We start from the raw sequence: 57,671 nt of genomic DNA, 5'->3' as shown, positions 1-57,671 counted from the left end.
ATGAGACAACGCCGGCTAGATTACACTCGGTGTCAAGAGCAGCTAATACTGCTCCACCGATCCCCTTGATCGAGAATGCGAGCGCAAAACCAAAAGAGAGCATAGCGCCAAGGCCAGTTTCGGCCATCCCGCCGAAACGAACAGCTGGAGAAAGTCCGCCCAAGCCATTAAAAATAACTAGCCATAAGCGGCGTCACCGACTGATTGAACGTATAAGAAGTCGGGAATAACGAATTTGAATGGTTAACCAAATCTGAATCCAACGTTGGTAAATTGAACTGCTCTTATACAAAACATGGTTAATAAAATAATAGCCTGCTTAAATCAGCGGGCTATTTGTCGTGAGTGGAGATAAGTGGTCCATAAAAGGCTAGATAAGGAGCGATGAAAAAGGATGCGTGCATTTTTAATGAAGAGGCGCGTCAGGGATCGGTGAGTAAATTATAGAAAAACGTTATGTTTCATATTTCCTGTTTGTTTCACGGCGCAACTGTTCAAAAGGATTGATTTTCTGCGTTTTTATCTAAAGTTTTTGGTTTGTAATCTTTATGTAATATTCGATCAGCTGTGTAAAAGTCAAAACCCGAACGAAGTGTTTAGAAAAAGCTTAGTCTCACGTATTTTTTCACTTTTTGAAATTTTTCTATGTTATAATGTTGGAATCAAGATAGGAGGGAAGCAAAATGGAAAATATTTCTTCTGATTTTGCCGTTAAAGTGTTGCAAGAAGATGCTGACAGGATTAAATTGTTGATTCGTAATCAAACAAATAGTCTGTGTATCTCTCAATGTAAAGCTTTTGAGGAAGTCGTTGATACACAAATGTATGGCTTCTCACGTCAAGTATTCTTTGCTGAAAAGGTAGGTATCTTGAAGCGCGGAGAAGGACAGCAAATGCTTAGCGATCTAGAAGCTGAGTTGAATCGTTTATATACGGAATTGTACGAAACTCGTCAAGATTTGACGGATGCCGGCTGGGAGGCTTAACCCTTGCCAACGAAGATAAAAAAACGTCATTTTTTAGATTATAGTATTTTGATTCCTTATTTGATTTTGACCGTGATTGGTTTGATCTTTGTTTATAGTTCAACATCTTATTTATTAATTACGAATGATATAAGCCCAACAAGTCTGGTGATGAACCAGGGAATCTTTTGGGTTTTAAGTTTGATCGTTATTAGTTTGATGTATAAGATGAAGACAGATGTATTGAAGAGCCAGCAATTGATCATTTTTGCTACATACCTCATTTTTATTCTGCTCATTGTCGTCATGTTCATCGGTGATGAGATCAATGGGGCCAAGGGCTGGATTCGAATTGGTTCCTTTACAATGCAGCCAGCCGAATATTTGAAAATAATGGTCGTCTGGTATTTGTCTTATATTTTATCGAAGCGTCAAGAAACCATCCAAGACAATTTCGTGAATGACATGAAGCGCCCCTTAATGCTGGTTTTCGCCATGATCTTTCTGGTTGCGATCCAACCGGATATGGGGAACGCTGCGATCATTACCTTATTAGCTGTCATTTTGTTGTTAGCAAGCGGGGTCAATTGGTTGTATAGTTTGATCATCGGCGGGACAGGTATAGCAGGTAGTTTCTTAGCAATTGAATTTATGACTCATTTCGGTGAGGCGATTTTGCCTGAAAGGCTGCAATACATTACTAGCCGGTTTGAAAGTTTTAAAAATCCCTTCAAATATGAATTGGATCAAGGCCATCAAATGGTCAACGGCTATTACGCCATGTTCAATGGTGGTTGGTTCGGTAGGGGATTAGGAAACAGTATCGAAAAAAAAGGATTTTTAAGTGAAGCTCATACCGACTTTATTTTCTCTATCGTAATAGAGGAAGTTGGTTTGATCGGCGCTTTAATTATATTAGCAGTATTGATTTTTATGATCGCGCGAATCTTCTTAGTTGGGATTCGTTCAAAAAAACCTTTCAATTCATTGATATGTATCGGAATTGGAAGCCTGTTGTTATTACAAGTTTTTATTAATCTTGGTGGTATTTTAGGAATTATTCCATTGACAGGGATCACATTCCCATTTCTGAGTCAAGGAGGAAATAGCTTACTTGTGTTGTCAGTAAGTGTCGCCTTTGCATTGAATATCAGTGCGGATGAGAAGCGAACGAAACTTGCAATCGAGTATGAATACTTAAAAAGTCAGGAGTGAAGTGCATGAAAAAGGTATTGGTAGCAAATAGAGGTGAAATTGCAACGCGGGTGTTCCGTGCGTGTAGTGAGTTAAACATTAAAACGGTAGCGATTTTTGCAGAGGAGGATCAATACTCCGTACACCGTTTCAAGTCAGACGAAGCTTATTTGGTCGGCAAGGGAAAGAAACCGATCGACGCATACCTGGATATTGAGGACATTATTCGTGTGGCGAAAGAGGCGAACGTGGATGCCATTCATCCAGGTTATGGGTTTCTTTCAGAGAACTTAGGCTTTGCGAAGCGTTGTCGCGAAGAAGGATTGATCTTTGTCGGTCCTGATTTGCACCATCTAGATATTTTCGGCGATAAAATCAAAGCGAAAGCAGCAGCATTGGAAGCGGGGATTCCGTCAATTCCTGGTTCGGATGGTCCAGTAGACACGATCGAAGGTGTACTGGAATTTGCAGAATCACATGGCTATCCGATCATGATCAAAGCAGCGTTAGGCGGCGGGGGTCGTGGAATGCGAGTTGCTCATGATGAAAAAGAAGCACGTGAAGGGTATGATCGTGCGAAAAGTGAAGCCAAGGCCGCTTTCGGAAATGACGAAATTTATGTCGAAAAATATGTTGCCAATCCTAAGCATATCGAGGTCCAAATTTTAGGAGATACTCATGGAAATGTTCTGCACTTATTTGAGCGCGATTGTTCTGTTCAACGTCGCCATCAAAAAGTTGTAGAAGTCGCTCCATGTATTTCTTTAAACGACGAACAACGGGAAAGAATTTGTCAAGCAGCGGTTCAATTGATGAAACACGTGGGCTATGTGAATGCCGGAACAGTGGAGTTCTTAGTGGAAGGGGATAACTTCTACTTTATCGAAGTCAATCCGCGGGTCCAAGTAGAACACACAATCACTGAATTGATTACGGGTGTTGATATTGTTACGTCACAGCTATTGATCGCTCAAGGCAAAGATTTGCATAAAGAAATCGGCTTGCCAGAACAAAAGGATGTCCAAATGTCTGGTGCCGCGATCCAATGTCGTGTCACAACGGAAGACCCATTGAATGGCTTCATGCCTGATACAGGGAAAATCGATACGTACCGTTCACCGGGTGGTTTTGGTGTGCGTTTAGACGTCGGAAATGCTTATGCAGGAGCGACGGTAACGCCTTACTTTGACTCATTGCTGGTAAAAGTGTGTACCCATGCATTGAATTTTGATCAAGCGATCGAAAAAATGCAGCGTTGTTTGATCGAGTTCCGTATTCGCGGCGTTAAGACCAATACTCCGTTTATGCACAACGTGATCAGTCACCCAGTGTTCCAAAGTGGAAATGCAAAGACGACGTTTATTGATAATACGCCTGAGTTATTTGAATTCCCTCGTGTCCGCGATCGTGGAAATAAAACGATGCGATACATTTCTGAAATCACGGTAAACGGCTTCCCAGGCATCGAAAAGCAAGAAAAGCGTTATTTTGAAACACCACGTGCACCAAAGATTGAAAAACGTGCACTTCTTACTGCTAAAAATGTTTTGGACAACGAAGGCCCTGACGCAGTCTCAAAATGGGTGAAGGCGCATGATTCTGTCTTATTGACAGATACGACCTTCCGCGATGCGCATCAAAGCTTACTGGCTACACGAGTGAGAACCCATGATTTATTAAATGTTGCTCAAGCAACGGGAGAAGGAATACCAGAACTATTCTCAAGTGAGATGTGGGGCGGTGCGACCTTTGACGTGGCCTATCGTTTCTTAACCGAGGACCCTTGGAAACGATTGAAATTATTGCGTAAAGCAATGCCGAACACATTGTTACAAATGTTGTTCCGTGGCTCAAATGCAGTAGGCTATTCTAATTATCCAGATAATGTACTGGAAGAGTTTATAAAAGAAGCGGCGCATTACGGGATCGATGTTTTCAGAATTTTTGACAGTTTAAACTGGATTCCGCAAATGGAGAAAAGTATTCAATACGTACGTGATGCAGGGAAAATCGCTGAAGGAACGATTTGCTATACCGGCGATATTTTGGACCCAGATCGTACAAAATACAATGTACAATACTATAAAGAGATGGCGAAAGAATTGGAAGCTATCGGAGCACACATCATTGCGATCAAGGATATGGCTGGTTTATTAAAACCGCAAGCCGCATTCCAATTGATCAGTGAACTAAAAGAGGCGACAGATCTGCCTATTCATTTACACACCCATGACACGGCAGGAAATGGGATCATTACTTTATCTGCTGCTGTAAAAGCGGGAGCAGATATTGTGGACGTGGCAACAAGTGCCATGAGTGGTGCAACTAGTCAGCCAAGTATGAGCAGCTTATACTATGCATTGCAATACGGCGATCGTACACCTGAACTGAATTTAAAAAATGTGCGTCAAATCAATCACTATTGGGAAGATGTACGACCATACTATGCGAGCTTTGAGAATGGCATCATGGCTGCACAGACGGAAGTTTACGATCATGAGATGCCTGGTGGACAATATTCGAATCTGCAGCAACAAGCAAAAGCGGTTGGCTTAGGCGACAAGTGGGATGAAATCAAAGAAATGTATCAAGCGGTCAATTTGATGTTTGGCGACATTGTCAAAGTAACCCCATCTTCTAAAGTTGTTGGGGATATGGCATTGTTCATGGTTCAAAATGATTTAACAGAACAAGATATCTATGACCGTGGAGATGAGTTAAGTTATCCAGATTCCGTGATCAGCTTTTTCCAAGGCGAATTAGGGCAGCCTGTTGGCGGATTCCCTGAAAAATTGCAACAGATTGTTTTACAAGGTCGTCCAGCGATGCAGGAGCGTCCAGGTAAGTTTGCGGAACCAGTGAATTTTGAAAAAGTAAAACAAGAGCTGCAAGAATTGATCGGCTTTGAACCAAGCAAAACAGACGTCCTAAGTTATTTGATGTATCCGCAGGTATTCTTGGATTACCAAAAATCGTACGGACAATTCGCAGATGTAACATTGCTTGATACGCCGACCTTCTTCTCAGGTATGCGTCTTGGTGAAACGATCAATGTTCAGATTGAAAAAGGGAAGACATTGATTATTCGTTTGGATGAAATTGGCGAAGCAGATGTCGAAGGAAATCGTACCCTGTTCTTCAACTTAAATGGTCAACGTCGTGAAATCGTCGTGAAAGATGCATCGATCAAGAGTGCCGTGCAAACAAAACGAAAAGTAGAACCAACAAATCGCGAGCAAATCGGCGCGACAATGACGGGCTCTGTTTTGAAGGTATTAGTTAAAAAAGGCGACCATGTTGAAAAGGGGCAACCATTGCTGATCACTGAAGCGATGAAGATGGAAACATCGATTGATGCTCGATTTGCAGGAGAAGTCGCTCATTTATATGTTGAAGAAGGAGAAAGCATTTCTTCTGGTGATTTATTGATTGAAGTGAAAGAAAAATAGTAGTTGTAGGAGCGTTGCCGTGTGAAAAGAGTGATCGGATTTTTTAGTATCTTGTTTTTGGTTTTGGTTGGTTACTATTTACAGCCGGTTCTCTTTCCACCTGCGCAAAAAAATATCCCTATCGAGCATAAAGATCAAACGGTTCGCCACAAGGCATTAAAGCATCAAACAATCAAGGCGGAAGGGTATGCGACTTATATTTCCCAGCCCATCGAATCCTTTGAAGAGAAGTTTGGTCAACCGACGAAGATCGAAGAGAGCGGATTTTTTTTCCAAACGCGGGATTATGCATTGGAACAGGGATTATTAGAAGTGAATGTTGAATCCGGCAAAGTCAGTACCATCAAAGTAATGGCGAAGAAAAATACTGAAGCAAAGCCATTCAAATTTGGGATGACAAGCAAGCAGCTCTCCGATCAAATTAATTTATCCGCGGATTTTGCTTTGGCTTATGATGAGGAACCGGTAGCGATTGAATTGAGCGAGAATGACATGCGTTTCCGTCCATTAGTTGCATTTGATAACGGGACCTTCGCAATGCTCTTTTTTAATGGTGACAGTGAAAAATTGATCGGTACTGTTTATTTGGACATGGAAAACCTGCTGCGGCTGATGCCTTATCAGATCAACAGCGGCAATCCGTTGGCAAATCGTGTCCAAGAAAGCAATCTCGATTGGAATCTATTGAATCAGCAAAAGCAGACTAGAATGATTGAAGCGATTAATCGCTACAGAAGCTTGCGAAAATTGCTCGTTCTTTCCATGTCGACGAAAAGCTCAGAGAATGGCGAAAAGCTATTAAAAAGTTTTTTAACGACGCCTAAAAGAGTTCTGTCAAATGAGCGTTTAGAAGAATGGCAGACGGATCAAGGGGCTCACTTGAGTAATTTATCTTTTGAATTATCTGATACAGAGTTTAAGGATCTGGCTAAATCTGAGAAGATCGATTATCAGGAAGGCTTCTTCTATTTTCCTATGGTAGACCCTTTGTTTAATTTATTTAATTGGATCAGTCGCGATCATTTGAACGAGCTTTTTGATGGGCCTAAATCAGAGCTCGGCGTTGCAATCAATCAAGAAAGTGTGCTAGTCTTGTTACAAGAACCTGAAAAAACAAAGGATAGTGACTAACTTGATTATTAATGATGCTTTCTTTCAGTTGGAAGATCAGAACCAGATCTTGGTTCAAGCGATATTAGCGAGTCAATGCTATAAAAACTATCTGCAGGCGAAAGCACAGATGAATGCTTGTGATGACGTGGCTAAACTGAAAAGAAATTTTCAAGCTGAAAAGGAAAAGTTTGAGCGAATCGCTGCGTATGGCGAATACGCGCCAGATTACCGTCAGCAACAGCGGAGTGTCCGCAAGAGCAAGCGTGCTCTTGATTTAAATGAAAAGGTGGCCGCTTTTCGTGTAGCAGAGACAGATTTTCAACGATTATTGGATGATATCGGGCAACGATTGGCAAATACCATTTCTTCAGATATCAAAGTTGATGCTGGAAATCCCTTTTTTGAAACAGGGAATCATAGTTGTAAGGGGAATTGTCATGGATAATACAGAATTTGTAATGCAACATAGACGAGGAATGATCGTTTGGGTCTATTCGTTAAAACAATTGAAAACGTTGAAACGCTTTGGATTGGTTCATTTCGTTTCTAGAAAAATGAAATACGTCGTCTTATATGTGAATGAAGAGGCCGCAGATGAAACAGAAGAAAAACTTCAAGGACTTCATTTTGTGCGCCAAGTAGAACGTTCATACCGACCAGATATTGAAATGAATTTTGCGGATCGCATTGGAACAAAAGCCGCTTATCAGGTGAAAGACGAGGAAGAATTGGATGTTCTTGAGGCCAATACGAAGATTCGTTTAGCGGAAACCGTTTAATTAAGGTGAAAAATGTCTGATTTATTCAAACATTTTTCATCTTTTTCTTTGATAATAACGATATAAATCTCCTTTTTTGCTAGCAATGATCGTTTATCATTCGCAAAACTGGAAGCATTTAGAGAGGGGCATGCACTCATGCGGGTAGTCGCAGGCGAATTCGGAGGTAGAAAATTAAAAACATTGACGGGAAGCAATACGCGACCGACAACCGATAAGGTAAAGGGAGCGATCTTTAATATGATCGGCCCGTACTTTGATGGAGGGAACGCACTAGATTTGTTTTCTGGCAGCGGATCGTTAGGCATAGAAGCAGTTTCGCGGGGAATGGACCAGGCTGTTTTAGTAGAAAAAAACTATCGAGCAATGGAAATCATTCGGGAAAATGTCGCTATGACTAAAAAGGAAGCGGCTTTTCAACTTCTGAAGATGCCTGCCAATCAAGCAATCCAGCAGTTAACAGATAACGGACTGCAATTTGATCTGGTTCTGTTGGACCCGCCCTATGCGAAACAAGAGATCGTCAAACAGATCGAAATGCTGCTGCATAATGACTTGTTAACGTCTCGTGCGACAGTTGTCTGTGAAACAGATAAAGAAGTGATTTTACCTGAAAAAATAGGGACGTTAAAAGAACGTAAACGTCAAGATTATGGTATCACCGCCATAACGATTTATGATTGGGAGGATTAAGATGACACGCATTGCGCTTTTTCCCGGAAGTTTTGATCCATTAACGATGGGGCATTTAGATACAATTGAACGGGGCGCGAAATTGTTTGATGAATTGATCATCGGCGTTTTCGTAAATACAAATAAGAAAAGTTACTTTACCTCTGAAGAAAAATTAGCTATTGTGGAGGAGTCTGTAAAACACTTGTCGAATGTTCGGGTGGTGGGTCAAGAAAATGAATTGACCGTCAACGTGGCCGAAAAGCTGGGCGCAACCTTTTTGCTACGGGGAATCCGAAGCGTGAAGGATTATGAATATGAAAAAGAGATCGCCTTGATGAATCACCACTTAGACCAGGGCTTGGAATCAGTCTTTTTACTAGCGGATCCGAAATACAGCCACATTAGTTCATCGATTTTGAAGGAAGTTTGGACGTTCAATGGAGATATAAAAGAATACTTGCCTGAAGCAGTCTATCGGGCATTGGAAGAGAAGCGTGAGAATAGTGAAAAATAATAAACTTGTCAAACGATTACTGCTTATTTTTTTAGCCTTAATAGTCGTCGCCTGTATAATTGTGCCAATCCCTTACTATATTGAACAGCCCGGCGAGACCATCAACTTAAAGGAATTGATCACGGTCAATGATAAGAAGGACGAGCATAAAGGCTCCTTCAGTCTGACCTCTGTTGGAATTCGTCGAGCAACAGTATTTACGGCGTTACGATCAAAAATGGAACCCTTTAATGAAATTATTTCTGCAGATGAATTGACTGGCGGTGCCAGTGATGATGAATACATGCAGATTCAAAAGTTCAATATGGAGACGTCGCAAAACTTTGCGATCGAGCAGGCATTGAAACTTGCGAACAAGCCCTATAAGATGGAATACAAAGGTGTATATGTGCTAGGTGTAGAAAAAAATTCAAACTTCGCTGGAAAAATCAATGTTGGCGATACCGTAACCAAAGCGGACGGCAAAACTTTTACCAGCAGTGAAGACTTCATGAAATATGTCAAATCTCAAAAAGTAGGTCAAGAAATGAAAGTGACCTATGTCCATAATGGCGAGACCAAGGAAGCGACAGAGAAATTGATCAAGCTTCCGACTGACAAGAAGCCGGGAATCGGTATTACACTGACGGACCACACAGAGATCGATTCACAGGAAAAAGTGAAAGTCGATGCAGGTGACATTGGGGGTCCTTCCGCAGGCTTGATGTTCACATTAGAAACTTACGAACAATTGATCGATAAAGACCTGCGTCATGGCGAAAAAATTGCCGGAACCGGGACTATAAACGCCAATGGCGAAGTTGGCCGGATTGGCGGGATCGATAAAAAAGTTGCCAGTGCAGCCGCAGACAAGAATAAGGTTTTCTTCGCTCCAGACGATGAGATCACGAAGGAAATGAAAGAAGCACAGCCAGGAATCAAATCAAACTATCAAGAAGCAAAAGCTGCGGCTAAAAAAATAGACACAGAAATGAAAATTGTTCCTGTAAAAACAGTAAAAGACGCCTTGGATTATTTAGAGACGATGAAATAAAAAAAGCTGAACGTGTCCGATTGAAAAATCGGGCACGTTTTTTGTATTTCATAGAAAAAAAGAGAAGCAGCCATGCTATTTCTCTTTTTTGTTGCGTATGTTAAACGAAAAGGAGGGTGTTATGAAAGATTATTTGAAAAAGTATCCTATTTTGTTTGCTTTGCCTCTCGTACTGCTTCCGATCGTTTTTTTCTTTCTTGCAAGAGAACCTGACAATGAAATCTCAGACCCAGCATTGTTTTCTACAGAAAGCAGTGCGTCGCTAGATACGAGTGAATCCAAAGATCAAGAATGGTATGTTGACGTAAAAGGCGCAGTAAAAAAAGCAGGAATGTATCGTATTAAGGAAGGCATGCGTTTGATGGATGTGATCGATTTGGCCGGCGGGTTTATGGAAGAGGCAGATCAAAACCAACTAAACTTTTCAAAACTAGTAATGGATCAGGAAATAATTTATGTTCCTAAAGTTGGAGAAGAGATTCCAACTATTAAGGAAGAACCTTCAGAAGGGGGCTCAGGAACTCCTGAAGCAGAAACAGCAAAAGTCAATATCAACACAGCAGATGCAACCGAATTGCAGCAATTGAGCGGGATCGGAGAGAAAAAAGCAGCAGATATTATCAAGTATCGTGAAGAAAATGGCAGTTTTCGCGCGATCGAAGACTTGACGAAAGTATCAGGAATTGGTGAAAAGACGCTTGAAAATTTAAAGGACTCGATTACAATATAAGAAAGATCAAAAGAGAGGACGAATAATGGATGACTGAAAGAATCCCTTGGGATCAATATTTTATGGCGCAAGCCGTTTTATTATCATTAAGAAGTACCTGTACACGTTTAGAAGTAGGAGCAACGATCGTGCGGGATAAGCGAATTATCGCTGGAGGGTATAATGGCTCAGTCAGCGGAGATGTTCATTGTATGGATGAAGGCTGCTATGTGGTCGATGGTCACTGTCTTCGGACGATTCACGCGGAGATGAATGCGCTGCTGCAATGCGCAAAGCTAGGGATCGCCACAGATCAAGCGGAGGTCTATGTCACTCATTTTCCGTGTCTCGCCTGTACAAAAGCATTGCTGCAAGCAGGGATCAAAAAGATCCATTATTTGAAGGATTATCACAATGATCCGTATGCGATCGAGTTGATCAAGCAAGTAGGTGCTAGCATGCATCAAGTACATCTCGAAAGTAAATACTTCACTAAACTACAATTAGGAGAAGATGCTGCCACATTGCCTGAAGGATAGCTGCTGTTCGCAACTACTTAATTTTACCGATCTTGGTTGCTGTATTATCAGGAAGTCTGATCTATCAAATGAATTTATGGCTTCTAGTAATTCTTATCGTTTTGTTTTTACGGATTCTCTGCATGAAAAACCATCGGCTGATACTGCTGGTCTTTTTGTGCAGTTTTTTTATTGGTTTACGAACGTACTATTATGTAAACCAAGAGCAATCACCACAAAAAGAATTCACGAATCAAATGATCGAAATACAACCCGATTCAATAAAAGTTGATGGCGATTTTTTAAAGTTTACAGGAAAGATGAAAAAGAAAAAATACTTACTTTATTATGTGCTGAAAACGCCAGCAGAAAAAGCTCTTTGGACGAAAAGAAACGTGCCGGATACGGCCGTGATCAGTGGAGAAACTGCTTCGTTTGAGGGCCCACGAAATCTGAACGGGTTTGATGAAAGAAAACAGTATAAAAGTTTGGGATTTAATCAAAAAATCCAAGTCGAGTCTATGAAGCCCTATAGACAGAATAAAGTGTCATTAAGCCTTGTGCGCCAGCAATTAATCTGGAAAGTCGATCAGCGCTACTCCAAACGTCTAAGCAGTTATGTAAAGGCGTTAGTGCTGGGGTATAAGGATGAGCAGTTCACGGAATACACCGCTGCCTACAAAACTACCGGATTGCTGCACTTGTTTACACTGTCTGGCTTGCATATTCAATTTTACCTCGGGGGTATTCACTTGCTGCTTAAACGTCTGGGGCTGATAAGAGGAACACGCTTGTGTGTACTTACTTTGGTGGGATTGCTTCTAGTATTTTTAACAGGCGGCAGCTATAGCACCATCCGAGCGGTTATTAGTTTCTTACTTGCGTTTAGTTGTCTCACGTTTGAGCGATCATTATCTAAGCTGGATCAATGGAGCCTCATGCTTTATATCTTAGTCTTTTGTTTCCCCTTGGTTTTTTGGTCAGTGGGTGCTCAATTAAGTATTTATTTTGCTTTGATGCTTCTCTTTCTTAATGATCTATCTTTTAAAAATTGGCAGCAAATGTTCATGTTTTCAGCACTGGCATTGCCTTTGCTGATCTATAGCTTTAGCGAGTGGACCGTTGTTGGAGGGCTACTCACGTTGTTGTTGTTTCCATTATTCGAATGGCTGATTTTACCAGGTTCGGTGGTATTATTTTTTGGTTGCTTCATTCCTGTTTTATCAATACCTGCACCATTATTTGACGGACTGTTTAGCCTCTTGGAAAAAGGGTTGGCACTTGTCGACTTTCCCAATATAGTCATTGGTCACCCAATCTTTCCAACGTTGCTGTGCCTCATCCTATGTGTTCTTCTCCTGATCGACCGATTGGCCTATCAGCAGCCGATTTATTGGATCGTTTGCGTGTCCCTATTCTTTTTAGCAACGACTGCTTTTTCTGCGAATGGCCTAGTGGCGTTTGTCGATGTTGGACAAGGAGACAGTATCTTCATCAAACTGCCCTTTAAGCAAGAAACATTTTTGATTGATACGGGTGGACGATTACATTTTAAACGAAAGAAGTGGCAAACGCGACAACTGAAGAATCCCTCTGATTACAATTTAGTCCCTTTTTTAAAGTCTGTGGGATGCCACTCGATCGACCATGTAGTGATTACTCATAATGATGCGGATCATATGGGGGAGTTAGGTCATCTATTAAATGAGATAACAGTAAAAAATCTCTATCTAGCCAAGGGGTCACAAATGGAACTAAAAAAGATTCTTCAGCCTATCAATGACACAGCCATCCATTTAATAAAAAGAGGGGATACGGTTGGCGATCACTTGAAGCTTCAAATACTCTCTCCCGAAACAAGCCAAGGAAAAAATGATGACTCGGTAGTGGTCTATTTTGTGGTAAACAAGCAGCGTTTTTTATTGACGGGCGATTTGGAAACAACTGGGGAAGAAAAAATAGGTGCCTATTATCCGAAATTAACAACCGATTTTTTAAAAATAGGGCATCATGGAAGCAACACCTCGACTGGAGAAGCTCTGTTAAAGCAACTGCAACCTAAATATGGGATTATTTCAGTCGGGAGAAGAAATCGATACGGCCATCCCACGGTGGAAACACTGGATAAATTAAAAAAATATCAGATCAGGACTTATCGAACAGATCACCAAGGAATGGTTTATTATCAATGGTCTGCACTGTCGAAAAAGGGAAAAATCAAAGTCTTAATAGATTTTCCGGAGTAATCGTGGTAGCATGAAGAGTCAATGTGTCAGGTGATTTTGGCAAAGACCCTACGTATACCATTCCCCATGAGGATTAGTGATATACTATAGAAATTCAACTTTAATTACTACTAAATTAGGAGTATGACATGAATACACAAGAAGCCCTTCAACAGATTAGAACTGCACCGCTAAAACCGGTTTATCTAGTGACAGGAACAGAAGATTATCTGATTCAAGAAATCCGGCAAGCATTTATTGACCGGATGAAAAAAGATGACCTCGAAGAATTGAATTTCATGTCTTTTGATATGGAAGAAAGCGGTCTAGGCGCAGTCATCGATGAGGCAGAAACGATGCCTTTTTTTGGCGATTACCGGCTCATTTTTGTTGAGAAGCCTTACTTTTTAACTGGAGAAAAGAAAAGTAACACGCCAGAGCAGGACACGGATGGTTTGGTGGACTACCTCAAGCGACCGTTAGACACCTCGATCGTCGTTTTTTGGGCGAATTATCCCAAGCTGGATGCCCGCAAAAAAATCACAAAGGCATTAAAGAAAACCGAGACCATCGATGCCGCTCCGCTTCAAGAGCGAGAGTTGCGCAATTTTTTGCAGCGCTATATCAGCAATGAAAATGTAAAAATATCAAAAGAAGCATTTGACTTATTTTTACGATTAACAGATTTTGATCTTTCAAAAGCGATGAATGAAATCGAAAAATTATTGTTACTTGCGGGTGACGGAGGGACAATCACCCTTCAATTAGTCCAAGATTTGGTTCCAAAAACCTTAGAGCACAACATCTTTGAACTGACGGAACAAATTTTAAAAGGCGACACGGCAAAAGCTTATCAAACATATGAAGAGCTGCATTTGCAAGGGGAAGAAACGATTAAATTGACCGCGATATTGATTGGTCAGATTCGTCTGTTGCTACAAACCAAAGTCTTGCAGAAAATTGGCTATCAACAGGCCAATATCGCGGAAACATTAGGTGTCCATCCATATCGAGTGAAATTAGCGATGCAGCAGGTTGCGAAATTTCCACTCAATCTACTTGTCTCAATGTATGATGAATTAGTCGAAAATGATTATGAAGTGAAGACGGGTCAAGCCGATAAGGAGATCAACTTTCAGCTATTTATCTTAAAAACAACAGAAAAAATAAAAAAATAGTTTTATTATTGAAGAGAAGCCATCGGATCATCGCGTATTCGATGGTTTTTTTATGTGTTTGCGAAGTAAAACTTCAGAAAATCGATTAAAAGCGACAAATTAGTTGAGATGGGAAAATAAAGTTAGAAAAACAAATAGTATCGACTTTTTCAAAAAAATTTAGAATAAAAATCTCTCAGCAATGTTTAATAATTCACATTTTTGAGGTATGATTAAACAAAGGTGTTGAATACCTAAAAATAAGCTTGTTAAGCGCTTCATAATGAAAATAAAGACCTTTAACCGTGTACTCATTTTACTTTTTTTAAAATGCTGCGTGTAATTTTTCTCAATCGATAATAGTCAGCGTCGCTGGCTTTATATATGCAACAAAAATGTATAAAACCATAAAAGAAAGGATGAACAAAATGACATTAGCAAAGATCGTTTATGCAACAAACACAGGAAACACAGAAGGAATCTCTGAAATTCTGGAGGATGCTTTTGAAGAAATCGGGATCGACGTTGAACGCGTGGATGCGGATGAGGCAGAAGCAGATTTTTATGAAGATGCGGATATCTGTGTCCTAGCTACTTATACTGATGGAGATGGGGAATTGCCTTTCGATTTGGAAGACTTGCATGAAGAATTACCTGAGGAAGATCTATCAGGAAAAATCTACGGTGTCGTAGGAAGTGGCGATAGCGAGTTATATCCAGACTATTTCTGCCATGCAGCGATCGCATTTGATGAAGCTTTTGCCAAAACAGGCGCTAAAAAAGCAGCGGAAACTGTGAAAATCGAAAATGAAGCAGATGATGAGGATGAAGAAGTATTGAAAGCATTTGTGAAAACTTTGGTAGAAGCAGCGGAATAAGGATTACCTTGGAGGAATGGAGTGAGATTTTGTTTAAAGTATTGGAACGCAAGGAACTGGCGCCAACGGAGTATGAAATTTTAGTAGAAGCGCCGCGAATTGCCAGCAAGGCACAGCCAGGGCAGTTTGTGATCTTGCGAATCGACGAACAGGGTGAGCGGATTCCGTTGACAGTCGTCGATACAGATAAAGAAGCGGGTTGGGTACGCTTAATTTTTCAAGTAATCGGAAAGTCGACCGCGCAACTGGCCACCGTCATGGCTGGAGAGGGGTTGTCAGATATCGTTGGTCCTCTTGGAAAAGCAACAGACATTGAAAATTATGGTACCGTTCTCCTCGTTGGAGGCGGTGTTGGGATAGCTGCTTTGTTCCCGATCGTTAAGGGATTAAAAGAAGCAGGAAACCGTGTAATTACCGTTCTCGGTGCAAAAAACAAAGAGTTATTGATCTTAAAAGAAGAGTGTGCTGAGTATTCGGATGAGCTGATATTGATGACAGACGATGGTTCTGTCGGCCAAAAAGGATTGGTCACACAAGCAATGGAAGAGGTCTTTCAGCGTGAAACGATCTCGATGGCTTGGGCTATCGGACCGAGTATCATGATGAAGTTTTGTACTCTGACTGCACAAAAGTATGACGTGCCGATCTACGTCTCATTGAATCCTATCATGATCGACGGAACAGGCATGTGCGGCGGCTGCCGAGTGACTGTTGCCGATTCTATCAAATTTGCTTGCGTGGATGGACCAGAATTCTTAGGCGAAGAAGTCGATTGGAACGAATTTGTCAATCGAATGCAGCAATATCGACCAGAGGAAGTACTGGCCAACGAAAGATACGAAAAGCAGGTGAGTTCAAATGGCTAAACGCAGTTATACGAAAACTCCTATGAAGGAACAAGCGCCGGAGATTCGCAATCATAACTTTGATGAGGTCGCTTTAGGCTACACGCTAGAAGAAGGACAGCTGGAAGCAAGCCGCTGCCTTCAATGCAAAAATGCGCCGTGTATCGAAAACTGTCCAGTTATGATCGATATTCCCGGATTTATCAAAGCAATTGAGGACGGCGAGATGCCATTAGCTTATGAAATTTTAAGCAAATACAGCAATCTGCCAGCCATCTGTGGACGAGTGTGCCCACAGGAAAAACAATGTGAGATGGTTTGTCGATTAGGACGATCGAAGAAATTCGAACCGGTTGCCATCGGAAAGCTCGAACGTCTTGTCGCAGACTGGGCGTTGGAACAGCCATTTGAAGCAAAGGAAGCTTCAGGAGAAAAAGGCCGTGTGGCGGTCATTGGTGCCGGTCCTTCTGGACTTACTGTCGCAGGCGATTTGGCGAAATCAGGCTATGATGTCACTGTTTACGAAGCGCTGCATGCACCAGGCGGCGTATTGACCTACGGGATTCCAGAATTCCGTTTGCCAAAGCGCATCGTTAAAAAAGAGATCGATCGGATCGTCGCACAAGGCGTGAAAATCGAAACGAACGTGGTCGTCGGAAAAACGATCACGATGGATGAGATCATCAGTGATTTTGATGCCTGCTATCTTTCTGTAGGTGCGGGTGCACCAAGATTCCAAGGAATCAAAGGGACTTCATTAAATGGGGTCTATTCTTCCAGTGAATATTTAACGCGTGTCAATTTGATGCACGGGTATGAGTTTCCTAAATACGATACACCTATTCAAAAATCAAAAAATGTCGTTGTTATCGGCGGCGGAAATGTCGCGATGGATGCAGCACGTTCTGCTAAGCGTTTGGGTGCTGAAAAGGTATCGATCGTTTATCGTCGGTCATTAGAAGAATTGCCTGCCCGAGAAGAAGAGTATCACCATTCGGTAGAAGAGGGCATCGAGTATCACTGGTTGACGAATCCAATCGAATATATGGACGATGGTGCCGGCCGCTTAAAATCAGTTAAATGTGTCCAAATGGAATTAGGGGAACCGGATGATTCAGGTCGTCGTCGACCAATCGTGATTCCAGGCAGCGAATTTATTATCGAAGCAGACACAGCGATCGAAGCAATCGGGCAAGGGGCCAACAAAGTGCTATTAGATACATTCCCTGAGCTGGCTCTGAATAAATGGGGATACATTGATGCAGATGAAGAAACCTGTGCAACGTCGATACCAGGAGTGTTTGCTGGGGGAGATATCGTAACGGGTGCAGCAACAGTCATTTTAGCAATGGGCGCTGGGAAAATTGCAGCAAATGAAATTGATCAGTACATTCAAAAGACAAGACAGGAGCAATTGGTTTAAGCGAGGTGCAAATGATGAAAACGATGAAGACAATGGATGGAAACACTGCAGCAGCACATATATCTTACGCATTCACTGAAGTTGCAGGTATTTATCCGATCACCCCTAGCTCAACAATGGCAGAAGTCGTTGATGAATGGGCAGAACAGGGCCGCAAAAATATTTTCAATGAGACAGTAAAAGTAGTTGAGATGCAATCAGAAGCAGGAGCCGCAGGGACAGTGCACGGGTCATTAAAGACCGGTGTATTGACCACGACGTATACCGCTTCGCAAGGGCTGCTTCTCATGATTCCAAATATGTTCAAAATCGCGGGCGAATTACTGCCGACGGTGTTTCATGTAGCAGCGCGTGCAGTTTCTACGAACGCCTTGAGTATTTTCGGCGACCACAGTGATGTGATGGCTGCTCGACAAACAGGATTTTGTATGCTCGCTGAAGGCGGCGTGCAGGAAGTAATGGATTTGTCCGCCGTTGCCCACTTGGCGAGCATCGAAGGCAAATTACCATTCATGAATTTCTTTGATGGCTTCAGAACCAGTCATGAGCTGCAAAAAATTGAAGTTCTTGATTATGATGATCTAAAAGCGATGGTGAATTGGGAAGCGCTGGAAGAATTCCGTAAACTAGGGATGAATCCAAATCGTCCGAATGTATCTGGAACAGCTCAAAATCCAGACATTCATTTCCAACAAAGAGAAACAGTCAATCGTTATTACGACGAAATGCCGGCGATCGTTCAAAAATATATGCAGAAAATCAACGATCTCCGTGGAACCAATTATGATTTAACGAATTATTATGGAGATCCAGAAGCGACAGAAGTGATCATTGCGATGGGATCTGCTTCACCAACGATCCAGCAAACAGTGGATTACTTGAATGCCAATGGCCGTAAAGTCGGTTTTATTGATATTCATCTATACCGTCCTTTTCCTGCTGAAAATCTATTAGAAAAATTACCTGCAACCGTTGAGAAAGTAGCAGTACTTGATCGTACGAAGGAACCAGGATCAGATGGCGAACCGTTATTATTGGATGTACAAAGTGTACTGTATCGTCACACGAACCGTCCAATCGTTATTGGCGGCCGTTACGGAATTGCTTCTAAAGATGTTACGCCAGATCAAATCGTGGCTGTTTTTGACCATCTTTTAGTACCGATAAACGAAATGAAGCAACGCTTTACGATCGGGATCAATGATGACGTGACAAATCTGTCCTTACCAATGGGTGAAGTATTGGATTTGACACCGACATCTACCTTCCAAGCGAAGTTCTGGGGACTTGGTTCTGATGGTACAGTGGGGGCGAATAAGCAAGCGATTAAAATAATCGGGAACAACACGGATTATTATGCGCAGGCGTATTTCTCCTATGATTCTAAAAAATCAGGCGGCTTGACGAATTCCCATTTACGTTTTGGTAAAGAACCGATTCTTTCAATCTATAACGTGGAAGCTGCTGATTTTGTGGGATGCCATAACAGCGCCTACATCCACCAATATGATTTAGTTAAAGGGTTAAAAGATGGCGGGACATTCTTGCTTAATACAGTTTGGACAGAAGAAAAAGTCAAACAGTTATTACCAAGCAGAATCAAACGCTATTTAGCGGAACACAACATCAATTTCTACATTATCAATGCAATGGAGATCGCGCAAAAGACAGGCCTTGGCGGACGGATCAACCAAGTAATGTCCACAGCCTTCTTTGAACTGACAGATATTTTGGATCATGAGACGTATTTGCCGCTGCTTAAAGCAGAAGTAGATGCCGCTTATGGTAAAAAATCTAGAACGATCGTTGAGCGCAATTGGCAGGCGATCGACGCGACAGTCGCTGAGTTGAAAAAAGTAGAAATACCGGCTGAATGGGCAGAGATTGAAGTAAAACCGCTGTTTAATAAGGAAGATCAAGAGAAACCTGCCTATATTCGCAATATCTTAGAGCCAATCAACCGTCAAGAAGGCAATGCGCTTTCTGTCAACGACCTGATTGAAAATGGTATGTTGGGCGGCGTGATGCCTTCAGGAACAGCAGCGTATGAGAAGCGCGGAATTGCACTGGAAGTGCCTGAATGGATTCCAGAAGCCTGTACGATGTGTAACGAGTGTGCCTTTGTTTGTCCTCACGCAGCGATTCGTCCATTCCTTGCGGACGAAGAAGAGATGGAGGCGGCGCCAGAAGGCTTTATTACTCGTGATATGCGTGGAAAAGACGGGTTCAACTACCGTATCCAAGTATCGTTGGAAGACTGTACAGGATGTGGGCTTTGTGTAGAAGCGTGCCCTGCTAAAGAAAAAGCGTTAGTTATGAAATCTTATGAAGATCAGAAAGACCAAGCAGTTAATTGGGCTTTCGCGATGACGTTGCGTCAAAAAGCCAATCCAGCCAAGAAATTTTCTGTTAAAGGCTCTCAATTTGAGCAGCCATTATTGGAATTCTCAGGCGCATGTGCGGGCTGTGGAGAAACACCATATGTGAAGCTGTTGACCCAATTGTTCGGGGACCGCATGATGGTGGCAAACACGACTGGATGCTCTTCTATTTGGGGCGGTTCTGCACCAGCGACACCATATACTGTGAACGAAGATGGCAGAGGACCTGCATGGAGCAATTCACTTTTTGAAGACAACGCAGAATACGGTCTAGGTATGCACATGGCAAACCAAACCAAACGAAATCGTTTAGCTAATAAAGTGATGAAGGCTTTGGAAAATGGCGTTGGGTCAGAGGATACAAGGGCCCAGTTACAGGGCTGGATGAACCACATGTTAGATGGTGAAGGCAGTCAACAGCGTGCGGCAAAATTACGTGCCGTATTAGGTGAAGAAACAGACGAAGACTTGCGTTCAATTCTCGCGGATCATGAGATGTTTGCGAAACCTAGTCAATGGATCATCGGGGGCGATGGATGGGCCTATGATATCGGCTTCAGCGGTATTGACCACGTCTTAGCTTCTGGTGAGGATGTCAATATTTTGGTTATGGACAATGAAGTCTATGCAAATACCGGAGGTCAGATGTCCAAAGCAACCCCTTCAGCAGCCATTGCGAAATTTGCGGCCGGCGGGAAGAAAACGAAGAAAAAAGATCTGGGTATGATGGCAATGACGTATCGGGATGTTTATGTCGCTCAAGTCGCGATCGAAGCCAATCCGACGCAGGCATTGAAGGCGATCCAGGAGGCAGAAGCCTACCCGGGACCATCATTGATTATTGGGTATACACCGTGTATCAACCACGGGATTCGAGGCGGAATGAGTCAATCGATCGAAGAATCGAAAGAAGCCGTTGAATCAGGCTACTGGCCGCTTTATCGCTACGATCCTGTCCGTGCACAAAAAGGCAAGGACCCAATGCGGATCGACTTTAAAAAAGCTGATTTCAGTAAAATGAATGCTTTCCTTGAAGGTCAGACACGCTTCTCTGCACTGCACAACATCAAAAAAGATGATGAGCTAGTAGAAGAGATGCTGACACAAACCGTCGATGATATGGAAGAACGGGCGAAAAGTTATACGGAGTTGACGAACAAATAAAAAATAGCGTTGATACCAATGGTATCGACGCTATTTTTGTATCCAGAGGACAAAATAAAAAACCGATCAAACGATCGGTTTTTATTATTTCGCTAATTTTTTAGCAAGACGCGCTTTGTCGCGGTTTGCTTTGTTTTTGTGGATCAAACCTTTTGATTCAGCCATATCGATTGCTTTAGCAGCTTCTTTATAAAGGTCGTTCATATTTTCAGCGCCAGCATCAGCAGCCTCTTCAAATTTCTTAACAGTAGTACGCATTGCGCTCATTTGTGATGAGTTTTTAGCGTTAGCAGCTTCGCTAGTGCGAACACGTTTGATTGCAGATTCAATGTTTGGCATGGATTTCACCTCCGAATTCAGTCTTATACGGTTATTTCCGTACAATTCAACATTACTCATTATACATAAAGCCGCTTTTCAATGCAATAAAATCGTGACAAGTTTTTTTCCTTAACAGAAAATAAATATATAGGAAGGCAACAGCGCTGATTCATGTTCCGATTCTATTTTTATGAACAGAAGGGTATACCCGTCCGATCCGCCTCTTAATTGGCTGATTTGTATAATGGGCAAGCCGTGCATTTTGTCTCATCCAAGTGTTTCGGTTCTTTTAGAGGTAGGAGCATCCGCAACCCATTTATAATCACAAGTATCGTACTTCCTTCATGTCCGATCACGCCAAAGGGAAGAGTGAGAAATTGTAAGAAATTGCTCGCGATCAGCAGACAAATGACGCTCAAGGAAAATAGGATATTTTGTCGAACGATCCGCTTCATTTTTTTGGCTAGACGATGACTGTACATTAATTTGGTCAAATCATTCTTCATTAGAACCATATCGGAAACTTCCATCGCAACATCGGTTCCTTCACCCATAGCAACCCCGATGCTTGCGGTCGCCAAAGCGGGAGCATCGTTGATTCCATCGCCAACCATTGCGTTGACGTGAAACGCCGTTTGCTGCTGTTTGACTAATTCTGTTTTATCAGCGGGCAGACAGCCGCTGTGATAATCATTTAATCCCAATTGATGGGCAATGTAACTGGCTGCTCCATAATTATCGCCGGTGAGCATGACGGTTTGCACGTCTTCCTCTTGAAAATAGTGGATGACCTCTTTCGTGTAAGGCTTAGGCAAATCCATCAATCCTACTAATGCGACGATCGTCTCATTGTTACTGAGGACGACCACGGTCTTTCCCTCATCATGCCACTGCTTGATCAAAGGATGCCTCTGCTCGTCTGTCGGTTTGCCCAATTGCCACCGTTCATTTTGATAACTTGCTTCTAAACCGAAGCCCGCCCGTTCTTCAATGGAGAGGTCGAGTGTTTCTTCATTTTTGAAAAACTTCGTAATAGCCGCTGCCAGCGGATGAGCAGATTGGCGTTCCATAGAATAGAAGAGCTGAGGAATCACTGGGTCTTCGTAAAATGTATGGTAATCCGTAACACGCGGTTTTCCTTGTGTCAGAGTTCCCGTTTTATCGAAGGATATGGCCCGCAAATCGGCGAGTTTTTCTATTGTTTTGCCAGATTTAAATAAAATCCCTTTCTTCGCTCCATTAGAAATCGTTGCCAGCGCTGCGGGAGTGGCAGAAGCGACTAACGCACAGGGAGAGGCTACGACTAATAACACCATGCCGCGATAGAAGCTCTCTGTCATACTCCAACCCAATACGAAATGGGTCAGTAGAATCATTACTGGTACGGTAATAAGAACAATTTTGACGTATACATTTTCAATTTGTTCAATGAATGTCGCTGTTGCACTTTTCTCATTTTGAGCATTTTCGACCAATCGCAATATTTGAGCGAATAACGTATTATTGCTTGTTTTTGACACTTCCAATGTAAATGGCTGACCTAAATTGATGGTTCCGCCAAAGGCATCATCATTGACCGCTTTTTCAACCGGAACAGATTCACCAGAGATAGCAGATTCATCGATTGACGAGGCATCGAGCATTCGACCATCAATCGGTACAGCTTTCCCCTTAGGCACAAACACAAGATCTCCCACTTGTAATTCTTCCACGGGAACTGTGAGGTGTTCACCCTCAACAATTTTCAACGCCTCATTGGGGGCAACATTCATTAGCGCGGTGATTTCTTTTGTGCTTTTATTGGTGGCATATTCTTCCAGGGCGCCACTCAAACAAAAAATAAACGTCAACATCGCACCCTCAAACCAATTACCGATCAAACAGGCACCAATTGCCGCTAAAGCCATTAATAAATCGACGTTTAATGTGCGATCCTGTAAGAGCTCACTGAAACCTTCAAAGGTTTGCTTCCATCCACCGCAGATAATTGCCAAAACGAAAAAGAGGGGAGAAACAGGCAGGGAGAAGCTGCTTGAAATTTTTCCAATCATCAAAAATACGAAACAGAAAAGGGTAGAGAGAAAGGCATTACGTTCTTCTTTACTCATCACTTTTCCTCCTTTCTAAATACAAAGAAATCTATCAGAACCAATCACTCACAACTGATGAGATGTGCGGGCACTGTTTCTTTCAATTTCATAGTATCATAGCAATCGACATAATTGATAATTTAAATCGCTAATTGAGAACGAAAGTAATTATCAATTACCATTGAGAATGACTATCATTAGCTGTTAAAATGTTTTTCCGCAGTATAACAACAAAAAAATAAAAATAAACGATAGCAATCCTTATTTAGAATAACTATCGTTTATTCAAGTGTCAGAAAAAAATTTGCAAAAAAAAGACCTGCAAAAATGCAGATCCTACATAGCGATCAGCCAATAGCCGATCAAGATGATACCCAGAACGATTCGATACCAGCCAAACACGGTAAAGTCATTCCGTTTAATATAATCCAATAAGAACTTAATAGCAATGATCGATACTACAAAGGCAGTGACCATGCCCACCAATAATACGATAATTTCTGAAGCACCAAAAGTGTTCCCATGCATCAAAAATTTAACGATTTTTAATCCACTGGCCCCAAACATGACGGGAATTCCAAGGAAGAAAGAAAATTCTGTTGCAACATAACGAGAGCTTCCGATAATAATTGCTCCCAGGATCGTTGCACCCGAGCGGGAGGTCCCAGGAATCAAAGAAAGTAATTGAAAGCCACCCACGATCAATGCGGCTTTATAGGTGAAATCATTTAAATTCGTGCATTTCGGTGTTTTATTTTTATTCATCCGCTCCACCACGATGAAGGCGATCCCGTAAACAATCAACATGATAGCAACTGGTAGAAATTTATGGAAATGTTCATCTAGAAAGTCATCTAACGGCAAGCCAATGACTGCTGCGGGTAAGCAGGCAATAATGACTTTGAACCACAATGTCCATGTTTCCTGTCTCTCTTTGTGATTTTTACTAGGAGCGAAGGGATTCAATTTGCTGAAAAACAAGACAACTACGGCTAAAATCGCCCCCAATTGAATCACCACGTTGAACATTTCAATAAAGGCAGGACTCATATTCAGCCGGATGAATTCATCCGCTAAGATGAGGTGTCCTGTGGAAGAAATTGGCAACCATTCGGTGATTCCTTCGACGATCCCAAGAATAATTGCTTTAAAAATATTGGCAATAAGCATGAAGTTATACGTCCTTTCAAGTTAATAACAATAATCAGTATACCGTTTCAGCTTTGAAAAGACCATCTAAAAATGGCTAAGCTTTTTTAAAGAAAAAAACTGCCAGCGCTTGCTGACAGTTTGCGAACTATGCTTCTGAATGATCAGAGATCGATTTTCCACGTTCCATATAGCTGATATCATTGATGGCGCGAATGGAGAATTCTCCATTTTCATAACGCAGACGATTGATACTGCCGTTCAACAAGTTGGCACGTACCGGCTGTTTTGAATCAATCAAGCTTAATAAGAAGGCGATCGTCAAACCATGGGAGACGATCAAAACATTTCCTCCGCCTTGTTTTTCACGGCTTTGAGCGATGTCTTCAAAACCATTCCATACACGATCCCGCAATGTTGAATAAGGTTCGGCCCAATTTGCGGTATCCGCTCCTTCGATCGCATTGGCGATTTCTTCAAAGCTGACATCTGTAGCAAACAGGTCATCTTCTGTTTTAAAATTCAGTACACGTGGCAAAACGCCCCACATTTCTGCATCGTAGGCGCCTTCTAAGGAGCCAAAGCACCATTCACGAATACGAGGATCTACGTGATAAGGAATATTTTTTCCTTCAGGGTGTTCATTTAAAAGAATTCGCATCGTTTCGATCGCTCTCCCAGAATCACTGGAGTATGCCTCTTCGAACTTTGTATCTTGCAAGCCCAAGCCGACGTAATGAATCCCGTCACGTCCGCTCTTTGTTAGCGGTGTATCACACCAGCCCTGCACACGAGCTAACGTATTGAACATTGTTTTACCATGTCGAACAATATAAAGATTTGTTTCTGCCATATTTATAACCTCCAAAAAGTTGATTAATTAAAGAATGGGTTTGTGTCGACCTCGCGACCGATCGTTGTTGCCTCGCCATGTCCTGGATAAGCCGGAAGCTCATGGGGAAGGGTAAATAGGTACGTTTTGATACTGTAGAGCAATTGTTGCATATCCCCCGTATACAAATCTGTGCGACCAATACTGCCTCGGAAAAGTGCATCCCCTACAACGACAAAGTCATCAAAGATGAAACTGACACTGCCAATCGAATGACCAGGTGTCGGAACCACTTGAAAAGTCATGCCGCCGATAGTGTATTCCTTCATTTCAAATTCGTATTCTGCTGGCTGAAGGATTAAATCCGGCATATCGTCATGACGTCCTAAACCAGAAAGATTTAAGATGGGATCGCCTAACCATTTTTGTTCTAGCGGGCTTACATACACAGGAATGTTGTAGTTATTCCGAATCTGTTCGACCGCCCCAATGTGATCGTAGTGAGTATGTGTTAATAAAATCGCTTGCGGTTTTTTTCCGATGCGGTCGATTTCTTTTACAAGTCGATCACCCTCTGAACCTGGATCAACGACCAATAAGTTTTTTTCATTATGAATCAAATAGCAATTTTCTTGCGCGATTCCGGTAACAAAGCCCTCGATTTGAATCATTATTTTCCTCCCTGAAGCACTAAAAGTAGTTTTCATTGACGTGATTTGTTTTACTAAAAGTCTCAAATGATTCTTTTCTATCAGTAATAAAACGCACGATCACTTAATTCTTCTCTATTATACCTTAAAAGTAAAAAAATTGTGGTTTCCCTGAACGATTTTGGCGATTCTGCTTCTTGCTTGTTATGGAAAGCTAGGATTACCCAGCGTGGACTAACACTTGACGAGCTACCGAAAATCTTCTATGGTGAAAAAGCAAAACGATTTTAAATGATTGCATATGCAGATACAAGAACGAGGTGAGAAGGTGGCAGTAAAAAGAATCGCGATTCGTGAGTTAGTTGAATTCATCCTGCGCAGCGGGAGCATCGACGAAGGAAAGAATAGCAATCACACACCTCAAGAAGGTGCACGAATCCATCGCCAGCTACAAAAAGAAGGCGGTTCTGGCTACCAGAAAGAAGTCTGGTTGAAGAAACCCGTAGAAATTGCCGATACAGCCGTTCAAATCGAAGGACGTGCCGACGGTATTTATATAGAAGAAGATCGCGTGTTTGTTGACGAGATCAAAACATCAGAGACACCCTTTGAGGAGCTGGAAGAAGGGATCATTGATCTTTATTTTTATCAAGCAATGGTTTATGCCTATATTTATAGTGAGCAAGAGAATCTCGCTGAAATCGGTACACGGTTAACCTATTTTCAAACAACAGAGGAGAAGATCACGCGACAAATTCGAACGTTCACTTTCGAAGAATTGGACGCTTTCTTCAACGATTTGATCAAACGTTATGAAAACTGGCTGGTATTTCAGTTAGAGTGGCGGGAAACACGAAACAATTCTCTAAAATCCTTAGAATTTCCTTTCGATACGTATCGTGCGGGGCAAAGAGAGTTGGCTGCCGCAGTATACAAAACGATCCACGCGCAACAAAAGTTGTTTGTCGAAGCGCCCACCGGTACAGGAAAAACAATGTCCACCCTTTTCCCTACGTTTAAAGCAATGGGAGAAGGGTTGGGTGAAAGGATCTTTTACCTAACAGCAAAGACGATCACGCGCCAAGTGGCCGAAGAAACGGTTACTAAAATTACTAAAAACGATGCACGGGTAAAAAGTGTGACGTTGACCGCCAAAGACAAGATTTGCTTTTTGACGGAACGAAATTGTACTCCTGAGCACTGTCCTTTTGCGAAGGGCTACTATGATCGCGTCAACGATGGTCTATGGGATATGCTGAATAGTGAGGACCAGTACACACGCCCAGTAATTGAAAAATACGCGAGAAAGCATGAGCTTTGTCCATTTGAACTTTCTTTGGATGTGAGTCGTTTCAGCGATCTTGTTGTCGGTGACTATAATTATTTATTTGATCCAACCGTTTATTTGCGTCGTTTCTTTGAGGAAGAGAATAAATCAAATCTAGTGTTAGTTGATGAAGCTCATAACTTAGTCAATCGCTCGAAAGAAATGTACTCTGCCAGTATCTCAAGGGAGTCACTCGCTCAGATGCAAAAAAATTTGGACACCTCTTTTAAAAAATTGCACAAAGCATTTACGCGAGTGGACAATGAATTTGAATTGATCCATCAATCATTGGATGGAGAAGCCTACCATCACCAGCAGGCAGCACCTGAAAATTTGATTAATAGTTTGTTCAAATTACAGGAGCAAATCAAAGAATGGCTAGCAGAGAATCCAGACAATCCGTCGCAACAGAAGATGCTGCCTGTTTACTTTGAAATTATACGCTTCACTCGTATGAGCGAATTTTATGACGATCATTATCAGACAACTGTTGAACATAAAAGCTATGATCTGATTGTCAAAGAGTATTGTATCGATCCGTCTTGGTTTTTAGAGCAGACCATGGATAAAGTTGGGAGCAGCATTCTCTTTTCCGCAAGTTTTTCACCATTGGATTATTACCAAGAAGTCTTAGGCGGAGGGGAAGAGAGTCTTACTTATCGTCTTCCGAGTCCTTTTCCAAATGACAATCGCCTAGTGATGGTGGATGCCAGTATTCAAACAACGTATCAAAGGAGAACGCAAAGTATTCCGAAAATCGCTGCCTCTATTGAAGGGTTGGTGAAAACGAAAACGGGGAATTACTTAGTCTTCTTCCCATCATTTCAATACTTAGATCAAGTAGCAGACTATTTCCATGAAGCATATCCAGAATATGCGATTCAAATTCAAGGATCAAAGTTAAATGAAACAGAGCGAGAGGATTTCCTAGCTGCTTTTGTAACGAATCCAAAGAAAACATTGATAGGTTTTTGCGTATTGGGAGGGATTTTTTCTGAAGGGATCGATTTAGTCGGTGAACGATTGATAGGTACAGTCGTGGTCGGAGTAGGATTGCCTCAGGTAAATCACGAACAAGAGCTGATTAAAGAATATTATGACGAAAAACGCAATCAAGGATTCAGTTATGCCTACCAATTGCCAGGAATGAACAAGGTGATACAAGCAGCAGGACGTGTGATTCGTACGATGGAAGATCGAGGGATCATTCTTCTCTTAGATCAACGCTACACAAATCCTCATTATCAAAGTCTTTTACCCGTTAATTGGTCAGACCGAAAAGTGATTTATGGACCAAATGAAGTGGAACGAATGGCAAATGAATTTTGGCAACAAGAAGTCAAAGGCGAATAAGAGATAGAAATATCGCAAATGAAATGTTTACCGCAACTCCTGTCTCTTATACACATCTAGATGTGTATAAGAGACAGATTCAATTACTATCGATAAAGACAGTAAAGAATCATTCAGCCTATTTTTTTGTATCTTGTAAAAAATTTATTTCTTTATTACTATCGGTAGTTGATAAACTGAACATCGATCGGTAAATCGATTTCTTTTACCAAAGCAATTACTTGTTGGAGGTCATCTCTATTTTTTCCAGTAATTCTTAATTGGTCTTCTTGAATTTGCGCTTTTACTTTTACTTTGCTGTTTTTGATAGCAGTTGTAATTTTTTTGGCACTTTCTCTATCAATCCCGTTTACAAGTTCAGCTTGTTGTCGGGCGTTTCCTCCTAAGGCGTGCTCAGAAGTAGAGAATTGGATATTTTTTAACGGCACACCACGTTTGATCAGTTTACTAAACAGCACATCTTTCACTTGTTCGATCTTGTAGTCATCTTCAGCTTTAATCACTAATTGATTGCCTTCTAATGTAATGTCGAAGGTACTTCCCTTAAAATCAAAGCGATTTTTCAATTCCTTTAGGGCGATTTGAACCCCATTTTTGACTTCTTCCTTGTTTAACTCTGAAACAATATCAAAGCTCGCATCTTTTGCCATAGACATTCTCCTAATTTACTCCAAATACAGAATCATTCAACGCAATAATTTGCAGGAAAACGTGTTTTTGTTTTAGAAAACAAATCCCTTCAGCAAATTAGGATGAATAAAATCAGTATCCGAAAGCTTTTTCTTTAGTTTATCAAAAAATGCTAAGAAAGCCATGATTATTCTCAAATAAGTGATTGAAAACGATTGATTAATATTCATGGAACCTGTTACTCTATTATAGGTTTGAATTAAAGGGGGAATATCGGATGCAGAAGGTTATGAATTATACATCCAAGGATTTGGCAAAAAAAATCCTTGTCATTTTATTTACTGGTTTGACCGGAGCGGTTGGTTTAAATCTTTTTTTGATCCCAGCAAATGTCTTTTCAGCAGGGATGACCGGGATTGCCCAAATTGCCGAGCACTTATTATCAAATGTAGGCTTATCTATCGACACCGGAATATTGATTTTTCTTCTGAATGTTCCAGTATTCGTCTTAGGATTCATAAGACTGGGAAAATCAGCAATGATTTTGAGCTTTGCAAATGTAATTTCCATGTCTTTTTTTACGACATTGGTTCCGGTCGGTCAAGTGACTGATAATGTGTTAATGAATGCGATCACCGGAGGGGTCATGCTCGGAATCGGTGCGGGCCTTTCGTTAAAATTTGGGTTTACGACGGGCGGGTTAGACATCGTATCCTTATTATTATCTAAAACAACAGGGCGTACAGTTGGAAACTATATGATGCTCCTAAATGGTGTGATTGTAATAGTTGCTGGTTTCTTTTTCACTTGGGAGAGCGCGCTTTATACGATCATCACGATATTCACAATGAGTACTGTTGTCGACTATGTCCATACGAGTCATCAAAAAATGACGGCGTTCATCAATACTGGAAATAGTGCAGTCATGATTGAAGTCCTGAGCAGAGAATTATTGCGTGGGCTGACGGTAATTCCTGCGCGAGGAGGATTTAGCTCTACTGAACGAGAAGTCATCATGGTTGTTTTTACTCGTTATGAATTGTATACATTAAAACAAGTCGTCGCTGACGTAGATCCGAATTCATTTACTAATATCGTTGCAACAGATTCAGTTGTTGGTTCATTCTTGACCCAAGACGAACAGAATTTATTAAAAAAATCACAAATCGCTAAATAATAGTTCTTAAATGAGAATAAGAGGGATTCAATTCTCATTTACAAACACTAAAAGATAGAGTAAAATACTCTTGAAACTCGAAAGGAGTGGAACAAGTGGAAGAGAACACACAAAAATGGTCCGATGCAGAAGTAGCAGAGATTAAAGAAACTATTTTAACTGCTTTAGAATCAGTCATTGACCCTGAGTTAGGAATCGATATCGTTAATCTTGGTTTGATCTATGAAGTAGATTTTGAACAAACAGGAAACACGGTAATTAAAATGACATTAACGACTATGGGATGTCCATTGGCAGATATCTTAACTGATAATATTCAATCCGCTTTAGGCGAGATTCCAGAGGTCACGAATGTAGAAGTGAAGCTTGTTTGGTATCCAGCATGGACGACCGATAAAATGAGCCGTTATGCACGGATTGCTTTAGGTATCCGTTAATTAAATAAGATCGTAGTCTCCTCTTTCATTAAGAGGAGACTTTTTTGTATAATAATCGAAAGGAGTTGTTTAGGTTGGATAACTATGGACTAACTGACTATTTAGCTGCAAAAAAATCGTTACTGTCAACATTACACAAAATTGAGAAAGCGCTTATTTCGTTAGAAGAAAAACAATCTCTTGGGAAAAATAGAAAAGCACAAATTACCTTATCTGAAGAAAGAATCAAAGCGTTGAAGCTCTCCTTGTTATTGATTGATAAGGAAATCAGTAGACTGTCGCAAAATGAAGTGTAACTATTGATTACCTATTTTCTTTTTTTATATGACAGCTTGTTGTCGTATTACTGTTGATATAGTAGTCATCGAAAGGAAACAGGAAAATGCAGATCGAACGATTGATTAAACTGATTTTTTATCTTGTCAGGCACAAACGAGTCGCTGCCAAAGAATTGGCAGAATATCTTGGTGTGTCGACACGAACGATTTATCGAGACATCACGACGGTGTCATTAGCGGGCATTCCAATTCTTTCAAAAAAAGGATTCGGAGGAGGGCTCTCGTTGATGGATGGTTTTACCTTAGATGAATCGTTCCTGACATCTGATGAAAAAATGTACGTCTATCAAGGACTTCAGATTCTCAATGCAGCAAACTATCCTGAGACGGAGCATGTATTAAATAAAATTGGCGCATTATTTAATCAGCCGCCGACAGAGGAATGGCTAGAGATTGATTTTAGCTACTGGGGCAGCGAAGAAACGGAAAAAGTAACACTTTCCGAATTACGAAAAGCGATCACTGAAAAGCATCTTTTGACATTCGATTATTTTAATTCTGAATTAACGAGTTCTAAACGAAATGTCGAGCCGTTGCGCTTACTATTTAAATCTCATGCCTGGTATATTGTTGGTTACTGTCATTACAGTCAAGCAATCAGAATTTTTCGGTTATCTCGTATGAAAAAAATAATCGTTTTATCAAATACCTTTGAACGGTCATTACCTAATGATTTTTCCTTAAACACTAGGAAAGATGATACGGAGTGGATAAATTTTACGTTGCTTTTCTCAAAAAAAATAGCCCATCGATTGTTTGATGAATTTCACGAGCATCAAGTTCAACACCTTTCGAATGACGATTATTTGGTGAATGTTCAGTATCCATTGAGCGAATGGACGTATCTTAGGCTGTTGTCTTACGGTCCCTACGTTGAGGTTCTTGAACCTAAAGAAGCTCGTGAAGAATTGAGAATGCGGGCATTAAAAATCACAAAAATATATGAACAAAAGGAGGAAATGCATGAAGGAGTGGGTATACGTCATGATGATTAAAAAAACAAAGGAGTACCGGCGCTTAAACAAAGCTGGTGTCATTGAGCACGTTGAAAATTTGAGAAGTTTAGACGAGGAAGACTATATTGAGCTCGCTGGAGCATTCAAGGGGTATCCCGGAATGGCAGGTATGTTTGTTTTTAAGGCAGCTAGCTATGAAGAAGCAGAGGCACTTTGTCAAAAGGAACCATTGGTTGTCTTAGGATATGCTACGTATGAGCTGCATCGCCTACAACTAGCCACGAAGGAAAATAATTATCTATTATAAAAAAGAAACGACTTTACCGGTCGTTTCTTTTTTAAATGGCTTGAAAAAGGGTCAGCATGTTTTCAGTTCGAGTACGAGAACGTTCATTCAATGTACTTAATTCTTCAGAAATCTCATCGTGTGATGCTTCTTTTAGCAACAGTAAACGATAAATCAAACGCAAATCTTGGCGACGAACTTTCGGGAAATGCTGCATCAATACTTGATTAAAATCAGCATTCATTTGATTGATGCCAAGCAATGGATCTTTTTGAATGGTGTAATTGATCAAGTAGCGCTCAAAATCCTGTAATGCGGAGGCGGCTTTTTCAGGGACGAAACCGTTAGCCCAGCTTGCTGTCAATAAGATAAAGCTATCTTCGTCAGATAAATCTTTTTGAAACCCAATAATTGTGGCATTCAACACGTTTTCTTGCAATGCTTCAAAAACTGCGGGTTCATTTTGTTTGATTCGTAGGAAATAATTGGTAAACCCATCACTGTTTAATAGATTTAAGTCAATTGCCTTAAACCAATTGTAATGATGAGAATTTAAATAGGAATAGGTTTTTTCTTGCTTTTTTCGTTGGATATTTTCCAATTCTTTCATTGTTTTCATCTTTTTATCGCTTCCTTTACTAAGAGATCCTTATTATTATACTACTTTTACTCAAGCCAATCTTTTTGTCTCCCTTTTTGATTAAGTTATACTGAGAACAGGTCATACTATTGAGAGGATAATTTATGAATGAATTAATTAATACATTTAGTGAAAGAAAAGAAGAGCTATTATCAGCAATTTTTGAACATTTAGCCATTTCTTTGAGTGCATTGTTGATTGCGATCGTCATTGCTATTCCATTGGCGATCTTGTTGAGTCAACGAAAAAAAATGGCGGAAGTTGTGTTACAGATAACGAGTATTTTACAGACGATTCCATCACTTGCGTTACTGGGATTGCTGATCCCTTTTGTTGGAATCGGTACAGTTCCAGCATTGATCGCATTGGTCGTTTATGCGCTACTGCCGATCTTCCAAAACACGTATATCGGTCTAGCAGAAATTGATCCTTCTATTGAAGAGGCTGCAGACGCTTTTGGAATGTCTCGTATGCGCAAATTGATGAGAGTAGAATTACCCATGGCAATGCCGGTCATTATTTCTGGTGTACGTACAGCACTAGTACTAATTATCGGGACAGCGACATTGGCTGCCTTGATTGGTGCCGGTGGTTTGGGTACGTTTATTTTACTTGGGATTGATCGAAACGATCCAAACTTGACTCTTATTGGGGCCATTAGTTCCGCATTACTTGCGATTATTTTCAGTACACTGATCCGCTTTTTACAAAATCGAAGTGGAAAAGTGACTTTGATTACTCTCGGAATCATTTGTCTAAGTATCGGCGGCATTTTCTTCGCTCAAAGAAACCCTATCGGAACAGAAACAGTCACCATTGCCGGAAAACTTGGTTCCGAGCCAGATATTTTGATCAATATATATAAAGAGGTCATTCAGGATGAAGATTCTTCGGTCAATGTAGATTTGAAGCCAAACTTCGGGAAGACAAGTTTCTTGTTCAGCGCGGTAGAAAGCAATCAAATTGATATTTATCCCGAATTTACGGGAACCGTCTTAGAAAGCCTGGTTAAAGTACCAAAGAATATGCCAGATGAATTGTCACCTAAGAAAACATATCAAGAAGCAAATAAATTATTGGATGCTCAATTCGACATGCGCCTATTGAAACCAATGGCGTATGAAAATACGTATGCTTTAGCGATGAAGAAAAGTGAAGCTGAAAAACGCGGTATAACGAAGATTTCCCAGTTACAAGCACAGCAAGATCAACTAAAAGCCGGATTTACATTAGAATTTATTGACCGGCAAGATGGGTATCGCGGGATTCAAGAAAAATATGGAGTGAAGTTAAGCTCTGTACAAAGTATGGAACCAGCCTTGCGCTATCAAGCCATCAACAATGGGGATGTCGATGTGATCGATGCCTATTCGACAGATAGTGAGATTAAACAATATGACTTAGTGACACTAGAAGACGATCTGCATCTTTTCCCACCTTATCAAGGAGCACCTTTGATGAAAAAAGATTTCGCTGATGAACATCCAGATGTTGTTAAGGCGTTGAACCGATTGTCTGGGAAAATCACCGAAGATCAAATGATCGAAATGAACTACCTAGTCAATGTGAAAAAAGAGCAGCCTGCAAAAGTTGCCCATGACTTCTTAGTGAAAGAGAAAATCATTGGGGAGGAGAAATAGATGGAATCGATTATAGAGTTTAAAGACGTAAGTAAAGAATTCGAAGGAAATTTTGTTCTAAAAGATTTAAATATCTCTGTTAAAAAAGGAGAGGTATTTGTATTAGTTGGTCCATCTGGGAGTGGGAAAACGACTTCCTTAAAAATGATCAATGGATTGATCGAACCAACGAATGGCGATTTGTACTTCAAAGAGAAGCGGATCAAGGATTACAATATTCAAAAATTACGTTGGCAGATTGGCTATGTTCTTCAACAAATCGCGCTGTTTCCAACGATGACTGTCCGAGAAAATATCGAAGTCATCCCTGAAATGCTTGGATGGGATAAAGGTCGTCGTACGAAACGAGTGGATGAGCTGCTGAAGGAAGTCGATATGGACCCAGAATTGTTTAGAGATCGGATGCCTAGTGAATTATCAGGTGGACAACAACAACGAATTGGGATCATCCGTGCGCTTGCTTCAGAACCAGACATAGTTTTGATGGATGAGCCCTTCAGTGCACTTGATCCGATTTCTCGTGCAAGTTTGCAAGATCTTGTTTTGGAACTACATCGGAAATTAGGGAATACCGTGATCTTCGTTACACATAACATGAAGGAAGCAATGAAAATCGGCAGTCGGATCGCTGTGATGCATGAAGGAAAACTGATTCAGTGTGATACGCCTGAAGAGATTCAGAAACATCCTGCGAATCAGTTCGTGGAAGAATTCTTTGATGAAACCACCGACGAAGTGTATACCCAAACCTTAGAAGCGCTGTATAACGGCGGCTATTACCAGCAATCAGAAGTGGCTGATCCTACACTCACGGCATTGACCGTCGATACTAGCTTGAGCGAAGTTTTTGACTTGTTAGCTGGCCATGATGCTTTCGCCATGAAGCGAGAGGGAAAAATAATTGGGATAATCAATCGGAGTGATGTCTTCCGATTCTTGAGTCAGGAGGGATAAGGAAATGGAAAACTATGAAGTAATCGTGATCGGCAGCGGTCCGGCAGGAAATACGGCCGCCTATGCGTTAAAGGAACAAGGAAAAAAAGTTGCTATCGTTGAGTCTGATTTGTGGGGAGGAACTTGTCCGAACCGCGGATGCGATCCAAAGAAAATGCTAATGAGCGGTGTTGAAGCACAAAAAAGAATTGAAACAATGATCGGAAAAGGGTTCGAACAAACACCTAAAATCGTTTGGGAAGACTTAATGACTTTCAAGAGGAGCTACACCGACTCTGTTCCGCAAAATACGAAAGAGGGATTGGATTCGGCAGAAATTGCACGTTATCAGGGGCAAGCTAGTTTTATTGATGCGCATAAAATCATTGTTGATGACCAAACCTTAAAAGCAGATCAATTTCTGATTGCTACCGGGCAGCGGCCAGCAGTTTTGCCGATCGATGGACAAGAGTTATTGCAAAGCAGCACAGATTTCTTAGAACTCGAGCATCTGCCTAAACGAATTGCTTTTCTCGGTGCTGGGTACATTGCTTTTGAATTGGCAATCATCGCAAGTGCAGCCGGTTCAGATGTTCACATCATTCATCACAACGATCGTCCGTTAAAAGGCTTTGATCAAGAACTAGTCAGTGACCTGGTCGAGCATATGAAAGCTGATGGGATCACGTTCCATTTTAACGTGGACACAAAAGCAGTAGAATTGATGCATCCGAACTATCGTGTTACAGGAGAAGATTTTGAATTAATCACGGATATGGTGATCGGTGCTACCGGACGTATTCCAAATGTCGAAGGATTGAATTTAGAAAATGCCGGTGTCGAATATGACAAACGAGGCATAAAAGTCGACGATCATTTACGAACAACAGAACAAACGATTTTTGCTTGTGGCGATGTTGTTGCAAGATCCCAGCCTAAACTAACGCCAGTTGCTGGCTTTGAAGCAGGATATGTCGTCGGCGCGATGAGTGATGAGCAAAATGCCATCGAATACCCATTGATTCCTACCATCGTTTTCGGGGATCAGCGCTTGGCAAGGGTTGGTTTGAGCGAAAAGGAACTCGCTGATCATCCAGAGAAATACCATTCACAGACCACTGACTTGTCTAGCTGGTATACGTATCACCGGATTAACGATCAAGGAGCAAAAATAAAAATCGTTTACGATGAAGAAGAAAATATTGTAGCGATTAGTTGTCTCAGTCAGTTAGCAGATGAAGTGATCAATTATCTTTTAGTCATTTTAACGAAAAAAATGACACATGAAGAAGTTGAAAAATACATTTTTGCTTATCCGAGTCCGGCTAGTGATCTTTCATATTTTATTTAAAACAGAGGGTACCCTCTGTTTTTTTTTGTGGAGTTATGCTAAAGTTTACGAAAATACGTTCCCATGGTGAGAAAATGAAAACAACATTGACACAAAAAATCGAAAACGCACTTTACTATTATTGTATGGATCTTGGCGGGATTGTCGTTGAAGAGGTGACCATGCCTGATGAACAAGGAATCGTGGATACGCTGGCTTGTTTTTTTAAACCTGGTGAGATGGAATGGCGCTGTTATGAGCTAAAAATAACTAAAGCTGATTTTTACTCTAAGGCAAAATTGTCTTTTATTGGACACTATAATTACTTCGTTTTGACTGAAGAGCTGTATCAGAAAGTGCAAGACGATATCCCCAAAGAGATCGGCGTTTTAGTCTATCGTCCCTATACTCAAGCAGAAGACCTACCCGCTGATGGAACATTTATTATCGCCAAAAAGCCAATGAAACGCGCGCTTCAGGTAGAGGAATCGGCATTAACGCAACGATTCATGGCCTCTTTGTTCCGAGAAGTCCGAAAAGCAAAACGGATGTCTTATGGGACAAGCTTTTTCTCAACGGAGCAGCTGTATAAGGAATTACGACGCCGCTTGGATGAAAAGGATAGTTTACAGGAAAACAATTATTATCAGCGTTTCATCGAGGATGTCCAACAAGCGCGAATTGAAAGTCTTGAGGAGGAATTACGGGCATTAGAACAGGATTATGAATATTTACGCCGAGAACGTCAAGTTCGAAGTCGGCCGACTGAGCCATTGGAGTGAGTGAATGTACTATCCATACTTAAGAGGGAAACAGTTTGATTTATTAGCGGTCTCTACATTGATCCAGGAGAAACGTTGGTCGAGCAGAATCCGACCGATCATTGAACCTGTTAGAGATTCCCCTACACTGAAAAAAACACTTGAATTATTCGACAAAAAAAAGCTGATTTGTTATTTGATCATGAATCCGCAGGTTGGCACAGCAAAATTATTCGAGGAAAAAAGATTCGATTGGCCGGTACAGGAAAATTCCAGCGTTAAAAAGGCAGAAATTATTACACAGGACAATCTTTTTCAGGCGGAACTGTATCTATTTAATAGTCATTCACCAAGAAAGATCGAAAAGCTAAAAATTAGCGACGATGCGTTATCTATTATCCCTGATCAGGGCAGATTTAGAGTTTTAGAAGTACCAAATAAAATATTACTCAGAGAAGCCTTTCAATCACAAAAAAATGTTGCAGATTATGGAGAAAAGATAGATGATTTTTATAGTGACGAGCATCTCTATTTAAGAACAAATTCAAAAGGTTTTAGTGATTATACTATTGAGGGCAGCCGCTATTTTGATAAAGGTGGACCTAGTCGTGCGATTGCTATACACATAAGCTATTTTGATGCGTATCTTAATTTAAGAGTAAAGCATTTTGTATCCGATAGTAATGAGAATGCACAAGATCAGGCAGGGAAGTTTTTTGAAGCATTGGATAAATTTTCAGAGTGGTATTCGAGAAATCAAGATCAGTTGTTACTGACTTTAGGAATGGAAGAATTATTGCACTATCGGGAAATGAAAAAATTTCCGGGATTGGGCACAATTAAAAAGTGGTCCTTGGCGCATCACTTGGAATTGGTTGGCGCCTTTTTGGAAAAAGGAGAACATTGGCAGAGGGGATGGAAAACATATGGGATACGAAGATGAAGATTTTATTGTTAGACAAGCAAAACAAATGGGAGAACTCTTAGGTGGTTTTTTAGGGAGAAAAGATGCCGAAGCGATTTTGTCGTTTGGCGATGAAGCAAAGACAGATGAACCAACGCATCCCGCGTTTGTTTTGCGTCCAAGCACGTTGGAAGACATTCCTGCGATCAACGCGATCATTCAACAGGCAAAGGACTATTTGAAAGAGCAGGGGTCACCTCAATGGCAAGATGGTCATGAGCCTCATGAAGCTGTAATACGTGAAGACATAAGAAAAAAAGCCAGCTATGTACTGACTTTAGAGGAAGAAATCGTTGGTACTGTCGCATTAATTGCTGAAAAAGATCCTATTTATGAAGCAATTGAAGGCGAGTGGCAAGGAAACACCCCTTATGTTTCTTTGCATCATGTAGCGGTCACTCAAAAACACCGCGGAACGGGACTGGGGAAAGCGTTATTGGATTCAGCAATTAAACAAGCGCAATTTCTAGGTTATGGCGATGTTCGCATTGATACCTATCCAGCTAACCAGCCGATGCTGCGGTTGATCGAGAAGTGCGGATTTACCTATTGTGGAATGATCCATTTCCCATTTGAACATGGAGAACGCAAAGCATTTCAGTTACTTCAACGCCTGTCTTAATTGGCTGAGCATACTATCTAGTGAGGTTTCGCCATCAACTTCAATTAGATTGGGAAACTTTTTTAAACGTTCTAAATTTTCCTGATCCTCTTGAAAAATCGCTAAACGACGTTCTAAGTCTCCGACGGAAGCTCTTTTTTCTAGGCGAGTAATCATGGTTTCTCTAGAAATATTGATCCAAATCGGGACCATTTGTTCACCAAATACACGATATAAATTAATAAATCCTGTCGTTGTGATGGGATCGTAGCAGTCACCGATCGCTAAAGCCTCGCTTAACGTTGACTTGGCAATGCCGTAAAAGTGGTCGTCATAAACATCATATTCAGCAAATTGATCGTGATTGACCATTTGCTTAAATTCTTTTTTAGAAACAAAATAATAGTCGCGGCCGTGTTCTTCATTTTCACGAGGAGCACGTGTAGTGTAAGAAATAATTTTTTGTTCAGGATGAAAGGCTTTTTCGGCTAATGTGGTTTTTCCAGAACCACTTGGTCCAATAAATAAGTAACAATGATTCATAAAGTAACACGTCCTTTTTTACAGTATAAAGAAAGAGGACAAAAGATGCTAGGGAGGGAACTCTTTTATGGAGAGAAGCACACGTAAGAAACAGACAATGAACAAATGGCCAATCATTATTATCAGTATCCTTGTATTACTCGTAGTTGGATTTTTTGGAGCCCGCGCCTACCAAGCGAGTCAAGTGAAAAAACAAGGCCAAGAAACAGTAGAGGCTTTTGTTAAAGAGTTAAAAAAAGGGAATTATAAAGAGCTAACTAACAATTTAAGTGCGGATTCACTGAAAAATAGTGGTTATACAAAAAAAGAAGTAGAGGAAAAATACCAATCAATTTATTCGGGAATCAATGCGTCCAATATTAAAATGAATGATCTGAAGGTAGAAAAAAAAGGCGGGGATCTTCAATTTTCTTATAACTTATCCGTTAATACTGGATTTGGACAATTAAAAAACCAACAATATTCTGGAACATTAACAGACGGTGGAAATGAAATCAATTGGAAGCCAAACTTAATTTTCCCTGGTATGTCTGGTAAGGATAAAATCAATTACTTAGTTGATTCTGCAAAGCGTGGTGAAATTCTCGATCGGAGTGGGCAAGGTCTTGCGACCAACGGGACAGTGTTCCAATCAGGGATCGTGCCTAAAAACCTTGGCAGTGGAGAAGAACGTACTGCGAAAATTGATGCGATCGCTAAAAGCTTAGACCTAACTGCTAAAGATGTGGATGCCGCTTTATCTCAAGGGTGGGTGCAGGAAGACTTTTTTGTCCCTTTGAAAACGACTGCGGAGGCGCCTAAAGAAACGCCGGATGGTTTAGAAGTCAAAGAAACGACTGGCCGTACGTATCCGTTAAAAGAGGCCGCAGCTCAATTGATTGGCTATGTCGGCAAGGTTACCGCAGAGGATATGAAGAAAAATGATGATCTTGCCAGCGATAGTTTGATTGGTCGAAGCGGATTAGAAATGGCCTTGGATAAACAGCTAAGAGGAAAAGATGGCGGCTCTTTGGCAATTACAGATAAAGATGGAAAAGAAAAGAAAGTGCTGCAGACAATTGAAAAGAAAGATGGCGAGAACATCAAACTGACTATCGATAGCCGTGCACAACAGATTGCTTACAACGGATTAAATGGTCATGCAGGTTCAAGCGTTGTTATGGCACCGAAAACAGGCGATCTATTGGTTGCTGCCAGTTCGCCAAGTTTTGATCCTAATAAAATGACCAATGGTATTAGCCAATCGGATTATGATGCGTATAGTAATGATAAGAACCAACCCTTTATGAGTCGCTTTGCCACGGGGTATGCACCTGGGTCAACATTTAAAACAATCACGGCGGCGATAGGATTGGATGCTGGAACGTTAAATCCTAATGAAGAATTGGCGATTAACGGATTGAAGTGGCAAAAGGACAGCTCTTGGGGCTCTTATCAAGTTACACGGGTCTCAGATGTTAGTCCTGTGAATTTAAAAACGGCATTGACTTATTCTGACAATATTTATATGGCGCAAGAAACACTAAAAATGGGCGAAGAAACGTTCCGTGAAGGCTTGAATAAATTTATCTTTGGAAAAGCGTTAGATGTACCGATCGCCATGGATAAAGCACAGATTTCCAGCAAAGAGAGTTTTGACTCAGAAATATTATTAGCAGATACAGGGTATGGACAAGGCCAGTTGCTATTGAACCCTATTCAACAAGCGGCTGCCTACTCCGTCTTCCCAAATAAGGGAACGATGGTGTATCCCAAGCTACTTGCTGATAAGGAAACGAAGAACGAGAAGGATGTCATTAAACCAGAGTCGGCAGAAACGATTACAGGAGATATGCAAGCCGTTGTAAGTGATCCGAATGGGACAGCACATAGCTTGGCAGCATTGAATATACCGTTAGCAGCAAAGACTGGGACTGCTGAAATTAAGCAAAAGCAAGATGAAAAGGGACAAGAGAACAGCTTCTTATATGCTTTTGATCCCGAAAAGCAAAATTATTCTGTGGTGGAATTTTTAGAGAACAAACCAGAAGGTACTTCCGCGACAGATCTTTCTAAAGACTTGTTGACTTACTTAAACCAAACCTATCAATAAAATACTTGTCTGAATGACCGATGCTTGGTAAGATATCCAAGAAGGACGGTGTCTTATGAACAAGCGACAACGAAAAAAACAAGCCTATAAACAATACATTTGGGCAATTTTCGAAGGGTATGAAAAAATGCTGGAGGATTCTAGTATTAAGGAATTACACTTCACTTATTTAAAAGAAACGACATACTTAGAACGTGACGATCAGGACAAGATTCATTTCACGACTAAGGAAAAATAGGTTTTAAAGAACTTTCCAATTATTTGTGTTGGAAAGTTCTTTTTTTGTAAAGCATAACTAACCGGCAGATACCTCCTACCTTAGACTGAGTAAAATATTAAGAGAGTTTAAGGTTGGTAAATAATGTAAGCGCCGAATAGTGGAGTACCTAGACGACTTTTAGCCCGATTGTTATCATACAATCAGGCTAAGTCGTCTTTTTTATTATTTACATTTTTCTTGGATCGTTTTCGACCAAGGCAAATAGTCGTCTAAGTAATCCGCTGTTAACACCGGCAGATTGGGCAATTCTTCAAATAAGTATTGAAGATATCTTGTCGGATTTAACTCGTTCCATTCTGCTGTTTTCATCACACTTAGAATATAACCTGAAGTTTGGGCACCGGCTAAACTCGACGAAAATAGGTAATTTTTTCGACCGATAACCAATTCTTTGACGAAACGTTCACTTTGGTTGTTCGTTAATTCTAAGCGACCATCCTCAAAGACGTGTTCCACTGATTCTCGATGCTTACACATGTATTCAATTGCTTGTTCCAACTTTGATTTAGGAACGGCAGGAATCGTCTCCACATAGGCATAGAGTTGATCGAGTAACGGCCGTAATTCTTTCCGGCGTTTTTCCAATCGCTCGTCCGGTAAAAGATCTTTCCAAGCTTTCTCTTTTTTAAAGCATTCTTTGAATGCATCCAAAACATAGGCCGCTGGATGGATTGTTTCTCCCAGTTCTTTTGGTAATGCTTCGTGAAATTTCCTACGGACATGTGCTAAGCAGCGAACAGGAAGAACGTTCGCTAAACCATCGTAAACAGAATAGCCATCACAGTGGAGATATCCCTGAAAGTTCTTCAAAAAATTTTTGGGCACATCATTCCCTCGTGATTCACTATGATGATATAGGACGATCGGATCTTCCTCTTGTTTCGAGGTACTGAACACCCAGTAATAATTGTTCTGTTTTTGACTCTCTAGCACTCGGTAAGTCGTTTCATCGGCGTAAGCGATGGTTCGCTTCACCAGTTCTTGATGCAAACGTTCCACTAGTATCGAAAGAAAATCTTGTCCTACGCGTATATGCCAGTTAGTGATATTGTCTCGAGAAATATCTAGACGTAATTGTTGCCAATACTTTTCTTGGCGATAAGCCGGTACTTTTTGAATAAATTTCAAAAACATGGTTTCTGCGACAAGACTCGGAGAGGCTAGACTATTGGAAAGAAGCGGTTTAGGAACAGGTGCTTTTTTCAAGGAAGTGTCTCCGACACGTTCACATGCTTTACAACAATAACTATGTTGCACATATTGTAGTGTCTCAATGCGAGCTTGATGAAAAGCAATTTCTTCGCGGGATTTTTTTATACCCATGTCGCTCATAGTTGTTCCGCACTGTTGACAGTGTCGTTCTTCTTCAGTTAGTTCGCAATGGACTTCCCTTGTTGGGAAGTCATTCAACTTTTTTGACTTTGTCCCTTTTTTCCGTTTATGTGGTTGGACAGAAATTTCCTCTTCCTGAATGGAAGGTGGAGCCACAGGCTCGCCAAATAAATCCAAACTTAATTGCCCTGACAATGATTCCGGCAACGATTCTTTGGATTTCCCATACAGTTTATTGGTTAAGTAAGCAATTTGTTCTCGAAGTAATTTCACTTCTTGTGTGAGTACTTCGTTTACTTGAAGTTGCTTTTGATTGATGGTCATTTGTTCTTGAAGCATCGTGACTAATTGTGTGGTTGTTTCGTTATTTTTATCAGTTTCATTTGATTGATTTGACAACGTTATACACCACTTTCTGTTTGTTTTTGATGTTATTATTATACCATGAACATACTAAAAAAAAAAGATGTAAATCGCATGAAATCAACGTTTCTTGCATTTCCCATCTTCTTTCTTTCGACTAGAATACACCTTGTTTTCCTGCACGAATTGCTCGTGGCTGATCAATACTCAAGCCCTCTAATAGCCAACGAATTTGTTGGTGCGTGAGACAGCGAACTTCTTTTTTTGTTCTTGGCCATCGTAATTTTCCTTGATCTAATCGTTTGTATAAAAGAAGAAAACCGTCTTTATCGTAATACAACATTTTGAAACGATCTTGTCGACCACCACAAAAAAGAAAGAGGGCATTGTCGTACACATCTAACTGATATTCGTGTTGAACAATGGACGCGAGTCCATCAATTCCTTTACGTAAGTCTGTCTTTCCACAAACGATGAACAGATGGTTAACTTGTTTGTAATCAAGAAACATGAGGCATCAATTCTTTCAATACAGTTTGTACGAGATAGTGACTCGCACCGTTGTACACAAAAATATCTTGTGAGTCAGTCTTAATTCTCACCGCAACTTTTGCCGGTGCCACTCGTTTATTGGACGTTTGTTTTTCTAAAGCGATTTGAACCACTTCTCGGTTTTCCTTCATAAAGAAACCACCTCCGATTTTTCTTTGTACTCAAAGTATAATCGAAGGTGGACTTTGTTTTTAGGTACTCTGGTATACGGCGCTTACTAAATAATTGCTTAAAGAAAAGGTTCTGATTAAGCAAAAGAATGAAAATCAGCTAGAATATGACTATCAAGATACAGGAGGCACGATAATGAAATTATATAAATACGCAGTATTAGCAGGCATAGGACTATCATTGGGCGTTGGAATGTTCAAGCAAACAACTGCCCATGCAGAATCCAATGATGGTGCAATCAATGAGCGCTGGGGCAAACCAACCTTTGTGGCCGGAGCTGGATTAAATCAACAACAACTAAATGAAACAATGAATAAATTAAGCATCAATCAAACGAACGTGAAGATGGAAACTGCCACAGGAGCAGATTTAGTCAAATACTTAGGCTATGGCAGTGGGGATGACAGCGTGATGTTGAGCTCGGTAGTTGTCAATCGCGAGGATCAAGGGAAAGGAATCGATGTTCAAATTTTGACCCCGCAAAACATCACACAAATTACGGCTGATCAATACAAGAATCCTCTGGTTACAGCAGGGATTACTGATGCGACCGTTAAAGTAGCCAGTGTGGTAAAGGTAACGGGAGAAAGTGCTTTGACGGGCGTTTATAAAGCCTTTGAGTCAAATGGGGAAACCGTTGATCCGCAACGTGCTCAGCTGGCACAAACTGAATTGGACACGACCTCGGATGTCTCACAATCTGTCGTGAATAAAGCCAATGAGCAAAGCCAAAATCAAAACTTATCAGACAGCGAAAAGGAAAAGGCGGATGAAGCGTATAAGGCGCAATTAAATCAGACGTTGGTCGATATAAAAAAAGAGCTTGCTGATTTGAAAGAGAAACAAGGAGAATTAGCGACAAAAGCTGATGTTGAAAAAATCGTCAATGATGCACTGGAAAAAAACAATTTGTCTCAATACGTCACAAAGGACGACATCAATAAATTGGTTGGATTGGCTCAAAAATACCAAACAACAGACGGTGTCTTAGATAAAGAATCTATCGAACAATTGGACAAGATCAGCAGCGATTTTAAAGGAACAGTCAATAAAGTATCGGATCAATTAGGGAAATTTGGAGATTCCTTAAAGGGTACGTTGGAAGACAATCAAGGATTCTTTACAAATCTATGGCAACAAATCAAAGGATTTTTTAGTGGATTAACAAATTAATTAAAAAGATTGTGTCATTTTTTAACAAGGACACAATCTTTTTTTACTTTCTCTAACAGTTTATACTTATCATTACGGTCATGCTAGGGTAAAATGGAGGAGTGGGTTTCAATTCTAACATGAAAATGGCGCTTCATTTCTTTTTCGAATTGAATCAAGAATAAATATGGTAATATTTATTATATTATTAATCAAAAAAATAAAGGAGGGTCTTAGATGGAGACTCCAGAAAAACAGGAAGAACTTCAAACTGATACATCCTTCGATTCAGTGAAGGAATCTGCTTCCGATGTGTTAGGTGGGTTGATGGGGCAGATCAAGCGATTAGAAGAGGCAATGAAAGCCGAGCACATGGGCGATGTGTATCAAATATATTGGAATGAACTGCCTCCTGCAATTCAACAATCAAGCAATGCCAATCATGAAATTGATAATTTCTTGACAAGTAAATTGGATCAGGAGATTCAACGGACGTTCCCATTTATGATCATGCGGGATGTCGTCTCTCCTATTTTGTTAAATTATCAAATAGGCAGTTACTATCGAGATCGTGCGGTACTGCAAGTAGATGCCACACAACCGACGATTAAAATACTCCCTGAGATTCGCGAACAATGGGAACGCGTTTTAAAAGGAGAGTACAAAGAGCGCTTAACTGAGTTTGAAAACCAACAAGATGATTTTGATGCAAAAACGATCGCTGCGCAATCCGAATTGCGAGAATTGAGCGGAAAAATTGCGCATCAGGAAAAACTTAAAGCAGAGCTAGAAGAATCAAAAAGCTTCATGAACCGGAAAAAGATCGAAGAAGAGATTGACGAGATCAATGATAAGCTGGTTGATTTAAAACAGCAACGCGGTCAATGGACACCGTTTGTTGGAGATCAATTGTCCGGAGAATCGAAAAAAATCGAAATTAAAAATCGAATTGCGGACCTTTCTTTAGAACAAGCTATCGCACTAAAAGAATTGCGTATAATCAAGAAACGATTTGGTGGATTAGAAGAAATGGATGCTGCACTGGAGAACTTTATCCATGATTTTTTAACTAAGGGGGCGGAATAAATGACTGAAGAAAAAAACAAAATCAATCAAATCTATGATACATTAGTCGATTCCGAGGAGCCCGGGTTGAATATTAAAGAAAAAGAGATTCTCCATCCTGAAGACAGCAACGGTGAAGCAGCCGAGGAATTCAAATCCTCACCTCAAACGAAGCCTATGAGCGATTCATCCTTGAATTATTACGATAACCGTGAAGAAAATTATCAAGATCTATTGAACTTGATCGATGATGCGGAAAAAGAGATTGCTGATTTGAAATTCAGAAAGGTTTTGATGGAATCTGATTTTCCTACATTACTTGATTATTTTAAGAAAATTTTTATTGAAGAATCACTTTCTGCTTCAGCGATCGCTAAGGGCGCGCTGCTAGAATATTTCACCTTTGAATTAATCAAACCGTTGCAGAACCATGAATTGCATCTTTCCACAAATGAATTTTCAACTTGGGAAAGCAAGCATTTTAATCTTTCTTATCGATTGACCAGTACAAATGAAATCAATTTTAGTTTCATGATGCCGACATCTGATGGCAGATTCCGCAGTGAAAAGATCAAATTGATGGAAGTATATCCTGCGACCATGAGCGTTCGCGTTCTTAATGATGCAGTTTTAACTTTACTAAAAGATTGCTACAACAAACATATTTATACGAGTGGTCAAAATTCAATGTTCAGTCGTGAGATGAACGATGTCATGGCTCATATGAAGGACCTTGGGTTTGATTTTGACGAAAATCTATTAGACAACAGTCAGCCGCTAGATGTTGCTGTAGATCTTCACCATACGACACCGACCGATGTATTGGACAAAATTTTCATTACTACGATGAACAATGAAAATTATGATTTCAAAAAGATCGATGAAGCCAGTTACTTGATTGTTTTAGATGGCAATCAGACAGTAACAATCAACCAAAACAACGAAAATCAGGTGAGCAGTTTGCAATTGAACACCGATCGAAAAAATAAATCCTTGATTGAGTTTTTTGGGAGCTATCCATTCTTAGTTCCGTTGACGATTACTGATTAAATCGAAATGAAACAACGAGTGTTGCGCCATATAAAAATTGGTGCAGCACTTTTTTGTGTTTCACTTTTATAAAGAGTGAGAAATAAGTATTTCCCTTTGGAAAAAATTAATTTTTAATGGTGTTTTTAAAGGGAAATTGCGTCAACTCGTGAAACTAATTTAATCCTATGATATACTTTGAAAGTTGATATGAAAGAGTATCAGTTTACCATGTTTGAAAGAGGGTAGAGATTGTGTGTGGAATTGTAGGATTTATTGATCGTTCAAATACAACGCAAAAAGAACAAATTGTTAAAAATATGATGGATACGATTGTTCACCGTGGACCAAATAGTGCGGGACAATTTATTGATCAAGGGGCCGCTCTGGGTTTCCGTCGTCTGAGCATCATTGACCTTGAAGGTGGGACGCAGCCAATCAAAAATGAAGATGAGACGAAAATCATCACATTCAATGGTGAAATCTACAACTATCAAAGCATTCGTGAAGATCTGATTGCTAAAGGACATATTTTTACAACGCATGCTGATACAGAAGTATTATTACATGGGTATGAAGAATACGGAGTGGATTTATTACAAAAAATCCGTGGAATGTTTGCCTTCGTGATTTGGGATACTAAAAAACAAGAACTTTTCGGTGCCCGTGATCATTTCGGGATCAAGCCGCTTTATTATGCTTTGATGAATGGTACGTTTATGTACGGTTCTGAGATCAAGAGCTTTTTACAACATCCAAATTTTGTGAAGGAACTAAATAAGGAAGCTTTGAAGCCATACATGACCTTCCAATATTCTGCTTTGGATGAGACCTTCTTTAAAAATGTTTACCGTATCAAAGAAGGACATTACTTCATTTATAAAGATGGAAAATTAGATATTCAACAATATTGGGACGTGAAAGAACAAGAAACGACTATGACGCTGGAAGAAACGGTTGAGTTGATTGATGACACGGTTGTGAAATCAGTCGAAGCCCATCGAATCGCAGACGTTGAAGTTGGCTCCTTCTTGTCTTCAGGTGTTGATTCGAGTTATGTTACTGCTGTCTTGAGACCAGAACATTCTTATTCGATTGGTTTTGGCGACAAGTCTTATAATGAATCAATTGAAGCAAAGAAATTAGCTGATTTGATTGATTTAAACAATACGTCTCGCGTCGTTACTGGAGATGAAGCGTTTGAATACTTCCCATTGATCCAATATCATTTGGATGAGCCAGACTCAAACCCTTCGTGTGTTCCATTGTATTTCTTGGCAGAACTTGCTAGTCGAGATGTACGTGTCGCACTAAGTGGTGAAGGGGCAGATGAATTATTTGCTGGTTATCAGGCGTATGGGATGAATACGAAGTCAAAAGCAGTGAAAGTCGTTGCTGAAGGCTTGAAAAAATTACCAAAAGGCATGCGCTACTCGATCGCTAAGGGATTAAAAGGCAAAACCTTTAAAGGTGCGTTGCACTTGTATACCTCTTTAGCACCGGCTGAAGAATTCTTTATTGGTCAAGCCAAAGTTTTTGAAGAAGACGAAGCAGCGGCATACTTGCAACCAGAATTCCAGCAAAGTCCTACGATCAAAGACATCGTGGATGTGCATTATGAAAAAGTTCAGGACATGTCTGAAATCAAAAAAATGCAGTATCTAGATATGCACCAATGGATGCCAAAAGACATTTTATTGAAAGCTGATAAATTATCCATGGCTAGCTCTTTGGAAGTTCGGGTACCATTATTAGACAAAGAACTAATGAAGGTGTCTGAAATCGTTCCTACAAAATATTTGATCAATGCTGAAAATACAAAATACGCATTCCGTCAGGCTGCTGCGCGTCACTTACCAGAAGAATGGTACAATCGTGAAAAACTTGGCTTCCCAGTTCCTATTAAAGACTGGTTGCGTGAAGAGAAATATTACAAGGTCGTACGTGACGTGTTCACTCAAGAGTTTGTAAAAGAATTCTTCGATCAAGAAAAAATCGTGAAACTATTGGATGACAACTTCGCTGGAACAGCGGATGGTCGTCGTAAGATTTGGACGATCTATACCTTCTTGACATGGTACCAAGTATACTTCATCAATGATGGGGTAAAACCAGTACCGGCAACGATCGTGTAAAGCTTCAGCCAATTTGACAAATTTAATTTGTCACGTTAGACTGATTCTAAGGAAACTTAATAATCATTATGAGGTGTCTTGGTGAGTGTAATTATTTAATTTGGAGTAACTTAATAGCGAAAAATTTCTGTTCGTACAGGTTTATTTCGCGTGCCAAATTAGATGATACCTATCAACGCTGCTGATATTGAACTCAAGCTGTGAAGAGGAATCTTCACAGCTTTTTTTGCGACTTCCGATGTGCGTTTCAGCATATCCAATGGGATCGTTAACGTAAGAGGATGATGAAATCTTCACGTTAGAAGAATTAGTTGCTTTTAAATGGAGTGCTCAGTTCAATAATATTTCTTATTAAGTTTCCTAGCTGGAATAGGTATCTCTTCGATCGAAAGGAAGAGACAAATGACAAACGAAACATACATTAAAACACAATTTACCGATATTAAACATCAACTAAGCAGTTACGCCATCAGCAGCTTTGGGAAAAGACGAATTGCTGACACGCAGCCGCATTCAAAGCTGTCTGTTGTAGAAAAAAGATTGACTGAAACGACGGAAGCAAGGCAATTGCTTGATAGTAATCTTCACGTGCCATTTATGGGACTGCAAAGCATCGAACATGTGACCAATCAACTTGAAAAAGGGTTTGTTCTTACGCCACAGGAGCTTATGGAATACGCAGATTTTTTACGGAGTCTGCGCTTGATTCGGCAATTCTTTGAAAAAAATCAAAGCATTGCTCCGCTGTTAAATCGTTATGGTCAAGGACTGAATGATTTTCATGAGATTGAAGAAGAGATCTATCAGGTGATTCGAAATGGTCGAATCATTGATGACGCAAGCAGAGAATTACGAAGAGCAAGACGCGATATTGCTGAGACGGAAGACAAAATTCAGGACCTGCTGAAAAAATTTATTCGCCAAAATAAAGAAAAATTACAAGAAGCAATCATTACAAAACGAAATGACGTATTTACTGTACCGATCAAATCGTCCTATAAGAAGCAAGTTAAAGGAACCATTGTTGAGCTTTCTAGTAAAGGGACTACGGCATATATAGAGCCTAACAGTGTTAGTCGCTGGAATGAGCAATTGGTTTATCATAAAATGATTGAAGAATCCGAAGTTTATCAAATCTTAGCAACGTTAACAGGCATTCTGTCAGAAGCTTTGCCTGCGATTCATCAAAATATTGATATCATTGCAGAGTTTGACCACATTTTTGCTCGAGGAAAATTCAGTCGAGAGTTAAAAGGGATCACGCCTAAACTAAATGACGATGGCTATATTCATTTACGTGCGGCAACTCATCCATTAATTGAGAAGGCTGTGCCTCTTGATCTAACGATTGGGAAAACATATCGCGGCTTAACGATCACTGGTCCGAACGCAGGGGGGAAAACGGTCGTATTAAAGACTGTTGCACTCATGAGTCTGATGACGATGATTGGCTTGCAGATCCCGGCAAAAGAGGGCACAGAAATCGCAATTTTCGATCAACTATTCGTTGACATAGGCGACGCCCAGAGTATAGAAAATGCTTTAAGTACATTTTCTGGTCATATGCAAAACATTTCTGAGATTCTTCGAGTGACTCGAAAAAATAGTTTGATCTTATTGGATGAGCTGGGCAGCGGAACAGAACCAAACGAAGGGGCTGCACTCGCGATTGCGATCATGGAAGAGTTCTATCAAAAGGGCAGCATATTGATCACGACGACGCACTACGGAGAGATTAAACGATTTGCAGAGCTGCACCCAGATTTTATTACAGCAGCTATGGATTTTGACGCAGAGCATTTAACTCCGAAGTATCGGTTATTGATTGGCCAAACGGGGGAAAGCAATGCGCTATGGATTGCGAAAAAAATGGCTATTTCCGATCAAATTCTCGGGAAGGCACAACGTTACTTTTCAGATCGTACGTATGATCTGAATAAAATAAGCGTGAAAAAGAAATGTAATGCTAAAAATGAAAAATCAGAGACTGTCGAAAAAAATTATTACAAAGGAGACAAGGTATTTTTATTAGAAAAACAAACATCTGCGCTAGTTTATCAGGAAATACCTCTCTCGGAGAACGTAAAGGTGTATCTCGACGGAGAATTTATTGAAGTTCCGAAACGACGAATCGCACTTGAATTTCGAGCGGCAGAGCTTTATCCGGCAGAATATTACCTTGAAACCCTATTCGAAGATTTCCACGTTCGGAAGGAACGACGAGACATTGATCGTGGATCAAAAAAAGCACAACGCAAATTGAGAAATGAAGCGCTGAAAAGACAACAAAACTAAAAAAACAGACCTCCAATAAAATTGGCTCTATAATATTTTGTGTTGGTGGAAAATCGAAGTCGATTTTCTACCAACACTTTTTTCTTATCTTCAAATCAAAAAGAGACTCACATTTGGTAAAATTTAGTCGACTAAAACATACCCTACCAAAGGAGTCTCTCAATGGATAATACTACTAGAAAATTACTTGGTTTAACAGATAAAAATTTGTTTTTCGGTGATGATTGGTTGGAAGAAAGGAAATACAAAGGCGTGAATGCTCAAATCATCAAAGGAAATTTGACGAATCGTTTTTCTCATTGCCTACAATGCGGCTCTGTGCGCATCATTCGTAATGGCTCTTATCTAACGAACTCACAGATGTTGAAGTTCAAAGAAAGGCTGACTATTTTAGAATTAAAACGTAGCCGTTATCTTTGCCATGATTGCGGATCAACGTTTTCTGCGAAAACGGACTTAGTGGATGAGCATCATCAACTGACAAAGGAACTCAAACAGGCAATATTAGTAGAATTATTCGAAAACCAATCACGAAAATTGATCGCAAAGAAGTACTTTGTTTCCGATAGTACCGTTGCTCGAATTTTAAGAGAGGCGACAAAGGATTATCAGCCGAACCAAAACTACCTGCCGACCGTTTTATGTATGGATGAATTTAAATCAATGAAATCCGTTTCTGGAGCTATGAGCTTTATTTGTGTTGACGGGACAACGAATCGCTTGTTCACCATTCTGGAAGATCGCCGATTAGTTAAACTGACACAATACTTCATGCGTTTTCCAAGAAAGGCGCGCTTGAAAGTAAACTATCTTGTGATGGACATGAACGCCAGCTATAACCAACTGCTAAAAACCGTGTTTCCAAATGCCGAGATCGTCACCGATCGCTTTCATATCGTGCAGCACATCAATCGCAGTTTTAATCAATTACGGATACAGGTCATGAATCGCTTCCGCACTTCTACTTCCGAAAATCAAAGGAAATACCGCCGTCTTAAACGATATTGGAAATTATTATTAAAAGACTCCGACAAGCTTGAGCCGTTCAAACGGCAGTATCACCGACTGTTCAAAAAAGAGCTTAGTCAGACGGAAATAATCGATGAACTGTTGAGTGAGAACGAGGAATTACGAACCGCCTATAATTTTGTCCAACTTTTACGTTATTACTTCTCAAAAAGAGATACCGAAGGCTTTCAAGAAACCTTGAAAGAAATGAATCCGTGTTTGCCTCAATCGTTTAAAAAGAAATTTAAGGTTTTCAAAAAATACAACGCAGGTATTGCGAATGCATTTAAGGTGACGTTGTCTAACGGTGTGACCGAAGGACTAAACAATAAAATCAAGTTGATCAAACGGATCGCATTTGGCTATCGAAATTTCTATAATTTTCGCGCGCGAATCTATTTACAACAAGGATTGATCTTTGAAAACAATAAAATATGCGGCGCTTAAATCGCGCCGCACATAGACTATCTTTTATTCAGATTGGTCTCCACCAACACGATTTGACGAAGAGCCATAAAATTTGGAGGTCTGTTTGAATTATTCGTATTGCTGATAGGTTTTCGTCTTATAAAGACCAACCGTTGACTTTTGATTGTTTTCACTATACAGACTAGAAGAATTTGCTCCCTTTTGGCGCTCGATTTCTTCTAATCTGGCCTTTTGATCACGGTAGTCAAAGTCATTTGGATTAATAGAGGTCAATCCGCTATCTTGGTAATACCTTAACAGATCACCATTCGTGATTTTATCAGAAGTGATCAATTGCTGATCAACATCTTGATTGAGCTCGACAAATAATTTCTCCTGCTCAGGTGTTGGTTCGCTAATGACTTGAGCGGTTTGATTGTCATACACTTTGCCGCCATAGAATGTATATTCAGGGGTAACAAAATCACCATCACGAAAAGCAACGACCTGCTTGTGGTCTGCCGAGAATAAATCTTGCCCTAATTGCAAATAATTTTTCGAATCAAGCCCTAATAAATGAAGCAGAGTAGGGAGAGCATCTACTTGGCCGCCATAAGTATGATTGATACCGCCATTTGTCACACCAGGTACATGAATCATAAAAGGAACACGCTGCAATTGCGCATTGTCATAATCAGTCCACGTATCCGAATCTTTTCCTAATAACGGCGCCAAATCTTTATTTCGTGTGTTAGAAATTCCGTAATGATCGCCATACAGTACAAAGATCGAGTCGTCATATAGACCGCTGGCTTTCATGTAATCAAAGAATTCCTTTAACGCTGTATCTAAATAGTTGGCTGTAGCAAAGTACCCATTGATCGTTTCATCCTTCGTATTCGCTAATGGAAAGCCGTCTTCTTCGTTTTTAAAGCGAGAATAAGGATAGTGATTTGAAACCGTAATAAATTTGGCATAAAAAGGCTGCTGTAAATGTTCTAAATATTGAACAGATTGATTCAAGAATGGTTTGTCATGCATGCCATATTGAAACGAATTGTCATCGTTGATATCGTAATAAGAAGAATCAAAGAAATAGTCGAATCCTAAATGCTTGTATGTTTTGTCGCGGTTCCAGAAAGAAGCTGAATGACCATGGAACACGGCTGACGTATAATCCGCTTTTTGTTTTAAAATATTCGGTGCTGCTTCAAAAGTATTCTTATCACCCATTTGCGTAAATAATGCCCCTTGGTTTAGACCAAACAAGGAATTTTCCATCAACGTTTCAGCGTCAGATGTTTTGCCGGCTTTGACTTGATGGAAGAAATTATCAAAGCTATAGGTACTTTCCCCGTGATAAAGACTATTTAAGAAAGGGGTCACTGTATGATTGACGCCATTTTCATCTGTAAGCTGATAATCCAGTAAAAACTGCTGGAAGCTTTCCAGATGAATGTAGACAACATTCTTTCCCTTAGCAACGCCGAACATTGAATCATTCGGTTTTGCATAATGGTCTTTCACATAACTCTGTACTTCCTTCAAATCATTTGGGCTAGCTTCTGCGCGGATTTGGTTATTTTGATATGTTTGGTAACTGTCATAAAGGGTAAAGGCATTAACACCTAAGTATTTTACTAAATATTCACGAGAAAATTGCCGACTCAGCAGGCCAGAGCGATCGATCTCGGCTAAGAAAATATTTCCACTTCCGATCAAGAGAGAAAGTGCTGATAAAGCCGCCGCCTGTCGAAATCTTGGATAATCGTCTGCTATAGGAATCTTCTTTTTGAACAATAGAAGTGGGATTACAATCAAATCTAAAATGTAAAACACATCATACCAACGAAAGAGACGAACAGCACTTTCACCTAAACCGGTGGAAACCTGACCCGCGCCCAACATCGTATTGATCGTAATGAAATCTGTAAATTCACGGTAATACACTGCATTTGAAAAGAGCCAAATGGTCAGCAGCGCATAGATGACAAAAAGGGTTCCATACGCGACTTTCGATCGTTTGATAAATAGCCCAATGCTGAGCAATAACATAGAGACGCTCAATGGATTTACAATCAAAATAATAAATTGCATAAGACTTTGTATGCCTAAATGAAAATCAATGACATAGGCAAACATATTTTTCAGCCATAATAAACCAAGCAATAAACTGAAAAAACCAATTCGTGTTTTAATAAACTGACTATATTTTTTTAAATGAGACATTTGCATGCTCCTTAGAGTTATTTTCCATATTCTTAAATAGTTTATCGGTTTTTCGAGCGAAGGTCAAACTGAACCCAGTCAAAAATGCTGATATACCAATATCCCAAACAGATTTTAATCCGAATATAAATAATTCTTAAGAATCAATGACTTTTGAAGAATTTCTTTAGTCTTTTGAAGGTGAGAGCTTCCATTTCACTGAACGATTTTCAAAATGATATAATCAGCGAATACAATAAAGGGGGAAGCTCTAATGCCGTTAATGAAAATCGATATGATCAAAGGACGCACAGATGAGGAGATCAAAGAAATCCTGGATATCTCTTATCACGTGATGTTAGAAACGTTTCACGCACCATCGGGGGATCGCTATCAGATAGTTACACAGCATGAACCTCACGAAATGCAAATTTTAGACACGGGGTTAGGGTTCGATCGGACGAACCAAGTACTTGTTTTCAGCTTGACGACTCGACCACGAACAACAGACGAGAAAAAAGCCTTCTATTCAGAATTAGTTCGGGAATTAAATGAGCAGGTCGGAATAAGAGCTGAAGATGTCATGATCAATTTGACAGTCAACTCGGATGAGGATTGGAGCTTCGGTTTTGGGAAGGCTCAATTTTTAACAGGTGAATTATAAACACAATATTTATAGAGAAGGAGGAGGCTCTTGAAAAAAATATTAGCAATTACAGCTTTATTATTTGTTTTGAGTGGCTGCCAACAAGCATCACAAAATAATAACGCAGCAAATAGCTCATCATCTACTGAAAAAGCAGTTTCTAAATCAACAACAACGAAAGATTCTACTTCGTCACTCGTTTCTTCGACGAACACAACACAATCAAAGGAGGAACAGTCAATGACAAACGTACCAGGAAGCCTGATTCAATCCGTATCAGCAAATGATACAGCAAAAGTGACCGAAATCTTAAAATCAAGCCCAAATTTGATCGATGAAGTGAACGCGAATGGAGAAACCCCTTTACTGATTGCGGTTCATAATAATCAAATCGATCTCGCAAAACTCCTGATAGACGCTGGAGCTGATGTCAACAAGCAGGATGCTAAGAAAGACAGCGCGTATCTTTATGCTGGCGCAGAAGGTAGAACTGAAATTTTGTCATATATGTTGTCACATAGTCAGCCGAATCAACAAATCACAAATCGTTTTGGTGGCAATGCGTTGATTCCAGCTGCTGAAAAAGGCCATCTCGAGAATGTAAAATTGCTGTTAGCGGATGGAAATGTGAACATCAATCATCAAAACAACTATGGATACACAGCGTTGATTGAAGCTGTTGCATTAAGAGACGGTTCGCAAGTTTACCAAGATATTGTCTCAGAATTACTTAAACACGGTGCAGATCCAGATATCAAAGATAATTATGGCAAATCCGCAAAAGATTATGCCCATGAGTTGGGTTATGGCAATATGTCCAAGATGCTGCAAGAAAGCAAACGATAAACGGATTCATTTCTATTACTAGATTTAAAGCAGACTAAATTCAGTCAGCTTTAAATTTTTTATTTTAGTTTACATAATATACATTAAACAAAGTTACATAGTATAAAAC

Annotated in this window: 52 protein-coding genes (1 of these 52 only partly in view); 40 read left to right on the top strand and 12 right to left on the bottom strand. The window is 40.3% G+C overall.

The annotated features are described in order from the left end of the window. From A5868_RS08620 to nifJ, 18 genes are all read left to right on the top strand, one after another. Nucleotides 1-230, top strand: partial view of a DUF2922 family protein gene (locus tag A5868_RS08620; protein ID WP_086303752.1) — the end only. Its footprint begins 790 nt before the window's first position; 230 of the gene's 1,020 nt are visible here — the last part of the coding sequence; its start codon lies beyond the left edge, outside the window; it ends in the stop codon at nt 228-230. 453 nt (nt 231-683) lie between these two features. Then, on the top strand, nt 684-986 hold the full coding sequence (locus A5868_RS08615) for a YlaN family protein (protein ID WP_010780700.1): 303 nt from the start codon (nt 684-686) through the stop codon (nt 984-986). A 3-nt stretch (nt 987-989) separates the two neighbouring features. Next, on the top strand, nt 990-2,180 hold the full coding sequence (locus A5868_RS08610; protein ID WP_086303753.1) for an FtsW/RodA/SpoVE family cell cycle protein: 1,191 nt from the start codon (nt 990-992) through the stop codon (nt 2,178-2,180). A gap of 5 nt (nt 2,181-2,185) precedes the next feature. Next, nucleotides 2,186-5,608: a pyruvate carboxylase gene (locus A5868_RS08605; RefSeq protein ID WP_086303754.1), complete on the top strand. Its 3,423-nt coding sequence runs from the start codon at nt 2,186-2,188 to the stop codon at nt 5,606-5,608. Nucleotides 5,609-5,629: 21 nt separating this feature from the next. After that, a complete protein-coding gene (locus tag A5868_RS08600) occupies nt 5,630-6,739 on the top strand; it encodes a CAP-associated domain-containing protein (RefSeq protein ID WP_086303755.1) in 1,110 nt (369 codons plus the stop codon). A 1-nt stretch (nt 6,740) separates the two neighbouring features. Continuing rightward, nucleotides 6,741-7,166 carry a YlbF family regulator gene (locus A5868_RS08595; protein ID WP_010780704.1) on the top strand — a complete coding sequence of 142 codons (426 nt, stop codon included), beginning with the start codon at nt 6,741-6,743 and terminating at the stop codon, nt 7,164-7,166. After that, nucleotides 7,153-7,500: a YlbG family protein gene (locus tag A5868_RS08590; RefSeq protein WP_174293652.1), complete on the top strand. Its 348-nt coding sequence runs from the start codon at nt 7,153-7,155 to the stop codon at nt 7,498-7,500. The genes A5868_RS08595 and A5868_RS08590 overlap by 14 nt, the downstream gene beginning before the upstream one ends. 138 nt (nt 7,501-7,638) lie before the next feature. Continuing rightward, nucleotides 7,639-8,193 carry a 16S rRNA (guanine(966)-N(2))-methyltransferase RsmD gene (rsmD, locus tag A5868_RS08585; protein WP_086303756.1) on the top strand — a complete coding sequence of 185 codons (555 nt, stop codon included), beginning with the start codon at nt 7,639-7,641 and terminating at the stop codon, nt 8,191-8,193. Nucleotide 8,194: 1 nt separating this feature from the next. Further along, a complete protein-coding gene (gene coaD, locus A5868_RS08580) occupies nt 8,195-8,689 on the top strand; it encodes a pantetheine-phosphate adenylyltransferase (RefSeq protein ID WP_010780707.1) in 495 nt (164 codons plus the stop codon). After that, a complete protein-coding gene (locus A5868_RS08575; protein WP_176281290.1) occupies nt 8,679-9,722 on the top strand; it encodes a SepM family pheromone-processing serine protease in 1,044 nt (347 codons plus the stop codon). The genes coaD and A5868_RS08575 overlap by 11 nt, the downstream gene beginning before the upstream one ends. A gap of 121 nt (nt 9,723-9,843) precedes the next feature. Next, nucleotides 9,844-10,452 carry a helix-hairpin-helix domain-containing protein gene (locus A5868_RS08570; RefSeq protein WP_086303758.1) on the top strand — a complete coding sequence of 203 codons (609 nt, stop codon included), beginning with the start codon at nt 9,844-9,846 and terminating at the stop codon, nt 10,450-10,452. Nucleotides 10,453-10,481: 29 nt separating this feature from the next. Beyond that, nucleotides 10,482-10,970: a ComE operon protein 2 gene (locus A5868_RS08565; RefSeq protein ID WP_010780710.1), complete on the top strand. Its 489-nt coding sequence runs from the start codon at nt 10,482-10,484 to the stop codon at nt 10,968-10,970. A gap of 68 nt (nt 10,971-11,038) precedes the next feature. Next, on the top strand, nt 11,039-13,195 hold the full coding sequence (locus A5868_RS08560; RefSeq protein ID WP_087654150.1) for a DNA internalization-related competence protein ComEC/Rec2: 2,157 nt from the start codon (nt 11,039-11,041) through the stop codon (nt 13,193-13,195). A 128-nt stretch (nt 13,196-13,323) separates the two neighbouring features. Then, a complete protein-coding gene (gene holA / locus A5868_RS08555) occupies nt 13,324-14,352 on the top strand; it encodes a DNA polymerase III subunit delta (RefSeq protein ID WP_087654149.1) in 1,029 nt (342 codons plus the stop codon). Between the two features lie 407 nt (nt 14,353-14,759). After that, nucleotides 14,760-15,209, top strand: coding sequence for a flavodoxin (locus tag A5868_RS08550; protein ID WP_010780713.1), 450 nt, complete (start codon nt 14,760-14,762; stop codon nt 15,207-15,209). A 29-nt stretch (nt 15,210-15,238) separates the two neighbouring features. Next, a complete protein-coding gene (locus A5868_RS08545) occupies nt 15,239-16,075 on the top strand; it encodes a sulfide/dihydroorotate dehydrogenase-like FAD/NAD-binding protein (protein ID WP_176281291.1) in 837 nt (278 codons plus the stop codon). After that, nucleotides 16,068-17,477: an NADPH-dependent glutamate synthase gene (gene gltA, locus A5868_RS08540; RefSeq protein ID WP_086303761.1), complete on the top strand. Its 1,410-nt coding sequence runs from the start codon at nt 16,068-16,070 to the stop codon at nt 17,475-17,477. Before A5868_RS08545 ends, gltA begins: the two co-directional genes overlap by 8 nt. 11 nt (nt 17,478-17,488) lie before the next feature. Then, nucleotides 17,489-21,022, top strand: a complete 3,534-nt coding sequence (gene nifJ, locus A5868_RS08535; protein WP_176281292.1) for a pyruvate:ferredoxin (flavodoxin) oxidoreductase — start codon at nt 17,489-17,491, stop codon at nt 21,020-21,022. An 84-nt stretch (nt 21,023-21,106) separates the two neighbouring features. Here the strand turns inward: nifJ and rpsT are convergent, their stop codons facing one another. The 5 genes from rpsT to A5868_RS08510 form a co-directional block, all read right to left on the bottom strand. Then, nucleotides 21,107-21,361 (bottom strand): 30S ribosomal protein S20, encoded by a 255-nt coding sequence (gene rpsT / locus A5868_RS08530; protein WP_010780717.1) that lies wholly within the window; start codon nt 21,359-21,361, stop codon nt 21,107-21,109. A 206-nt stretch (nt 21,362-21,567) separates the two neighbouring features. Continuing rightward, nucleotides 21,568-23,451 carry a heavy metal translocating P-type ATPase gene (locus tag A5868_RS08525; protein ID WP_176281293.1) on the bottom strand — a complete coding sequence of 628 codons (1,884 nt, stop codon included), beginning with the start codon at nt 23,449-23,451 and terminating at the stop codon, nt 21,568-21,570. Nucleotides 23,452-23,769: 318 nt separating this feature from the next. Further along, nucleotides 23,770-24,603, bottom strand: a complete 834-nt coding sequence (locus tag A5868_RS08520; RefSeq protein WP_010780719.1) for an undecaprenyl-diphosphate phosphatase — start codon at nt 24,601-24,603, stop codon at nt 23,770-23,772. A gap of 127 nt (nt 24,604-24,730) precedes the next feature. After that, a complete protein-coding gene (locus A5868_RS08515) occupies nt 24,731-25,435 on the bottom strand; it encodes a histidine phosphatase family protein (RefSeq protein WP_010780720.1) in 705 nt (234 codons plus the stop codon). A gap of 23 nt (nt 25,436-25,458) precedes the next feature. After that, a complete protein-coding gene (locus A5868_RS08510) occupies nt 25,459-26,085 on the bottom strand; it encodes an MBL fold metallo-hydrolase (protein ID WP_010780721.1) in 627 nt (208 codons plus the stop codon). Between the two features lie 307 nt (nt 26,086-26,392). Between A5868_RS08510 and A5868_RS08505 the strand changes: the two genes are divergently transcribed. Next, on the top strand, nt 26,393-28,744 hold the full coding sequence (locus tag A5868_RS08505) for a helicase C-terminal domain-containing protein (RefSeq protein ID WP_086303763.1): 2,352 nt from the start codon (nt 26,393-26,395) through the stop codon (nt 28,742-28,744). 158 nt (nt 28,745-28,902) lie between these two features. On the opposite strand, the gene A5868_RS08500 is transcribed toward A5868_RS08505, so the two are convergent. Beyond that, the gene (locus A5868_RS08500) at nt 28,903-29,394 is read right to left on the bottom strand and encodes a YajQ family cyclic di-GMP-binding protein (protein WP_010780723.1); all 492 of its coding nucleotides are present in this window, start codon (nt 29,392-29,394) and stop codon (nt 28,903-28,905) included. 257 nt (nt 29,395-29,651) lie between these two features. On the opposite strand from A5868_RS08500, the gene A5868_RS08495 reads away from it, so the two are divergent. The 5 genes from A5868_RS08495 to A5868_RS08475 all read left to right on the top strand — a co-directional run bounded on the left by A5868_RS08495 (nt 29,652) and on the right by A5868_RS08475 (nt 32,589). Beyond that, on the top strand, nt 29,652-30,551 hold the full coding sequence (locus tag A5868_RS08495; RefSeq protein ID WP_086303764.1) for a YitT family protein: 900 nt from the start codon (nt 29,652-29,654) through the stop codon (nt 30,549-30,551). A gap of 95 nt (nt 30,552-30,646) precedes the next feature. Next, a complete protein-coding gene (locus tag A5868_RS08490) occupies nt 30,647-30,988 on the top strand; it encodes a metal-sulfur cluster assembly factor (protein ID WP_010780725.1) in 342 nt (113 codons plus the stop codon). Nucleotides 30,989-31,062: 74 nt separating this feature from the next. Next, nucleotides 31,063-31,284: a hypothetical protein gene (locus tag A5868_RS08485; protein ID WP_086303765.1), complete on the top strand. Its 222-nt coding sequence runs from the start codon at nt 31,063-31,065 to the stop codon at nt 31,282-31,284. An 86-nt stretch (nt 31,285-31,370) separates the two neighbouring features. Further along, nucleotides 31,371-32,321 (top strand): helix-turn-helix transcriptional regulator, encoded by a 951-nt coding sequence (locus tag A5868_RS08480; protein ID WP_086303766.1) that lies wholly within the window; start codon nt 31,371-31,373, stop codon nt 32,319-32,321. Then, on the top strand, nt 32,290-32,589 hold the full coding sequence (locus A5868_RS08475) for a YciI family protein (protein ID WP_086303767.1): 300 nt from the start codon (nt 32,290-32,292) through the stop codon (nt 32,587-32,589). Before A5868_RS08480 ends, A5868_RS08475 begins: the two co-directional genes overlap by 32 nt. A 31-nt stretch (nt 32,590-32,620) precedes the next feature. Here A5868_RS08475 and A5868_RS08470 read toward each other — a convergent pair whose 3' ends face one another. Further along, nucleotides 32,621-33,187 (bottom strand): hypothetical protein, encoded by a 567-nt coding sequence (locus A5868_RS08470; protein ID WP_086303768.1) that lies wholly within the window; start codon nt 33,185-33,187, stop codon nt 32,621-32,623. A gap of 125 nt (nt 33,188-33,312) precedes the next feature. Here A5868_RS08470 and A5868_RS08465 point away from each other — a divergent pair, with 125 nt between their 5' ends. From A5868_RS08465 to A5868_RS08440, 6 genes are all read left to right on the top strand, one after another. Beyond that, on the top strand, nt 33,313-34,848 hold the full coding sequence (locus tag A5868_RS08465; protein ID WP_086303769.1) for an ABC transporter permease/substrate-binding protein: 1,536 nt from the start codon (nt 33,313-33,315) through the stop codon (nt 34,846-34,848). Further along, on the top strand, nt 34,849-35,802 hold the full coding sequence (locus A5868_RS08460; protein ID WP_086303770.1) for an ABC transporter ATP-binding protein: 954 nt from the start codon (nt 34,849-34,851) through the stop codon (nt 35,800-35,802). It abuts the gene before it with no gap. Between the two features lie 4 nt (nt 35,803-35,806). Continuing rightward, nucleotides 35,807-37,132: a dihydrolipoyl dehydrogenase family protein gene (locus A5868_RS08455; protein WP_086303771.1), complete on the top strand. Its 1,326-nt coding sequence runs from the start codon at nt 35,807-35,809 to the stop codon at nt 37,130-37,132. Between the two features lie 74 nt (nt 37,133-37,206). Further along, nucleotides 37,207-37,893, top strand: a complete 687-nt coding sequence (locus A5868_RS08450; protein ID WP_086303772.1) for a hypothetical protein — start codon at nt 37,207-37,209, stop codon at nt 37,891-37,893. Nucleotides 37,894-37,897: 4 nt separating this feature from the next. Continuing rightward, nucleotides 37,898-38,815, top strand: coding sequence for a sce7725 family protein (locus A5868_RS08445; protein ID WP_086303773.1), 918 nt, complete (start codon nt 37,898-37,900; stop codon nt 38,813-38,815). After that, nucleotides 38,799-39,458, top strand: coding sequence for a GNAT family N-acetyltransferase (locus A5868_RS08440; RefSeq protein ID WP_086303774.1), 660 nt, complete (start codon nt 38,799-38,801; stop codon nt 39,456-39,458). Before A5868_RS08445 ends, A5868_RS08440 begins: the two co-directional genes overlap by 17 nt. On the opposite strand, the gene A5868_RS08435 is transcribed toward A5868_RS08440, so the two are convergent. Continuing rightward, a complete protein-coding gene (locus A5868_RS08435) occupies nt 39,438-39,980 on the bottom strand; it encodes a guanylate kinase (RefSeq protein ID WP_086303775.1) in 543 nt (180 codons plus the stop codon). The two genes, A5868_RS08440 and A5868_RS08435, sit on opposite strands and share 21 nt — an antisense overlap. Nucleotides 39,981-40,047: 67 nt before the next feature. Between A5868_RS08435 and pbp4 the strand changes: the two genes are divergently transcribed. Both pbp4 and A5868_RS08425 read left to right on the top strand, forming a co-directional pair. Further along, nucleotides 40,048-42,072, top strand: coding sequence for a penicillin-binding protein PBP4(5) (gene pbp4, locus A5868_RS08430; RefSeq protein WP_086303776.1), 2,025 nt, complete (start codon nt 40,048-40,050; stop codon nt 42,070-42,072). Between the two features lie 55 nt (nt 42,073-42,127). Then, nucleotides 42,128-42,310: a hypothetical protein gene (locus tag A5868_RS08425; RefSeq protein WP_086303777.1), complete on the top strand. Its 183-nt coding sequence runs from the start codon at nt 42,128-42,130 to the stop codon at nt 42,308-42,310. Nucleotides 42,311-42,514: 204 nt separating this feature from the next. Here the strand turns inward: A5868_RS08425 and tnpC are convergent, their stop codons facing one another. The 3 genes from tnpC to A5868_RS08410 form a co-directional block, all read right to left on the bottom strand. After that, nucleotides 42,515-44,083: an IS66 family transposase gene (gene tnpC, locus A5868_RS08420; RefSeq protein WP_254908295.1), complete on the bottom strand. Its 1,569-nt coding sequence runs from the start codon at nt 44,081-44,083 to the stop codon at nt 42,515-42,517. Nucleotides 44,084-44,204: 121 nt separating this feature from the next. Further along, complete coding sequence (gene tnpB / locus A5868_RS08415) at nt 44,205-44,558, bottom strand: IS66 family insertion sequence element accessory protein TnpB (protein WP_086303778.1); 354 nt, start codon at nt 44,556-44,558, stop codon at nt 44,205-44,207. Next, the gene (locus A5868_RS08410; RefSeq protein ID WP_086303779.1) at nt 44,548-44,730 is read right to left on the bottom strand and encodes a hypothetical protein; all 183 of its coding nucleotides are present in this window, start codon (nt 44,728-44,730) and stop codon (nt 44,548-44,550) included. The genes tnpB and A5868_RS08410 overlap by 11 nt, the downstream gene beginning before the upstream one ends. 175 nt (nt 44,731-44,905) lie before the next feature. Here A5868_RS08410 and A5868_RS08405 point away from each other — a divergent pair, with 175 nt between their 5' ends. The 6 genes from A5868_RS08405 (at nt 44,906) to A5868_RS08380 (ending at nt 53,901) form a co-directional block, all read left to right on the top strand. Then, entirely contained in the window at nt 44,906-45,943 is a 1,038-nt protein-coding gene (locus tag A5868_RS08405; protein WP_086303780.1) for a DUF1002 domain-containing protein, read from the top strand. 216 nt (nt 45,944-46,159) lie between these two features. Continuing rightward, on the top strand, nt 46,160-47,008 hold the full coding sequence (locus A5868_RS08400) for a hypothetical protein (protein WP_086303781.1): 849 nt from the start codon (nt 46,160-46,162) through the stop codon (nt 47,006-47,008). Next, a complete protein-coding gene (locus tag A5868_RS08395) occupies nt 47,009-48,037 on the top strand; it encodes a hypothetical protein (RefSeq protein ID WP_086303782.1) in 1,029 nt (342 codons plus the stop codon). Nucleotides 48,038-48,270: 233 nt separating this feature from the next. Beyond that, nucleotides 48,271-50,151 (top strand): asparagine synthase (glutamine-hydrolyzing), encoded by a 1,881-nt coding sequence (gene asnB, locus A5868_RS08390; protein ID WP_086303783.1) that lies wholly within the window; start codon nt 48,271-48,273, stop codon nt 50,149-50,151. A gap of 402 nt (nt 50,152-50,553) precedes the next feature. Then, nucleotides 50,554-52,446, top strand: coding sequence for an endonuclease MutS2 (locus A5868_RS08385; protein WP_086303784.1), 1,893 nt, complete (start codon nt 50,554-50,556; stop codon nt 52,444-52,446). Between the two features lie 162 nt (nt 52,447-52,608). Continuing rightward, nucleotides 52,609-53,901: an ISL3 family transposase gene (locus A5868_RS08380; protein ID WP_087654148.1), complete on the top strand. Its 1,293-nt coding sequence runs from the start codon at nt 52,609-52,611 to the stop codon at nt 53,899-53,901. Nucleotides 53,902-53,991: 90 nt separating this feature from the next. Here the strand turns inward: A5868_RS08380 and A5868_RS08375 are convergent, their stop codons facing one another. Beyond that, the gene (locus A5868_RS08375; protein ID WP_086303786.1) at nt 53,992-56,091 is read right to left on the bottom strand and encodes an LTA synthase family protein; all 2,100 of its coding nucleotides are present in this window, start codon (nt 56,089-56,091) and stop codon (nt 53,992-53,994) included. A gap of 253 nt (nt 56,092-56,344) precedes the next feature. Here A5868_RS08375 and A5868_RS08370 point away from each other — a divergent pair, with 253 nt between their 5' ends. Further along, nucleotides 56,345-56,734: a tautomerase family protein gene (locus A5868_RS08370; protein ID WP_086303787.1), complete on the top strand. Its 390-nt coding sequence runs from the start codon at nt 56,345-56,347 to the stop codon at nt 56,732-56,734. Between the two features lie 30 nt (nt 56,735-56,764). After that, complete coding sequence (locus tag A5868_RS08365) at nt 56,765-57,562, top strand: ankyrin repeat domain-containing protein (RefSeq protein WP_176281294.1); 798 nt, start codon at nt 56,765-56,767, stop codon at nt 57,560-57,562. Nucleotides 57,563-57,671: the final 109 nt, after the last annotated feature.

Origin of the sequence: Enterococcus sp. 12F9_DIV0723 (assembly GCF_002174375.1) — a bacterium.
Classification (GTDB): Bacteria; Bacillota; Bacilli; order Lactobacillales; family Enterococcaceae; genus Enterococcus_A; species Enterococcus_A gilvus.
The sequence above is the reverse complement of the archived record's forward strand: the minus strand, read 5'-3'. Positions and strand labels throughout refer to the sequence as shown.

Coding starts and splice junctions, on each gene's coding strand:
- A5868_RS08615 (WP_010780700.1), top strand. CDS start 684: ATGGAAAATATTTCTTCTGATTTTGCCGTTAAAGTGTTGCAAGAAGAT.
- A5868_RS08605 (WP_086303754.1), top strand. CDS start 2,186: ATGAAAAAGGTATTGGTAGCAAATAGAGGTGAAATTGCAACGCGGGTG.
- rsmD (WP_086303756.1), top strand. CDS start 7,639: ATGCGGGTAGTCGCAGGCGAATTCGGAGGTAGAAAATTAAAAACATTG.
- coaD (WP_010780707.1), top strand. CDS start 8,195: ATGACACGCATTGCGCTTTTTCCCGGAAGTTTTGATCCATTAACGATG.
- A5868_RS08570 (WP_086303758.1), top strand. CDS start 9,844: ATGAAAGATTATTTGAAAAAGTATCCTATTTTGTTTGCTTTGCCTCTC.
- A5868_RS08565 (WP_010780710.1), top strand. CDS start 10,482: ATGACTGAAAGAATCCCTTGGGATCAATATTTTATGGCGCAAGCCGTT.
- A5868_RS08560 (WP_087654150.1), top strand. CDS start 11,039: ATGAATTTATGGCTTCTAGTAATTCTTATCGTTTTGTTTTTACGGATT.
- holA (WP_087654149.1), top strand. CDS start 13,324: ATGAATACACAAGAAGCCCTTCAACAGATTAGAACTGCACCGCTAAAA.
- A5868_RS08550 (WP_010780713.1), top strand. CDS start 14,760: ATGACATTAGCAAAGATCGTTTATGCAACAAACACAGGAAACACAGAA.
- gltA (WP_086303761.1), top strand. CDS start 16,068: ATGGCTAAACGCAGTTATACGAAAACTCCTATGAAGGAACAAGCGCCG.
- nifJ (WP_176281292.1), top strand. CDS start 17,489: ATGATGAAAACGATGAAGACAATGGATGGAAACACTGCAGCAGCACAT.
- rpsT (WP_010780717.1), bottom strand. CDS start 21,361: ATGCCAAACATTGAATCTGCAATCAAACGTGTTCGCACTAGCGAAGCT.
- A5868_RS08525 (WP_176281293.1), bottom strand. CDS start 23,451: ATGAGTAAAGAAGAACGTAATGCCTTTCTCTCTACCCTTTTCTGTTTC.
- A5868_RS08520 (WP_010780719.1), bottom strand. CDS start 24,603: ATGCTTATTGCCAATATTTTTAAAGCAATTATTCTTGGGATCGTCGAA.
- A5868_RS08515 (WP_010780720.1), bottom strand. CDS start 25,435: ATGGCAGAAACAAATCTTTATATTGTTCGACATGGTAAAACAATGTTC.
- A5868_RS08510 (WP_010780721.1), bottom strand. CDS start 26,085: ATGATTCAAATCGAGGGCTTTGTTACCGGAATCGCGCAAGAAAATTGC.
- A5868_RS08500 (WP_010780723.1), bottom strand. CDS start 29,394: ATGGCAAAAGATGCGAGCTTTGATATTGTTTCAGAGTTAAACAAGGAA.
- A5868_RS08495 (WP_086303764.1), top strand. CDS start 29,652: ATGCAGAAGGTTATGAATTATACATCCAAGGATTTGGCAAAAAAAATC.
- A5868_RS08480 (WP_086303766.1), top strand. CDS start 31,371: ATGCAGATCGAACGATTGATTAAACTGATTTTTTATCTTGTCAGGCAC.
- A5868_RS08475 (WP_086303767.1), top strand. CDS start 32,290: ATGAAGGAGTGGGTATACGTCATGATGATTAAAAAAACAAAGGAGTAC.
- A5868_RS08470 (WP_086303768.1), bottom strand. CDS start 33,187: ATGAAAACAATGAAAGAATTGGAAAATATCCAACGAAAAAAGCAAGAA.
- A5868_RS08465 (WP_086303769.1), top strand. CDS start 33,313: ATGAATGAATTAATTAATACATTTAGTGAAAGAAAAGAAGAGCTATTA.
- A5868_RS08460 (WP_086303770.1), top strand. CDS start 34,849: ATGGAATCGATTATAGAGTTTAAAGACGTAAGTAAAGAATTCGAAGGA.
- A5868_RS08455 (WP_086303771.1), top strand. CDS start 35,807: ATGGAAAACTATGAAGTAATCGTGATCGGCAGCGGTCCGGCAGGAAAT.
- A5868_RS08450 (WP_086303772.1), top strand. CDS start 37,207: ATGAAAACAACATTGACACAAAAAATCGAAAACGCACTTTACTATTAT.
- A5868_RS08445 (WP_086303773.1), top strand. CDS start 37,898: ATGTACTATCCATACTTAAGAGGGAAACAGTTTGATTTATTAGCGGTC.
- A5868_RS08440 (WP_086303774.1), top strand. CDS start 38,799: ATGGGATACGAAGATGAAGATTTTATTGTTAGACAAGCAAAACAAATG.
- A5868_RS08435 (WP_086303775.1), bottom strand. CDS start 39,980: ATGAATCATTGTTACTTATTTATTGGACCAAGTGGTTCTGGAAAAACC.
- pbp4 (WP_086303776.1), top strand. CDS start 40,048: ATGGAGAGAAGCACACGTAAGAAACAGACAATGAACAAATGGCCAATC.
- A5868_RS08425 (WP_086303777.1), top strand. CDS start 42,128: ATGAACAAGCGACAACGAAAAAAACAAGCCTATAAACAATACATTTGG.
- tnpB (WP_086303778.1), bottom strand. CDS start 44,558: ATGTTTCTTGATTACAAACAAGTTAACCATCTGTTCATCGTTTGTGGA.
- A5868_RS08410 (WP_086303779.1), bottom strand. CDS start 44,730: ATGAAGGAAAACCGAGAAGTGGTTCAAATCGCTTTAGAAAAACAAACG.
- A5868_RS08405 (WP_086303780.1), top strand. CDS start 44,906: ATGAAATTATATAAATACGCAGTATTAGCAGGCATAGGACTATCATTG.
- A5868_RS08400 (WP_086303781.1), top strand. CDS start 46,160: ATGGAGACTCCAGAAAAACAGGAAGAACTTCAAACTGATACATCCTTC.
- A5868_RS08395 (WP_086303782.1), top strand. CDS start 47,009: ATGACTGAAGAAAAAAACAAAATCAATCAAATCTATGATACATTAGTC.
- A5868_RS08385 (WP_086303784.1), top strand. CDS start 50,554: ATGACAAACGAAACATACATTAAAACACAATTTACCGATATTAAACAT.
- A5868_RS08380 (WP_087654148.1), top strand. CDS start 52,609: ATGGATAATACTACTAGAAAATTACTTGGTTTAACAGATAAAAATTTG.
- A5868_RS08375 (WP_086303786.1), bottom strand. CDS start 56,091: ATGTCTCATTTAAAAAAATATAGTCAGTTTATTAAAACACGAATTGGT.
- A5868_RS08370 (WP_086303787.1), top strand. CDS start 56,345: ATGCCGTTAATGAAAATCGATATGATCAAAGGACGCACAGATGAGGAG.